This is a genomic window from Arthrobacter psychrochitiniphilus (genome assembly GCF_003185915.1).
In the GTDB taxonomy this organism is placed as follows: Bacteria; Actinomycetota; Actinomycetes; order Actinomycetales; family Micrococcaceae; genus Specibacter; species Specibacter psychrochitiniphilus.
In genome coordinates this window covers 287,735-344,637 of the sequence record NZ_QHLZ01000002.1, presented here as the reverse complement: position 1 = coordinate 344,637, position 56,903 = coordinate 287,735, and the positions used below count along the sequence as shown (strand labels likewise).

At 61.5% G+C, this 56,903-nt stretch carries 50 protein-coding genes, 1 pseudogene and 1 riboswitch (2 of these 52 running past the window's edge); of the genes and pseudogenes, 15 read left to right on the top strand and 36 right to left on the bottom strand.

Annotated elements, in window-relative coordinates; all coding sequences use genetic code 11:
• The 3 genes in view from CVS29_RS04920 to CVS29_RS04910 are tightly spaced (at most 10 nt apart) and all read right to left on the bottom strand, a layout consistent with a single transcriptional unit that may run on beyond the window.
• Window positions 1–1,063, bottom strand: partial view of an O-succinylhomoserine sulfhydrylase gene (locus CVS29_RS04920; protein ID WP_110105212.1) — the 5' portion only. Its footprint begins 149 nt before the window's first position; 1,063 of the gene's 1,212 nt are visible here — the first part of the coding sequence; the start codon lies at window positions 1,061–1,063; the stop codon falls past the left edge of the window.
• Between the two features lie 10 nt (window positions 1,064–1,073).
• Window positions 1,074–1,466: a rhodanese-like domain-containing protein gene (locus CVS29_RS04915; protein ID WP_110105211.1), complete on the bottom strand. Its 393-nt coding sequence runs from the start codon at window positions 1,464–1,466 to the stop codon at window positions 1,074–1,076.
• Window positions 1,463–1,723 carry a DUF1737 domain-containing protein gene (locus CVS29_RS04910; protein WP_110105210.1) on the bottom strand — a complete coding sequence of 87 codons (261 nt, stop codon included), beginning with the start codon at window positions 1,721–1,723 and terminating at the stop codon, window positions 1,463–1,465. Before CVS29_RS04910 ends, CVS29_RS04915 begins: the two co-directional genes overlap by 4 nt.
• Before the next feature lie 105 nt (window positions 1,724–1,828).
• Window positions 1,829–1,947, bottom strand: a riboswitch (SAM riboswitch).
• 144 nt (window positions 1,948–2,091) lie between these two features.
• Between CVS29_RS04910 and CVS29_RS04905 the strand changes: the two genes are divergently transcribed.
• Window positions 2,092–2,733, top strand: coding sequence for a Pr6Pr family membrane protein (locus tag CVS29_RS04905; RefSeq protein ID WP_110105209.1), 642 nt, complete (start codon window positions 2,092–2,094; stop codon window positions 2,731–2,733).
• Window positions 2,734–2,738: 5 nt separating this feature from the next.
• Here the strand turns inward: CVS29_RS04905 and CVS29_RS04900 are convergent, their stop codons facing one another.
• Both CVS29_RS04900 and CVS29_RS04895 read right to left on the bottom strand, forming a co-directional pair.
• A complete protein-coding gene (locus CVS29_RS04900) occupies window positions 2,739–3,668 on the bottom strand; it encodes an aminodeoxychorismate lyase (RefSeq protein WP_110105208.1) in 930 nt (309 codons plus the stop codon).
• A gap of 65 nt (window positions 3,669–3,733) precedes the next feature.
• Window positions 3,734–4,339 carry an HdeD family acid-resistance protein gene (locus CVS29_RS04895; RefSeq protein ID WP_110105207.1) on the bottom strand — a complete coding sequence of 202 codons (606 nt, stop codon included), beginning with the start codon at window positions 4,337–4,339 and terminating at the stop codon, window positions 3,734–3,736.
• Between the two features lie 186 nt (window positions 4,340–4,525).
• On the opposite strand from CVS29_RS04895, the gene cls reads away from it, so the two are divergent.
• Window positions 4,526–6,001, top strand: coding sequence for a cardiolipin synthase (gene cls / locus CVS29_RS04890; RefSeq protein WP_373366706.1), 1,476 nt, complete (start codon window positions 4,526–4,528; stop codon window positions 5,999–6,001).
• 16 nt (window positions 6,002–6,017) lie between these two features.
• Here cls and pabB read toward each other — a convergent pair whose 3' ends face one another.
• From pabB to CVS29_RS04875, 3 genes are all read right to left on the bottom strand, one after another.
• Complete coding sequence (gene pabB, locus CVS29_RS04885; RefSeq protein ID WP_110105206.1) at window positions 6,018–8,234, bottom strand: aminodeoxychorismate synthase component I; 2,217 nt, start codon at window positions 8,232–8,234, stop codon at window positions 6,018–6,020.
• Complete coding sequence (locus CVS29_RS04880; RefSeq protein WP_110105205.1) at window positions 8,227–8,718, bottom strand: low molecular weight protein-tyrosine-phosphatase; 492 nt, start codon at window positions 8,716–8,718, stop codon at window positions 8,227–8,229. The genes pabB and CVS29_RS04880 overlap by 8 nt, the downstream gene beginning before the upstream one ends.
• Window positions 8,719–8,867: 149 nt before the next feature.
• Entirely contained in the window at window positions 8,868–9,488 is a 621-nt protein-coding gene (locus tag CVS29_RS04875) for a LysE family transporter (protein WP_110105204.1), read from the bottom strand.
• A 96-nt stretch (window positions 9,489–9,584) separates the two neighbouring features.
• Here CVS29_RS04875 and CVS29_RS04870 point away from each other — a divergent pair, with 96 nt between their 5' ends.
• Window positions 9,585–11,066: a multicopper oxidase family protein gene (locus CVS29_RS04870; protein WP_110105203.1), complete on the top strand. Its 1,482-nt coding sequence runs from the start codon at window positions 9,585–9,587 to the stop codon at window positions 11,064–11,066.
• 78 nt (window positions 11,067–11,144) lie between these two features.
• Here the strand turns inward: CVS29_RS04870 and CVS29_RS04865 are convergent, their stop codons facing one another.
• The gene (locus CVS29_RS04865; RefSeq protein ID WP_110105202.1) at window positions 11,145–12,032 is read right to left on the bottom strand and encodes a methyltransferase domain-containing protein; all 888 of its coding nucleotides are present in this window, start codon (window positions 12,030–12,032) and stop codon (window positions 11,145–11,147) included.
• A gap of 380 nt (window positions 12,033–12,412) precedes the next feature.
• On the opposite strand from CVS29_RS04865, the gene dnaK reads away from it, so the two are divergent.
• The 4 genes from dnaK to CVS29_RS04845 all read left to right on the top strand — a co-directional run bounded on the left by dnaK (window position 12,413) and on the right by CVS29_RS04845 (window position 16,449).
• The gene (gene dnaK, locus CVS29_RS04860) at window positions 12,413–14,278 is read left to right on the top strand and encodes a molecular chaperone DnaK (protein ID WP_110105201.1); all 1,866 of its coding nucleotides are present in this window, start codon (window positions 12,413–12,415) and stop codon (window positions 14,276–14,278) included.
• Window positions 14,279–14,280: 2 nt separating this feature from the next.
• Complete coding sequence (locus CVS29_RS04855; RefSeq protein ID WP_110105200.1) at window positions 14,281–14,874, top strand: nucleotide exchange factor GrpE; 594 nt, start codon at window positions 14,281–14,283, stop codon at window positions 14,872–14,874.
• Between the two features lie 103 nt (window positions 14,875–14,977).
• The gene (locus tag CVS29_RS04850; protein WP_110105199.1) at window positions 14,978–15,964 is read left to right on the top strand and encodes a DnaJ C-terminal domain-containing protein; all 987 of its coding nucleotides are present in this window, start codon (window positions 14,978–14,980) and stop codon (window positions 15,962–15,964) included.
• A 44-nt stretch (window positions 15,965–16,008) separates the two neighbouring features.
• On the top strand, window positions 16,009–16,449 hold the full coding sequence (locus tag CVS29_RS04845) for a heat shock protein transcriptional repressor HspR (protein ID WP_110105198.1): 441 nt from the start codon (window positions 16,009–16,011) through the stop codon (window positions 16,447–16,449).
• Between the two features lie 188 nt (window positions 16,450–16,637).
• On the opposite strand, the gene CVS29_RS04840 is transcribed toward CVS29_RS04845, so the two are convergent.
• The 7 genes from CVS29_RS04840 to trmB form a co-directional block, all read right to left on the bottom strand.
• Complete coding sequence (locus CVS29_RS04840) at window positions 16,638–20,039, bottom strand: DEAD/DEAH box helicase (RefSeq protein WP_110105350.1); 3,402 nt, start codon at window positions 20,037–20,039, stop codon at window positions 16,638–16,640.
• Between the two features lie 276 nt (window positions 20,040–20,315).
• Window positions 20,316–21,560 carry an MFS transporter gene (locus CVS29_RS04835; protein ID WP_110105197.1) on the bottom strand — a complete coding sequence of 415 codons (1,245 nt, stop codon included), beginning with the start codon at window positions 21,558–21,560 and terminating at the stop codon, window positions 20,316–20,318.
• A 13-nt stretch (window positions 21,561–21,573) separates the two neighbouring features.
• Window positions 21,574–22,320 (bottom strand): respiratory nitrate reductase subunit gamma, encoded by a 747-nt coding sequence (narI, locus tag CVS29_RS04830; protein ID WP_110105196.1) that lies wholly within the window; start codon window positions 22,318–22,320, stop codon window positions 21,574–21,576.
• A 3-nt stretch (window positions 22,321–22,323) separates the two neighbouring features.
• On the bottom strand, window positions 22,324–22,944 hold the full coding sequence (gene narJ, locus CVS29_RS04825) for a nitrate reductase molybdenum cofactor assembly chaperone (protein ID WP_110105195.1): 621 nt from the start codon (window positions 22,942–22,944) through the stop codon (window positions 22,324–22,326).
• Window positions 22,941–24,671, bottom strand: coding sequence for a nitrate reductase subunit beta (narH, locus tag CVS29_RS04820; protein WP_110105194.1), 1,731 nt, complete (start codon window positions 24,669–24,671; stop codon window positions 22,941–22,943). Before narH ends, narJ begins: the two co-directional genes overlap by 4 nt.
• The gene (locus tag CVS29_RS04815) at window positions 24,671–28,384 is read right to left on the bottom strand and encodes a nitrate reductase subunit alpha (RefSeq protein ID WP_211315089.1); all 3,714 of its coding nucleotides are present in this window, start codon (window positions 28,382–28,384) and stop codon (window positions 24,671–24,673) included. The genes narH and CVS29_RS04815 overlap by 1 nt, the downstream gene beginning before the upstream one ends.
• A gap of 348 nt (window positions 28,385–28,732) precedes the next feature.
• Window positions 28,733–29,674 carry a tRNA (guanosine(46)-N7)-methyltransferase TrmB gene (gene trmB, locus CVS29_RS04810; RefSeq protein WP_110105349.1) on the bottom strand — a complete coding sequence of 314 codons (942 nt, stop codon included), beginning with the start codon at window positions 29,672–29,674 and terminating at the stop codon, window positions 28,733–28,735.
• A 327-nt stretch (window positions 29,675–30,001) separates the two neighbouring features.
• On the opposite strand from trmB, the gene CVS29_RS04805 reads away from it, so the two are divergent.
• Entirely contained in the window at window positions 30,002–31,768 is a 1,767-nt protein-coding gene (locus CVS29_RS04805; protein ID WP_110105192.1) for a DEAD/DEAH box helicase, read from the top strand.
• Window positions 31,769–31,886: 118 nt separating this feature from the next.
• On the opposite strand, the gene CVS29_RS04800 is transcribed toward CVS29_RS04805, so the two are convergent.
• The 4 genes from CVS29_RS04800 to CVS29_RS04785 all read right to left on the bottom strand — a co-directional run bounded on the left by CVS29_RS04800 (window position 31,887) and on the right by CVS29_RS04785 (window position 34,495).
• A complete protein-coding gene (locus tag CVS29_RS04800; RefSeq protein ID WP_110105191.1) occupies window positions 31,887–33,020 on the bottom strand; it encodes a cation:proton antiporter in 1,134 nt (377 codons plus the stop codon).
• 178 nt (window positions 33,021–33,198) lie between these two features.
• The gene (locus tag CVS29_RS04795; RefSeq protein ID WP_110105190.1) at window positions 33,199–33,804 is read right to left on the bottom strand and encodes a HutD/Ves family protein; all 606 of its coding nucleotides are present in this window, start codon (window positions 33,802–33,804) and stop codon (window positions 33,199–33,201) included.
• Window positions 33,804–34,040 carry a hypothetical protein gene (locus tag CVS29_RS04790; protein ID WP_110105189.1) on the bottom strand — a complete coding sequence of 79 codons (237 nt, stop codon included), beginning with the start codon at window positions 34,038–34,040 and terminating at the stop codon, window positions 33,804–33,806. The genes CVS29_RS04795 and CVS29_RS04790 overlap by 1 nt, the downstream gene beginning before the upstream one ends.
• Window positions 34,041–34,093: 53 nt before the next feature.
• Window positions 34,094–34,495 (bottom strand): YccF domain-containing protein, encoded by a 402-nt coding sequence (locus tag CVS29_RS04785; RefSeq protein ID WP_110105348.1) that lies wholly within the window; start codon window positions 34,493–34,495, stop codon window positions 34,094–34,096.
• Between the two features lie 248 nt (window positions 34,496–34,743).
• Here CVS29_RS04785 and CVS29_RS04780 point away from each other — a divergent pair, with 248 nt between their 5' ends.
• Both CVS29_RS04780 and CVS29_RS04775 read left to right on the top strand, forming a co-directional pair.
• The gene (locus CVS29_RS04780) at window positions 34,744–35,322 is read left to right on the top strand and encodes a hypothetical protein (RefSeq protein ID WP_110105188.1); all 579 of its coding nucleotides are present in this window, start codon (window positions 34,744–34,746) and stop codon (window positions 35,320–35,322) included.
• 6 nt (window positions 35,323–35,328) lie between these two features.
• On the top strand, window positions 35,329–35,850 hold the full coding sequence (locus CVS29_RS04775) for a PspA/IM30 family protein (RefSeq protein WP_110105187.1): 522 nt from the start codon (window positions 35,329–35,331) through the stop codon (window positions 35,848–35,850).
• Between the two features lie 107 nt (window positions 35,851–35,957).
• Here the strand turns inward: CVS29_RS04775 and CVS29_RS04770 are convergent, their stop codons facing one another.
• The 5 genes from CVS29_RS04770 to CVS29_RS04750 form a co-directional block, all read right to left on the bottom strand.
• Window positions 35,958–37,631: a sialidase family protein gene (locus CVS29_RS04770; protein WP_245932066.1), complete on the bottom strand. Its 1,674-nt coding sequence runs from the start codon at window positions 37,629–37,631 to the stop codon at window positions 35,958–35,960.
• Window positions 37,632–37,958: 327 nt separating this feature from the next.
• Window positions 37,959–38,618, bottom strand: a complete 660-nt coding sequence (locus tag CVS29_RS04765) for a pentapeptide repeat-containing protein (protein ID WP_110105186.1) — start codon at window positions 38,616–38,618, stop codon at window positions 37,959–37,961.
• A 47-nt stretch (window positions 38,619–38,665) separates the two neighbouring features.
• Complete coding sequence (locus CVS29_RS04760; protein WP_110105185.1) at window positions 38,666–38,983, bottom strand: cold-shock protein; 318 nt, start codon at window positions 38,981–38,983, stop codon at window positions 38,666–38,668.
• Between the two features lie 4 nt (window positions 38,984–38,987).
• Window positions 38,988–39,413: an ASCH domain-containing protein gene (locus CVS29_RS04755; protein WP_110105184.1), complete on the bottom strand. Its 426-nt coding sequence runs from the start codon at window positions 39,411–39,413 to the stop codon at window positions 38,988–38,990.
• Window positions 39,410–40,312 carry a DUF4031 domain-containing protein gene (locus tag CVS29_RS04750; RefSeq protein WP_110105183.1) on the bottom strand — a complete coding sequence of 301 codons (903 nt, stop codon included), beginning with the start codon at window positions 40,310–40,312 and terminating at the stop codon, window positions 39,410–39,412. The genes CVS29_RS04755 and CVS29_RS04750 overlap by 4 nt, the downstream gene beginning before the upstream one ends.
• Before the next feature lie 87 nt (window positions 40,313–40,399).
• Here CVS29_RS04750 and CVS29_RS04745 point away from each other — a divergent pair, with 87 nt between their 5' ends.
• The 3 genes from CVS29_RS04745 to CVS29_RS04735 all read left to right on the top strand — a co-directional run bounded on the left by CVS29_RS04745 (window position 40,400) and on the right by CVS29_RS04735 (window position 42,238).
• Complete coding sequence (locus CVS29_RS04745; protein WP_110105182.1) at window positions 40,400–41,089, top strand: ubiquinone/menaquinone biosynthesis methyltransferase; 690 nt, start codon at window positions 40,400–40,402, stop codon at window positions 41,087–41,089.
• 80 nt (window positions 41,090–41,169) lie between these two features.
• Window positions 41,170–41,589 (top strand): GNAT family N-acetyltransferase, encoded by a 420-nt coding sequence (locus CVS29_RS04740; RefSeq protein ID WP_110105346.1) that lies wholly within the window; start codon window positions 41,170–41,172, stop codon window positions 41,587–41,589.
• 25 nt (window positions 41,590–41,614) lie between these two features.
• On the top strand, window positions 41,615–42,238 hold the full coding sequence (locus CVS29_RS04735; RefSeq protein ID WP_110105181.1) for a maleylpyruvate isomerase family mycothiol-dependent enzyme: 624 nt from the start codon (window positions 41,615–41,617) through the stop codon (window positions 42,236–42,238).
• 83 nt (window positions 42,239–42,321) lie between these two features.
• On the opposite strand, the pseudogene CVS29_RS18800 reads toward CVS29_RS04735, so the two are convergent.
• The 3 genes and pseudogenes from CVS29_RS18800 to CVS29_RS04725 form a co-directional block, all read right to left on the bottom strand.
• Window positions 42,322–42,624, bottom strand: a pseudogene (locus tag CVS29_RS18800) (GNAT family N-acetyltransferase); the annotation flags it as partial.
• An 18-nt stretch (window positions 42,625–42,642) separates the two neighbouring features.
• Window positions 42,643–42,810 (bottom strand): hypothetical protein, encoded by a 168-nt coding sequence (locus CVS29_RS18795; protein ID WP_245932064.1) that lies wholly within the window; start codon window positions 42,808–42,810, stop codon window positions 42,643–42,645.
• A gap of 23 nt (window positions 42,811–42,833) precedes the next feature.
• Complete coding sequence (locus tag CVS29_RS04725; RefSeq protein WP_110105345.1) at window positions 42,834–43,631, bottom strand: MerR family transcriptional regulator; 798 nt, start codon at window positions 43,629–43,631, stop codon at window positions 42,834–42,836.
• A 150-nt stretch (window positions 43,632–43,781) separates the two neighbouring features.
• Here CVS29_RS04725 and clpB point away from each other — a divergent pair, with 150 nt between their 5' ends.
• Window positions 43,782–46,397, top strand: coding sequence for an ATP-dependent chaperone ClpB (clpB, locus tag CVS29_RS04720; RefSeq protein WP_110105344.1), 2,616 nt, complete (start codon window positions 43,782–43,784; stop codon window positions 46,395–46,397).
• A 92-nt stretch (window positions 46,398–46,489) separates the two neighbouring features.
• Here the strand turns inward: clpB and CVS29_RS04715 are convergent, their stop codons facing one another.
• On the bottom strand, window positions 46,490–48,334 hold the full coding sequence (locus tag CVS29_RS04715; RefSeq protein WP_110105180.1) for a hypothetical protein: 1,845 nt from the start codon (window positions 48,332–48,334) through the stop codon (window positions 46,490–46,492).
• 323 nt (window positions 48,335–48,657) lie between these two features.
• On the opposite strand from CVS29_RS04715, the gene CVS29_RS04710 reads away from it, so the two are divergent.
• Window positions 48,658–48,885 (top strand): DUF3073 domain-containing protein, encoded by a 228-nt coding sequence (locus tag CVS29_RS04710; RefSeq protein ID WP_110105179.1) that lies wholly within the window; start codon window positions 48,658–48,660, stop codon window positions 48,883–48,885.
• 177 nt (window positions 48,886–49,062) lie between these two features.
• On the opposite strand, the gene purM is transcribed toward CVS29_RS04710, so the two are convergent.
• The 7 genes from purM to CVS29_RS04675 form a co-directional block, all read right to left on the bottom strand.
• Window positions 49,063–50,211, bottom strand: a complete 1,149-nt coding sequence (gene purM / locus CVS29_RS04705; protein WP_110105178.1) for a phosphoribosylformylglycinamidine cyclo-ligase — start codon at window positions 50,209–50,211, stop codon at window positions 49,063–49,065.
• A 24-nt stretch (window positions 50,212–50,235) separates the two neighbouring features.
• Window positions 50,236–51,801, bottom strand: a complete 1,566-nt coding sequence (gene purF / locus CVS29_RS04700) for an amidophosphoribosyltransferase (protein ID WP_110105177.1) — start codon at window positions 51,799–51,801, stop codon at window positions 50,236–50,238.
• A 129-nt stretch (window positions 51,802–51,930) separates the two neighbouring features.
• Window positions 51,931–52,254, bottom strand: coding sequence for a hypothetical protein (locus CVS29_RS04695; RefSeq protein WP_110105176.1), 324 nt, complete (start codon window positions 52,252–52,254; stop codon window positions 51,931–51,933).
• A gap of 53 nt (window positions 52,255–52,307) precedes the next feature.
• A complete protein-coding gene (locus CVS29_RS04690; RefSeq protein WP_110105175.1) occupies window positions 52,308–52,661 on the bottom strand; it encodes a sterol carrier family protein in 354 nt (117 codons plus the stop codon).
• 101 nt (window positions 52,662–52,762) lie between these two features.
• Window positions 52,763–53,767: an asparaginase gene (locus tag CVS29_RS04685; protein ID WP_110105174.1), complete on the bottom strand. Its 1,005-nt coding sequence runs from the start codon at window positions 53,765–53,767 to the stop codon at window positions 52,763–52,765.
• Window positions 53,768–53,813: 46 nt separating this feature from the next.
• Entirely contained in the window at window positions 53,814–54,341 is a 528-nt protein-coding gene (locus tag CVS29_RS04680) for a hypothetical protein (protein ID WP_110105173.1), read from the bottom strand.
• A gap of 122 nt (window positions 54,342–54,463) precedes the next feature.
• Window positions 54,464–56,903, bottom strand: the 3' portion of a protein-coding gene (locus CVS29_RS04675; RefSeq protein WP_110105172.1) for a S1 family peptidase. Its footprint extends 128 nt past the window's final position; only the last 2,440 of its 2,568 coding nucleotides appear in the window; its start codon lies beyond the right edge, outside the window — the gene reads right to left on this strand; it ends in the stop codon at window positions 54,464–54,466.

Genomic DNA, 56,903 nt, shown 5'->3' with positions numbered 1-56,903 from the left:
TGATGAGCGACTTCGCATCCCCTAAGTTATTGGAGATGTCGATGATGGACAGCGCGTTCAGCAGCGCAAACGCGGCATCCTTGCGAGTGCCCGACGCTGGCTGAGCCAGCTCAAATGTCAGCACCGTGCCTCCGGCCTTCATTTGCTTTTTGGCCAGCTCATACTGCGGGTGGGACGGCAGATGCGGGTACAGCACGCGTGCCACCTGCGGTTGGGCTTCAAGGAATTCTCCGAGTGCCAGGGCATTGCTGCACGAGTGTGTAACCCGCAGATTCATGGTTTCCAGGCCCTTGGTGAGCACCCATGCGTTGAACGCGGAGAGCGCCGGGCCCGTGTGGCGCATCAGGTTCTTGACGGGCCCTTCGATGAACTCCTTGGTGCCGAGGATTGCGCCACCCAACACCCGGCCCTGGCCATCAATGTGCTTGGTGCCCGAATAGACGATGATGTCCGCGCCGAAATCGCCGCAACGCTGCAACAAGGGAGTTGCGAAGACGTTGTCGGCTACCACCTGCGCGCCAGCGGCATGAGCTAGATCGCACACAGCCGCCACGTCAATGATTTCCTGCATGGGGTTCGACGGTGACTCGAAGAACACGGCCGTGGTGGGCACCGACAAGGCCTCGCGCCACTGATCCAGGTCCGGCCCGTCAACAAATACGGTCTCCACACCCCACCGCGGCAGCAGCTCATTCAGAATCACAAAGCAGGAGCCGAACAGGGACCGTGCTGCCACCACTCGGTCCCCGGCTGCTAATAAGGCACCCAAGGCGGTGAATACGGCTGACATGCCCGACGCCGTCGCAAAGCACGCCTCTTTTCCTTCCAGCAGCCGCAGCCGTTCCTGGAAGGTTGCCACGCTCGGGTTGCCGTAGCGCGAATACACGAAGCGGTCCACCTCACCCGTGAACGCCTGCTCGGCAGCTTCCGCCGATTCGTAGACAAATCCGGAGTTCAAAAAGAGGGCTTCGGAGGTTTCTTGAAAATTGCTGCGGTCAAGCCCGCCGCGTACCGCCTGGGTGTCCTGCCCCCAAGTGGCTGCGTGCTCATTAAAGTTGCTCAATGATATTTCCTTAGCGCCAGGGGAGGTTGCGGTTCTTCCAGCCGTTGAGAATCCGATCTCCGTAGGGATCAGTTTCTCCTTCAAAGCCTTCAAGTACGTTGTAGGCGGTGTACCCGGCGGCTGTGGCTGCTTCAGCGGCGGCAATAGAGCGGGCACCGGAGCGGCACAGCACTATCAGCTGCTTTTCCGGGGGTACTGCTGCCGCCAGCTCTGCCAGAAAATCAGGGTTGCGGGCGCCCGTGGCGAGATTCCACTGGATAAAAACGGGTTCTGATTTCAGCGTTGAGGTGTCGGGGACGCCAATGTGTGCCCATTCGCCCTCTGTCCGTACATCCACGAGTGTTGCCCCCGCGGCTACAGCTTCCCAGGCTGTGCCCGGGCTCACATCTCCCGCGTAGCTCATGCGATGCCCTCGCCATCAAACTCAAGTTCGGCGTCGAGATCATCCACGGCAGTGGCGACGGCGGCATCGCTGCTGGCCACGGCCTGCGGAAGAATCACGGCCTGCGCGCAAATGACACTGGTGCCGTTGTAGGTGAGGGCGGGGCCGCCGTGCAGCACATAGCCGTCGGCAAGGGCGGTGGAAATGCGCTCGCAAAAAGAGCGGTCGTCAGGGCCGGTGATAAGCCGGTAGGCCAGGGGGGATTCGTCCGCGGTCATGGTTCTCTCCTCATTGCAAATGGCTGCGCGTTGCAAACGGGAGCTGGTGGCAGTTGACGAAGAGTTGGTTGAAAATGTCCACTCTTGAGCCCGCACCACAAGGAAAGTTCACGCTTGCAAACGCCAGCCTAGGTAGCTGGTTTGCCGAGTAGTCACCTGAGGCACCCCGCCGGAAAGAGGGTTGCCGGCCAGCAAGTCAGGGCTTAACGCTGGCACTCATTACTCACCTTGAAAGTAGCACACCACGTGCCGGGTCCGGTGAAGAACCTGCCAGTGTGCACAAACATGACGGCGACACCCAGATATCCGTTCACAGGGTGGCGGGACGGACCTGATATCTCTGCCGCGTCCATGACATGATGAAACCCATGACAACTCGGCGATTGTTGGCGGCACTACGGTTTCTCTTCGGCGCGTTCACTCTTGTGGCAGTGGGCATCCAATTTGGCGTTCACCTGAGCCACGGTTTCAACGTGTTGAACTTCTTCAGCTACTTCACGAACCTGTCCAATATTCTTGCCGCCGCCGTCCTGCTCACGGAGTCAGTACTGACCTGGCGCGGGAAGGAGCTGGGCCCGGCTTGGCAGGTTCTGCGGTGCGTATCGGTGGTGTGCATGGCCCTGGTGGGGATCGTGTTCACCGCCCTGTTGCGCGAGGTGGATCTCGGCGCGCTCCTGCCTTGGATCAATACCTGGCTGCACTACATCATGCCCATTGCGGTTGTCGCGGACTGGTTGATCCAACCGCCGCGCCGGCCCATCCCGCTGACCCGGTTGGGTGTTGCAGTGCTGTTTCCGCTGGCATATTTGGCCTATTCCCTGATTCGGGGCGCCGCCACGGACTGGTACGCCTATCCCTTCTTGAACCCCGGCAACGGGGGCTACGGCGCCGTGCTGCTCAGTTGTGTGGGGATCGCGGTAGCCTTCCTGATCGCCAGCGCGGTGCTGATTCTTCTGGGCAACAAGCTCCGCCCGCTTGTTAGGCCTGTGCCCAGCGGTCAGTCGAACTGATGTGTTTACAACGTGGTAGCCAGGAGCGCCGATAGTTCCGCCGTAAGCTCGGCTCGGATGGCGGCCGTGCCGATTTCCTTCCCGTCAATGGTGGTCACGGGCGCCAGTAGCCGCAGGCTGGAAATGAGCCACACGGCGTCGGCATCCAGCAGATCGGCAGGTGTTAGTGGACCGTAACCCAGCTCCCACCCGGCTTCCTGCGCAGCTGCGAACAGTGCGCCCTGCGTGGTGCCGGGCAGTATCCCGGTGTCCAAATGCGGGGTGATGAGCCGCTTGAGCGGTACGCCGGAATCGTCACTAACGTGTGCTAGAAGAACTGACGATGTGGGCCCTTCCAACACGAGCCCGTCACCGCTGGTGAAGATCACGTCATCCGCGCCCTGGTGGTGTGCGTGCCGAAGTGCGGCCATGTTCACGGCGTAGGAGAGTGTTTTGGCGCCCATCAAAAGCCAGGGGGCACGGGCTGCAATATCGCTGTCATAGCCACGCTCCAACAAGAGCACGGCCAAGCCCTTCTCCCGCTGGGCAGCCAACGAGGCGGACACCGGGCTGACCGTGACCCACGCTGTGGGGGAGTTGGCGCCCTCGGGGCCTCGGGTAGCGATAAGGCGAACCACGCACTGGCGAGATTCGTTGCTTGCACCGTGGTCTGCGGAATCCTCTGGTGCCCCGGCAGCATAAGCTGTGAGCGCCGTCGTAATTGCCGCCTGCCACACCCCGGCGTCAGGGATGAGTAGGTCCATGGTGCTGGCCGAGACGGCAAGGCGATCTAAATGAGCCCGGATTTTGCGTGGCTCCCCATCAATAGCGAGCATGGATTCAAAGATCCCGTCACCGCGGGTGAGCCCCTGATCCGTAACCAGAATGTTGGGAACGGTGGCGTCTGCAACGCGGCCGGCCGGGTGGGCGGGGTCCAAGAAAACCAGAGTTGTCATGACTGAGATCTTATCCCCACCCGCTCCCTGCCCTCGTGCCTCGGTCTGGGTCCCTCGCAGGCGTACTAGCGTGTGAGGGACTTGCCGAAGGTGAAGGCACGGACCAGGCCCACCACACCCAAGATGATCAGCATGATGGCTGTTATCAGCAACAGCCATTGTGCGGTCCAGACGGGAACAGCGAGCACCGTGATGCCGGCTACCACGCTGATGGCGCCGAACACGATGGCCCAGGTGCGGGTGGGGCCCTTGCCGGCTTCGGCCATGGCGATGATGCCTTCAATAATCCAGCCGATGCCGATCATGATGACGGTGAATACCAGCAGGAGCTCGCCCGTCGCGGCCGAGTTACGCAGGGCGATGATGCCGGCAACCATCACGAACAGGCCCAAGAGAACATCCAGGATCCGCATCCCGGCGGAAAGGCTGTGGCTAAAGATGCCAACAGCTACCTTGATACCACCAGTGATGAGGAAGTTGATGCCTAAGATTACGGCCACCACAGCCAGAGTCTTGGTGGGCCACAACAGCAGGATAATACCGAGAACCAAGGCCGCAACGCCGCTAATGGCAAAGGCTAGGCGCAAACCCTTTACTGCCTTCTCCGTGATTTTTTGCGGATCTAAGGCAAAAACGTCGATGCTGACGGTTGGATTGTTTGAGCTGCTCATGGCGCTACATCCTCACTTCGGGAAGTTCAAATTATGCTCAGCATAGCCGCAGCATCTCACCCGAGCACAGCAAGTCACAGCTGGCGCACGTCACACGGCCAGCGTTGCGAGTGGGCCTGTGCGAAAGAGCCGTTAGGCTATTGTCACTCTCGGCTGAAAAGCCGGTTTAGCTAGGAGGTGTGCGTGATTTGGACGGCGTTTAGCCTGCCCACAGGCAGTGTCTGGCTGTCTGCGCTGATTGTACTGGTGGATTTTGGCATCCGAGTGGTTGTTTTGGGTGTGATTCCGGGAAACCGGCGCCCCACTACTGCCATGGCGTGGCTGCTGTGCATCTTCTTCCTGCCCTATGTAGGGTTGCTCCTTTTCCTCATGTTCGGCAATTTTCGGCTTTCCCGGCGACGGCGTGAGAAGCAAGACGCCGTCAACCAGCGCATCATGGAAGGCACTAAGGACATTGCGTCTTTGGTGCCCGAATATGATGGGCCGGCCTGGGTTAAATCGGCCATTGAATTGAACCAGAATCTGGGGTTTTTCCCGGCCATTGGTGGCAATACTGTCCGTCTGATTAAGGGATACCAGGAGTCCTTGGATCTTATGGCCGATGAAATCAGCCAAGCCACCGACTACGTCAACGCCGAGTTTTACATCATGAGTTCAGATGCCAGCACGAACAGGTTGTTCCAGGAGCTGGAAGCTGCGGCTGAACGCGGAGTCCGGGTGCGGGTACTTTTTGACCACATTGGGTCACTGCGGGTACCCGGCTATCTGGGGATGATCCGCCGGCTCAAGGCGAGCAAAATCCAGTGGCGGCGCATGCTGCCACTGCTGCCTGTCAAAGGCCAATGGCGCAGGCCGGATCTGCGCAACCACCGCAAGATTCTGGTGGTGGATGGCCGGGTGGGTTTCACGGGTTCGCAAAACGTCATTGAGCCTTCCTATCGAAAAAAACGTAACGTCAAGGTTGGCCGTCAGTGGGTAGAACTCATGACACGTTTGGAAGGCCCCATTGTTGGCACCCTGAACGTCATGTTCGCCACTGATTGGTCCTCGGAAACCGAAGAAAATCTTGAATCTCAAATGGCTGCATACCATTGGGACACGTTTGAAGGTGGAGCCCTCTGCCAGGTGGTGCCCAGCGGGCCGGGATTTGTTACTGAGAACAATCTTCGCCTTTTCAACACTTTGCTGTATTCGGCAGAAAAACAGATCACCATCTCCAGCCCCTATTTTGTTCCGGATGATTCCCTTCTCTATGCCATCACCACCGCAGCGCAACGCGGTATTAAAGTGGAACTCTTCGTCTCCGAGGTGGGTGACCAGTTTCTGGTCCACCACGCTCAACGCTCCTATTACGAGGCGCTCTTGCGGGCCGGGGTGCGCATTTTTCTTTACCCCAAACCCCTGGTGCTCCATGCCAAGCACTTCACCGTGGACTACGACGTTGCCGTGATTGGCTCCTCCAACATGGACATGCGCAGCTTCTCACTGAACCTTGAAGTCACTGTCATGATGATTGACCGCGCAGTGGTTGAACAAATGCACGCTGTTGAAGATCACTACCGCTCCATGTCACGTGAGCTGCATTTGGAAGAGTGGCTCACACGCCCAATTCTGGCCCGTTATGTGGACAACGTGGCCCGCCTAACCGCTACTTTGCAGTAGGCAACGCCCCGGCTGCCTACCGCGGGAAATCGGCTCCCAGTGTGGATAAAACCCCGTGAGCCTTAGCCTGAATCTCCTGCCACTCCGCCTCGTCATCGGAGTCTGCCGTGATGGCGCCGCCGATCCCCAGCGAAAGGTGCGTGCCGCCGTCCAGGTCTTGGAGGACCAGCGTGCGGATAACCACCGATAAATCAGTGGCAGCATTGAGGGAAAAATAGCCGATAGCGCCGGAATAGACGCCGCGCGGGCCGGCTTCGAGGCGGCTTAAAATGGCCATGGTGCTGATCTTCGGCGCACCCGTCATGGACCCGGCCGGAAATGCGGCAGCCACTGCTTGGGCTCGCGAACTGCCCGGGGCCAGCCGCGCCTCGATGGTACTGACCATCTGGTGCACCGTGGCGTAACTTTCAATAGCGCACAGCCGCGGAACCCTCAGTGAAGCCGGGACAGCAAAGCGCGAAAGATCATTGCGCAGCAGGTCCACGATCATCACGTTCTCGGCCCGATCCTTGGGTGATGACGCCAAATCCTCCCTGAGCGCGGCATCCAGCGCAGGGTCCGGATCACGCCGTCGGGTGCCCTTGATAGGCTCGGCACGCATCAGCCCCGCCGCATCAATGCGCAGGAAACGTTCGGGGGAAGTGCTGGCAATGCTCAGCGGACCGAGCCGGAGGAACGCTGCGAACGGGGCCGGGCTGCGCTTGCGCAGAGCCTGGTAGGTGGCCCAGGGATCCAGCCGTTCTGGCATGTTTGCCTCCAGCGTGGTTGTCAGGCAAACCTCGTAGGAGTTGCCGTCGCGGATCTGGGCTTGTGCCGCCGCGATCTTGTTCTTATAGCTGCGTTCGCCGTCCCTGCTAGTGAATTTCGGCGCTTTCCCATGTGGTGCCTGCTGTGGTGCCTGTTGAGGTTCAGGCGTCACTTTCGAGAGGGTTTGCTCCGTTTGGGCTGCTGGGCTCTCCAGCGCTGCTGCGTGAACTGCGCGGACGGTCTCCAAGAATTCTTGCGCTTCCCGCTGTGACGAGGGCTGCTGGGCGCCTGTCAGCGTCAGGACATAGAGGCAGTTCTGCCAGTGGTCAAGAACCACGGCGCGGCCTGCGAATATCAGCGCAGCATCAGCAATGGAATCCGGCCCAGTAGACAACCCAGCATCCGGACCGGTAGGTAGCCCGTCATTTGGCCCGGCAGTTTTCGGAGGTGCAGGGGCAGCCTGGACGCCGTCCGGATCGCCGAGATCGTAGCCCAAATACCCCAGCCAACCCAAAGTGAAGTCACCCGGATAGTCAGCCGGAGCCCGCACGGCCTTGCGCCCCCACGCCGAGTCCAACCAAGGGAAAAACTGTCCACTGATATGAGCACTCACCTGACCCGCGGAAAGAGTTGTCAGCCCGCCCTGGTGGTGGGCTAGCTGGCCAAAACAACCTGAATCATCCGCCATGATGGAAAAGCGGGAACGGGCTGCTGCCGAGAACTCCCCAGGATCTCGTGCCAGCTTGATTGTCCCAGCCGGCTGCGCCGCCCCGCCTGTCTCAGCTATTGAACTGTCCAGCCAGATGGCGTGTTCTGCCGCCCCATACAGCGAATGGAACAGCTGCTGGGCAGGTGGCAGCCCTTCGATCCTGACGGCGGAGAACTCCAGGCCACGCCGGCCTGCCAGTTCCGGGGAGAGCACGTGTTCCAACTTGGGTAACTGGGTCAGCGCCATTAAGACACCCTCGAGGGCGTTGGCCACACCATTACTTCCGTCCACAATCACATCGGCCAGCTGTGGGCGGTGACTGTCATCGAGGAGGCGGTCCTCCTGCTCAGCCCAAAGATCCCAAAATGGGGCGTAGGTCTCGCCGTCGCGCTCCAGCGCACGCTTCTTCCTGGTGGGGGAGGGCGTATCCACCCAAATGACGGCGTCCAGGAAATCCCTGGCCCTGCCATGGGAAGATCCCACACCCTCTACAAGAACCACCGGGGCAAGCTCGGTGGTGCGGGAGGCGCCGTCGTGCTTGGCCTCCCAATCCCATGCCGTCCATGTAGCGGGTTTCCCGGAATGCAGGGGCTCCAGGACGGTTTCAATATAGCGTTCCACGCCGCCGGCCAGTCCGTCCCAGCCGGGGTAGATGTCCTCAAGATGAAAGAGGGAGATGCTGCGGTGGCGTCGCAACAAGGTGGCCAGTTCCACGGCAAGGGTGGTTTTGCCGGCGCCGGATCGCCCGTCCACGGCAATGATGACGGGCTTAGGCACGGGCGCGGGCCAGGGCCAGGATGCCGGGGATCGCGGCGGAGATCAGGTTCGCGCTTTCGTCAAAGTCGCGCGCGTTTCCGTACCAGGGGTCGTAAATGCCCTGCTGTTCGGTTGGCAAGTGGGCGGCTTCGGGATCGAAGGAGCGGAGCATGTGCACCTTGGCAGCGGCCGCGTCGTCGGGGGCCAGTGCCGTCAGCGCGTCGTAATGGTCCGTGTCCAGGGCAAGGATGAGGTCCCGGCTGACGAACCAGGCGGGGTTGAACGTGCGAGCGACATGCTCCGTTGCGGTGATGCCGTGCTTGGCCAGGACATTCTTGGCCCTCGGATCGATCGGGTTTCCAATTTCCCACGCACTGGTCCCTGCGGAATCTACTTCCACGTCCAGCATGGCCTCCGCTGCCGCATGCGCCAGCATGAACTCAGCCATGGGGGAGCGGCAGATATTGCCGGTGCAAACGGTAATGATCCGGTAGGGGTTGGTCATGGTGCCAGTCTATCGGCGCTACTGCGGCTACAGGTGGCCCTCTGCGCTACCGCCCCCCACTTATGCGCCCCGTCGTAAGGGCGCCGAAGTGGGGGGCGGTAGCGGAAGGGGGAGCCGGGCGCGGAAGCGGGGTGCGGGCGCGGTGGCTGCTACGCCAGCGCCAGTGCCACGCCCACGCCGATGAAGAGGATGCCGAAGATCCTGTTGAGGATGAGTTGACCGCGCTCGCTGGTGGTCAGGTGTTTGAGCTGTTTGGCGCCTGCGGCAAAGACAAACCACATCACGATGATGTCAATCACCACCACCGTGGCGGTCAGAATGACATATTGGGCCAGCAGTGGTTCGGAGGGGCGGATGAATTGTGGCATGAACGCCAAGAAGAAGACGATCGCCTTTGGGTTCAGGAGATTGACCCACAGCCCGCGGCGGAACATCGAGAACCCGTGCTCAACAGCGGCAGGTACGTCCCCGGCGTCGGCCGTCTCAGCCTTCGCCAGCAGTTTCCTGATACCCAGATAAACCAAGTAGGCCGCACCCACGTAGCGGATCAGCAAGAACAGGAACGGCGAGCTGGAGACGATGATGCCCACGCCGGCGGCAACAACTATCACATGGATAACAAGCGCCACTTGCTGGCCAAGGATGCCCCAAAAGGAGCGCCGGAACCCAGAGGTGAGAGCGTTGGACATGGTGTTGATGGCGCCTGCGCCCGGGGTCAGGCTGATCATGGCGCCGGCGCCGACAAGGGCCAGCCAGAGGGAGAATTGCACTGGGTAATCCTACAAGGGGCAATCCTGCTAGTAGCAATCCTGCTAGCAGGGACGGCCAAGATGACCCGCCGGGACCCGCCAACTAAGATGAGGAAAATGAGTGATGCACTGCAACGTCCCGGACTCAACCGCCGCCACCTGCTCCAGCTGACCACGTTGGGTCTGGGAGCCGGCGCTCTTGCGGCACTGGCAGGCTGTTCCGGCAGGACGGGCCGTGAGGTCTTAGATACCTTCGGGAAGCTCGATTTCCGTAACCCGCTGCACATCCCACCGCTGGCGGAATCTGTAGTCAAGGACGGCCAGCGCGTCTTCGATCTTGTCACCCAGGCCGGCCAGTCAGAGATTGTTCAGGGCGGAAAAGCCGATACCTGGGGCGTCAACGGCGCGTTGCTGGGCCCCACGCTCCGGGCGCGGCGCGGCGAGGACATCCGCATCAATATCAGCAACAGCCTCGAGGTGGCCACCACCTTGCATTGGCACGGCATGCGCCTACCTGCCGTGGCCGACGGCGGCCCCCACCAAATGGTTGAACCCGGCGGAACATGGTCTCCCGCGTGGGGAATTGACCAGCCCGCGGCGACCCTCTGGTACCACCCGCACCCGCACGGTGAGACGGAAAAGCACGTCTACAAGGGCCTCGGTGGCATGTTCATCATTGACGACGACGAAGAAAGCCGCCTTGCTCTGCCACGTCACTACGGTGTGGATGACATTCCGGTCATTGTTCAGGACAAGACGTTCAACGCACAGGGCCAGCTCGTTGAGAGTGGCAGGGTTGGGGTTGGGATGCTGGGCGGTACGGTGCTGGTTAACGGAACCGCGGCTGCCGTACTGGCCGTCACTGCCGAGCACACGCGCCTGCGCCTGCTGAACGCCTCAACCGCTCGCAGCTACAACTTCGGCTTCTCCGATGATCGCAGCTTCACCATGATTGGCAGCGACGGAGGCCTCCTGGCCCAGCCGGTTCCGTTAAGCCGGATTATGCTCACCCCTGGCGAACGCGCCGAGATCATTGTTGCGGCAGCCCCCGGGGAGAAATTCACTTTGCGGTCCTTCCCCCAATGCTTAGGCGTTGCTGATTCGCGTGCCGCCGAGGTTGGAGCACAGGACAAACTGGAGATCTTGGAGCTCACGGCAGCAGCCACGCTGAGCCCTTCCGCACCGATCCCCACCCAGCTCGCCACCATGGACTACCCGGATCCGGCACTGGCCGGTGACATGCGCATGTTTCAGCTGGGCGATAACTCCATCAACAGCAAATTCATGGACATGGACAGAATTGATCTGGAAGTGAAGGCCGGGGCAACAGAAGCCTGGGGTGTCATCAACGCGCACAACCAGCCCCACAACTTCCACATTCATGATGTGCAGTTTCAAATTCTCAGCATGGACAACCAGCCGCCGCCGCCCGAGCTGGCCGGCTGGAAGGACACCGTCTATGTCCCTCCGCGCATGACCATTCGGCTGTTGATGCGCTTCGGAGAGCACACAGATCCGGTAATCCCCTACATGTATCACTGCCATTTGCTATGGCATGAGGACATGGGCATGATGGGCCAGTTCCTCGTGGTGGAGTAGCTGGTACAGCTGAGTAGTAGCGGCCCCGGCCCCGTCAGGCGTGGTAAATGCCCTGCCGGGCCCGCTGGTACGCCCGGATTAGGCTCGGGCTATAACTTCCCCGTTGGGCATGGCGAACCAGCCATCAGGTGCACTACCCCAACTGCGCCAGGCAGCCGAGATATGCTGCAGGGTTGCGGTATCGGCGAGACCATAGGCAATGGCTTGTTCGGCGAATGTGGATCCTGTCACCCGATCCGCCCACACTCCAGCCAACCAGGTGCGTTCGTCGGCTGTCGCGTACAACCAAGTGGTGCTCGACGGCGTGATATCGGTGAATCCGGCAGCCTGGACCCAGTGCAGCAACCGCCGGCCAGCGTCCGGTTCAGCCTGGTTGTGCCGGGCTACCTGCTGATACAGGGACATCCACTGCTCCATTTCGGGCAGCTGGGGGTACCAGAACATACCGTGAAAATCGGCATCTCGAACGGCCACTATGCCACCCGGTTTCGCCACCCGGCGCATCTCTTTCAGTGCCGCCACAGGATCGCTCAGATGCTGCAGAACCTGGTGGGCGTGGACCACGTCGAAGCTGTCATTGGGAAAGTTCAGCTTGTAAACATCCCCCATCTCGAAGCTGAGATTGCTTAAATGCTGTTCCCGGGCCAGCGCGGTTGCAGCAGCCACAACTTCCGGTGAGCGGTCAATCCCCACCGCCTGCCCCGGCGCCACTAGCCGGGCAAAATCTGCTGTGATGGTGCCTGGGCCGGAGCCAACATCCAGCACGCTGAGCCCGTGGGTGAGGTGCGGGATCAAGTATGTTGCAGAGTTTTCGGCAGTGCGGGCCATGTGGGAGCGCAGCACGCTCGCATGATGTCCGTGTGTGTACACGTCCTGGTTCGCCGGTTCCGGCTGCTGGTCGCGTGATGGCTGAGCTCCCGGCTGTTGCGTGCCTGCGTGGCACGACGGCGTCGTGTGCTGATTCATGAAAAGGAGCGTACGCCTGCCGGGACGTAGCCGCTAGGCCCTGTCATAAGTTGGACCCGCGCACCGTTCGCAGGGTAACCATGCGCAGGATGGTTTCTACGCACGGTTGCCATACGAACTGTGCGCCGCTTCAGCCAGGCCGGCCCGCCCGTTGCTCAAGTACCCCAGAAAATAGTGGTGCAGACCACCAAAACCGACCATCCGACGCAGTACGTGTTCGCCTAAAGTGAAAGTTGAGCCAACTACACTCAACTCTATTTGACACCGGGATGAGTCTGAGTAAAGTTGAGTGCAGAACGCTCAATACCGCTGGTGAGCGAAACCGCACCCTACCGGGCAGACGGAAAAGTTTAGGCAGCGGCCCATGAAAGGAACCACTTATGTCACGTGCCGTAGGTATTGACCTCGGAACCACCAACTCGGTTGTATCGGTCCTGGAAGGTGGCGAGCCCACCGTTATTGCCAACGCTGAAGGCGGACGCACCACACCTTCCGTTGTTGCCTTCTCCAAGACCGGCGAAGTCCTGGTAGGCGAAATTGCCAAGCGCCAGGCCGTCAACAACATTGACCGCACCATCTCATCCGTCAAGCGCCACATGGGCACTGACTGGTCCATCGCGATCGATGACAAGAAGTACACGGCGCAGGAAGTCTCCGCCCGTATCCTGATGAAGCTCAAGAACGACGCCGAAGCGTACCTGGGCGAAAAGGTCACCGACGCTGTTGTTACCGTCCCGGCCTACTTCAACGACGCCGAGCGCCAGGCCACGAAGGAAGCCGGCGAAATCGCGGGCTTGAACGTGCTGCGCATTGTCAACGAGCCCACCGCTGCCGCGCTGGCTTACGGCTTGGAAAAGGGCAAGGAAGACGAGCTCATCCTGGTCTTCGACCTCGGTGGCGGAACGTTCGATGTTTCCCTGCTCGAAGTTGGCAAGGACGAAGACGATTTCTCCACCATCCAGGTGCGCGCAACCTACGGCGATAACCGCCTCGGTGGCGATGACTGGGATCAGCGGATCGTTGACTTCTTGCTGAACCAGCTCAAGGTCAAGGGCATTGACCTGTCCAAGGACAAGATCGCCCTGCAGCGTCTGAAGGAATCAGCTGAGCAGGCCAAGAAGGAACTCTCCTCGGCCTCCAGCACCAACATCTCACTGCAGTACCTCTCCGTTACCGCTGACGGACCGGTGCACTTGGATGAGCAGCTGACCCGCGCCAAGCTCCAGGACCTGACCAAGGACCTGCTCGAGCGCACCAAGAAGCCGTTCAACGACGTCATCAAGGAAGCCAACATCAAGGTTTCTGACATCGATCACATTGTGCTCGTTGGTGGCTCCACCCGCATGCCTGCCGTCGTAGAACTGGTCAAGGAACTCGCTGGGGGCAAGGAGCCCAACAAGGGTGTCAACCCGGATGAGGTTGTGGCCGTTGGTGCCGCACTGCAGGCCGGTGTGTTGAAGGGCGAGCGCAAAGACGTTCTGCTGATCGACGTCACCCCGCTGTCCTTGGGTATTGAAACCAAGGGTGGTGTCATGACTAACCTGATCGAGCGCAACACTGCTATCCCCACAAAGCGTTCCGAGACCTTCACCACCGCTGATGACAACCAGCCCTCGGTTGCCATCCAGGTCTTCCAGGGTGAGCGTCAGTTCACTCGCGACAACAAGCCGCTGGGCACGTTCGAGCTGACCGGTATTGCACCGGCTCCGCGCGGCGTCCCGCAGGTTGAGGTCACCTTCGACATTGACGCCAACGGTATTGTGCACGTTTCCGCCAAGGACAAGGGCACCGGTGTTGAGCAGTCCATGACCATCACGGGCGGCTCCTCACTGTCCAAGGATGACATTGAGCGCATGGTTCGCGAAGCTGAAGAGCACGCAGCCGAGGACAAGGTACGCCGTGAGGCAGCTGATCTGCGTAACTCCGCAGAGCAGCTGCACTACTCGGTGGACAAGGTCCTGGCCGATAACGATGACAAGCTCTCCGACGAGGTCAAGAACCCTGTCAAGGAAGATGTCACCGCTTTGAAGACCGCTCTTGCAGGCGATGACGATGCAGCCGTAAAGACCGCGTTTGAGAAGCTGCAGGCTTCACAGTCCTCGCTGGGCGAGGCCATCTACGCCGCAGCTGCCGCTGAGGGTGCAGCGGCCGACGCCGGAGAGCCTTCCGAAGGCGCTGCTGGTGCAGCGGCTGCTGACGAGGACATCGTTGACGCCGAGATCATCGACGAAGACGAAGCGAAGTAAGTATGTCTGAGTCCGTAAACCCCGAAGAGGTCCCGGAGGACGCCCCTGTTGGCGAGCCCGCCCAGACCCCTGCAGCCGAGAACTCCGCAGCCGAGGGAGATGCCCTGGCCCAGGCCGAGGAGATCCTCAACGGCGTTGAGGTTCCGGCGGAAGAATCCGTGGCTCAGGGTAGCGAAGCTGACGAGGTTATTGAGCTAAAGAATGACCTTCTTCGCTTGCAGGCCGAGTACGTCAACTACCGCAAGCGTGTTGAGCGCGACCGGGCAGTTGCCGGCCAGATGGCTGTCATTGGCGTGCTGAACTCGGTGTTGCCCGTGATGGATGACATCGACGCAGCACGCGCCCACGGCGATCTGGTGGATGGCCCGTTTGCGGCCATTGCCACGAAGCTGGAAACAGTGTTGAGTACCTATGGCTTGGAGAAGATCGCCGCCGTTGGTGTTCCGTTCGACCCCACGGTCCACGAGGCACTGATCCAGCAGCCCGGAGCTGATATTGAAGTTGACACTGTCAGCCAGGTGCTGCGCAACGGTTACAAGTCCGGCGAGCGTATCCTGCGCGCCGCACAGGTGATCGTGGCAGTTCCCGAAGCCTAATCCCCACGCCCTCCCTGGCTGAATCCGCTGGCGCGGATTCAGCCAGGGCCCTCGGGCGCGTGGGCCCAAGCATTACCCCACAAATTTTTAGGAAGGAGGCGTCTTGGCAAGTCAGGATTGGGTCGAGAAAGACTTTTATAAAATCCTTGGTGTGTCCAAAGATGCATCGGAGGCCGAGATCAAGAAGGCCTACCGAAAGTTGGCCCGCAAGTATCACCCGGATACCAACTCCGGTGATCCCCAAGCGGAAAAGACTTTCAAGGACGTCTCCGAAGCGTATTCAGTGCTTTCCAGCAAGGAAGACCGCGAGCAGTACGATGCCATCCGTGCCATGGGTGGAGGCGCCCGGTTCAGTGCCGGCGGCGCGGGCCATAGTGGCGGAGGTTTTGAAGACGTCTTTGGAGACCTCTTTGGTGGCGGACGTGGCGCACCCCGCGGCAATCCCCGGGGGAATCCGGGGTTTGGCGGCTCCGGCCTACCGCCGGAATTCGCAGACCTTTTTGGTGGCGGATTTGGCGGCGGTGGCGGTTTCCAGCCCACACCCACCAAGGGTGCAGACCGAACTGCCAGCACGTCCATCTCCTTTGGCGGCTCCATCCACGGAACCAAGATTGCCCTGCGTGAGCCCAATGGTGAGGTCATCGATGTGCGCATCCCCGCGGGCATCAAGGATGGCCAGAAGGTCCGGGTCAAAGGCAAGGGGCAACAAGGCGCTGCCGGCCCCGGCGACTTGATGGTCACAGTCAATGTCAAAGCCCATGAGTTCTTCCAGCGGGACGGGAACAATATCCGCATCCACGTCCCGGTCACCTTCCCGGAAGCCGCGCTGGGAGCCGATATCAGTGTCCCCACCCTCACCGGGGACACGGTGCGCGTCCGTGTTCCTGCCGGGACGCCGTCGGGCCGCACCTTGCGGGTCAAGGGTGCCGGCGTCAAAACTAAAAAGGGCGACGGTGATCTGCTCGTCACGATCGACGTGGCAGTTCCGCAAAAGCTCAGCAAGGAAGCCGAAGAGGCGGTGCGCGCCTTCGCCCAAGCAACAGCAGATGGCGATCCTCGCGCAGCGTTGGCGGAAAAAGCCAAACTCTAATCCCCGCCTGCCCGATTGGGCCCACCGTTGGAAAGGAAATTGCAATGATTGTTGATCAGTATGCCCCCATCTTTGTGATTTCCGTGGCGGCCGAATTGGCGGAGATGCACCCGCAGACGCTGCGCCAGTACGATCGTTTGGGCATCGTTAAGCCCAACCGTGCTCCGGGACGGGCTCGCCGGTACTCCCAGCATGACGTGGAGATGCTCCGCGAAGTGCAGAGGCTCTCTCAGGAGGGCGTGTCGCTGGAGGGAATTCGGCGCATCATGGAGTTGGAGAATCAGGTTGATGCGTTGCGGAGCAAAGTGCTGGAGCTAAGCCAACAGCTCGAAGCAGTGAGCGCCGAAATGGAATCGCGGCCGCTACGTGCCAATAGCAGGGTTTTTGCCGCAGGACTGACAGGCGGGGACATTGTGGCCCTTGCCCGCGGACAACGTCCGCGCCCTCGTAGCCAGGCCATGGTGATCTGGCGCCCGCAACGCTAGTCCCCACCCGCTCCCCGGACTCGTTCCTCGGCCGGGGACCCTCGCGGGCGTGGGCCCACCACCCGCTCCCCGGACTCGTTCCTCGGCCGGGGACCCTCGCGGGCGGGGGCCCACCACCCGCTCCCCGGACTCGTTCCTCGGCCGGGGACCCTCGCGTGCGTGGGCCCACACAGATGTTTGACGTGAGGCTAGTCGCGGAACAGGCCCGCCAGATCCGTGGCTGTCAGGGCCCCGCTGGAGAGCGAATCCCCACTCATGACATCCGAGAACAGTTGCGATTTCTTCGCCTTCAGGGCCATGACCTTTTCCTCGATGGTGTCCTTGGCAACCAGCCGGTACACCATGACGTTCTTCTTTTGCCCAATACGGTGTGTACGGTCCACGGCCTGCGCCTCAGAGGCCGGGTTCCACCAGGGATCCAGAATAAAAACGTAGTCAGCCTCGGTCAGGTTTAAGCCGAAACCACCAGCTTTGAGGCTGATCAGGAACAGCGGGGCGTCACCGTTCTTGAATTCATCCACCACGGCGGCCCTGTTCCGGGTACCACCGTCCAGATAAGTAAAGTCAATGCCCTCGGCAATGAGACGCTCCCGCACCTTCCCCAGAAAGCCAGTAAACTGGCTAAAGATCAAGGCGCGGTGGCCTTCCTTGACCACATCCTCCAACTGTTCAAAAAGTACATCCAACTTGGAGGAGCGCACACCGGCCTGGCCCTCATCTACCAAAGAGACATCCAAACTGAGCTGACGGAGCAGGGTCAGGGATTGGAAGATGGTGAAACGGTTTTTGTTCACATCCTCCAGCAAGCCCAAAATCTTGGCCCGTTCACGCTGCAAATGTGTTTGGTAGATCTTCTGGTGGCGCGGGTTTAGTTCAACTTCTAGAATCTGCTCCTGCTTGGCCGGCAGGTCATCAATGACTGCTTCCTTGGTGCGGCGCAGCATAAGCGGTTTGACCCGGGCACGCAGCTTGCCCAGCAGCTCGGAATCGGCGTTCTTCTCAATGGGACGTTGGTAGAACTCAGCAAAACGCTTGGGGCTGGGGAACAGGCCCGGGGCCACAATGGAAAGCAGCGCCCACAGTTCCATGAGGTTATTTTCCATGGGAGTACCCGTGACAGCCAGTTTGAAGGGTGCCTTCAATTTACGCACACACTGGTATGCCTTGGACTGGTGGTTCTTGACGAACTGGGCCTCATCCAGGATCAACCCGGCAAACGGCTGCATCGCGTATTCGGCAAAATCTATGCGAAACAGTGCGTAGGAGGTGATGACAATGTCCGCTCCGGCAAAGAAGTCCGCTGACACCAGCCCTGACTTGGCAAAGGTTTCTGAAACGGTGACAACCTTTAGCCCCGGCGCGAACTTCACGCTTTCACTGGCCCAGTTGCCCACCACGGAGGTGGGTGCCACTACCAGGAACGGCTCCGAATGGCCGGGGTTATCCGCCTTCACTTGGCATATCAGCGCCAGTGTCTGCACGGTTTTACCCAAGCCCATATCATCAGCCAGCACGCCGCCAAGCCCGTAACTGTACAAAAAATGCAGCCAGTTGAAACCCTCAAGCTGGTACGGGCGCAGAGTTGCATGTAAATCGACAGGAGCCGGCAGCGGCTCGGGTGGGCCGCCGTCGAGCAGCCCGGAAACGGCCGCACGCCACGCCTGCGCCTGCTCATCCACAATGCCCAGTTGGGCCAGCTCATCCCACAACCCGGCCTGGAAGCGGCTGATGCGTAGCTCGCCGTCCTTGTTGTCATTGAGGCTGCGAGCCTCATCAATCAAGGCACGCAGCTGGTGCAGTTCGGGGCGGTCCAAGGAGAAATAGGCGCCGCTGGGCAGCAACATGCGGGTATTGCCGGCGGCCAAGGCGGAGAACACGGCAGCAAAGGAGACGTACTGGCCCTCGAGCGTGATCACAATGCCCAGATCGAACCAGTCCCGCTCATCCGTGGCCTTGGTGGAAATAGTGACAATGGGAGCCTCAGTGACCTCGCGGTAGCTGGCAATATCTCCAGTTGTGCTCACCTCAACGCCGGGCAGCTCCGCCAGACGTGGCAGGACAATTTCGGTGAAGGTCAAGGTGTTCAGATCACTCAACGCCGCAGTGGCCGCCAGTGTAGGATCCCCCCACGCATGATTGGCTGCCACGCCCATGGCAGTGATGTCCTCCCACGGCGCGCCCACACTGGCCAGCAGACGGGCCTCGGCGCCAGTGTCGCGAACAGCAGTTTCCCCCAGATCGGGCCACAGCGGCAGCGACGTCACCCGGGCGCCCACAGGGTAGTGCCATTCCCAGTGCAGCCGCACGGTATGGTCACTGCCGTAGGCTGCCAGCAGGGACAACGTGGGTTCCGTGTAGGCCGGCAATTCCACGGAATTATTGGCCGAGACCACTGGGGCGGTCTGCTTCAGGGACGGGTAGAAGTGGGTTAGGAATTTCTCCCTGGCCTGCGCCGGAATGTGGATGGCTTCCTTGCGCAGCGCAAATTCGAGCAGTTGCGGGGACGTTTCCCCCGGCAGCGGAGCCAGTGTAACGCTGCCACGGACGACGGCGTTGCGGCCTTGAGTAGCGGCGGTTGCTGTTGCATTGGGGTCGGCCGGGTCGGAAAAGAACAGGCCATAGACGGGGGAGCCAATCTGGCCCACGATTTCGGCGGTGACGGGTGCGCCCTCGAGCTCTATTAGCGGGCCAACATCCAAGGCGCCAGAGTCATCCTGGGTCACGTCCAGCTGCAGCGTCACGGCTTCGCCACTGACCCGGATGGGATCGCCCGTGCCGGAATGAATGAGCGCAATCCCGCTCTTGTGGGCTGTGCCCAGAAGCTGCCACAGGTTCCGGCCGGCAAAGTCGTTCAAGGACAGCCACGCCCCGGCATTTCCGTGATTAGTTTGGCGGGGGCTATGCGAGGCCAGGAACTCGGTGAGCCACTCAAGCTGGGTGCGATCGTGGGCTCCACCGTAGGAGAGGTAGCCCAGCGTTGACCAGCTGACACCGGATTTGACCCACTTGCCGCGGGTTCCCATGACCACGGGCCGGACGTTCAGGACCGGCTGGGAGGGAACCGTACTGCCCCGGCCCCGGTAGGAAAAGCGCGGCGGGGGAACGTGAAGTTCAAACTGCAGGCCCAGAGCGGGAGTGTCCGGGCTGGGGGCGGAGGCTGCGGGGGGCAATAGCGCCGAAAGGGCGGCCTCCCAGGAGTTATCTGCAGTGATCTCCGTGCTCGGGGCAGGTGCAGACTTGCTGTCCTTGGCCTTGGCCAAGAGAGTTTCTAGGAAGGTGGGTTCCCGCGGGGATTCTTCCGGGACAAAAAAGTCAGTGAATGAGGGATCGTGTTCGGCCGCAGCAATCAGTGCCACCACGTGCTTACAGTTTTGCCGGATAGAACAGTTGCAGATACCCACCCGGCAGGCGATGACGCCGTCGTGCTCACGGACCAGTTTGGCCGTGGGCCGGTACACCTGGGTGCCTGTCACCTTGCCGGAGAGCAGGCCCGTTGCCGGTTCCAACACAATGTCGCTAACGCGGTCCTCATCGGCGTAGGCGCGGCCGGCGGCAATGGAATTCTCAGTAAACTCGGCGATCCGCGTCATCAAGGGCGAGCCAGCGGAGGAGTACGTCACGGAACTTATCCACCTGTCGGTTGGGGATGACCCTAGGCGAAGGACCACATCTATCAATCCTACGCAGTATTGGCGGCCATTTTTTACCTAGGGGCTGCTCTGCGCCAAAATGTGTAGCAAAAAGTTTCCCGCCATGTCAAAAACGGGAGCGGCGTGCCGGGCAGGTGCCCGGCATGCCGCCTGCGGGTTTGAGGAAGGGCAAGGAGGAACAGGGTAGAAGGAAAAGGGGGAAAGACAGGGGGAGGACTATGGGATGGCCGAAGTCACTGGTGATTTTGCCCGGTCTTTAACAAAGAACAGCGCGAACAACAAGGCCACCATGGCGGTGACAACCAGAAGTGAAAGACCAATGGCGTACTTGTAGCTTTCGGCGTCGGGGTTGTACGTCATGCCCATGATCAGGGGCGGGAAGTAGCCGCCGAGCCCGCCGGCGGCACTGACGATGCCGCCCACAGTTCCCATTTTTCCTTCCGGGGACAGTTTGCCCACCCAAGCAAAGACGCCGCCGGTGCCCAAGCCAAGCGCTGCAGCCAGGCCAATGAAGATGGGGCCAGCTTCAACGTCAGCCGCTGGTTCCATGGCTACCAGGAAGCCCAAAATAGCCACACCCGCCAACGAAGCAATGACAACGGGCTTGGACCCTATTTTATCTGCCAGCACACCACCAATGGGCCGGGCAAGCACGGCAGCTAGGGCAAATCCGGCAGTTCGGGCTCCGGCTGAGCTCGGGTCAAATTCGTAAACATCGCGCAGGTAGGTGGGCAGATACGTTGCGAAGGAGACAAAGCCGCCAAAGACCACCGCGTACAGGAAGCACAGTTTCCAGGTGACAGCCAGCTTAGAGGCATCCAGAAGCTTGGGCAGAACGGGTTCCTTGCTGGGTACCCAATCGGGTGCGTTCTTCATGAAGAACCAGACCAGGACCGCCATCACAGCCAGCAAAACAGCAACGAGCAAGTGAGTGGGCACGTAGCCAATGGACTTCACCAGACGCGGGTTCAAGAACGCGGCTAGGGCGGTTCCACCCATACCGGCACCAAAGACGCCCGTGGCGAAGCCGCGCCTAGCTGGTGGGTACCAGGCGCTGACAAAGGGAATGCCCACGGCAAACACAGTGCCCGCCACACCGAGTAAAAACCCGCCAATGAGGACAATCGTGAAGGAGTTCAACGACCCGCCCAAGGCGACCAGAAGAACTGTTGGAATGGTGGCAAGCAAAACGAACGTGAAAAGGGCGCGTCCACCGTGTTTGTCCGTCATGGCGCCCACCACTATGCGCCCTAGCGAGCCCACAAAGATGGGCATAGCCACCAGAACGCCCATGACCCCTGCAGAGAGCTCCATGTTGTGGGCGTAGTGCGTGCTCAGGGTGGCAATCATGTTCCAAGCCCAAAAGGCCACCACCGAAGCTGCAGTGGCCATAACTAAGTTCAGAGCTTGGCCCTTAACTGCTTGTTGGGCAGGCGCGGGTGCGGATGTTTCTCGTGCCATTCTCTCTCCTGGGCTAGCGGTGCTGGGTGTCGCGGTCGTGGGTGCCAACGTCGGACCAGCCGTGACGGTTTGCCACGCTGGCCCCCTTGTCCCGTGAGCGGTAGACGATGTAGGGCCGGAACAAGTAGTGCAGAGGGGCTGTGAAGGCGTGAACCAAACGGGTAAATGGCCACACCATGAACAACAGCATGCCTACCAAGGTATGAAGGTGGAACGCGAACGGTGCCGCAGCCATGGCGGCCACATCTGGCTGGAAGATGAACAACGAACGGAACCAGGGCGAGACGGTGTCCCTGTAGGTCAGGTCATGAGAGGGCCAGAACACGCTGGCCAATGTGGTCCACAAGCCAAAGATGATCGCAGCCACCAGCACCACGTACATCATCTTGTCGTTCTTGGTGGTGGCCATGAAAACCGGGCCGGTTTTGCGGCGGCGGATGATGAGGATGATGATGCCACCCAACGTCCCCACTCCGGCAATGGTGCCAACAAAAAGCGCGTTGAAGTGGTACAGGCTCTCCGTCATGCCAACCGCTTCGGTCCATGACTTCGGGATCACCAGACCAAAGAAGTGCCCGGCAATGACGGCCAATAATCCAAAGTGAAAGATGGGCGAGCCAATCCGCAGCAGCCTGGACTCGTACAGCTGGGAGGAGCGGGTGGTCCAGCCAAACTGATCAAACTTGTACCGCCACAGGGAGCCGCCCACCAAGATGACAACCATGACGTAGGGCAGCACGCCCCAGAGGAAAATATCCATAGCTCATGCCCCTTTCATGGGCAGCAGCCGGGGGTCGTAAGGGTCCAGACCCACGGATTCGGTGGGCGGGCCGAAGCCTGCCATCCGCATGACGGCTTGTTCATCTGCCGGGGAGGCCCCGGGCAGCGTGTTGCAAACGGCTTGCACAATCTCGGTGTGCGCCAAGTCATCACGCAGCAGCCCAAATTTGATCAGCTCAAGGCTGGGCCGGTACTGCTGCAACAATTCTTTACCTGTGGCCATGTCAACGGTTGCCGCGAATTCAAGCACCATGGGCAAAAAGTCGGGCAATTCTCCGCGCGTGTTCACCAGGGTGTCGGAACCGCGGTACACCTTCTTGAACGCCCCGAGGACCTCGCCGCGGCGGCGGGTATCGCCGTCGGTCCAGTAGGAGAGGTGCAGGGCGTGGCGCTTGCCGAGATCGAACTCTGCGACGTACTGGCTCTGCAGCGCCATCAAATCATTGTCTTGGAAGGAATCAAGCACCACGGCGAACGGGGCCAGGGCTCCGGGGAACTCGCCGAGTGCGGCCCGCATGAGCGGAACCCGTTCCAGCAACAGCTCATCCGGGTAGGACAGGCACCACGCCGCAGCCAGGAACGTCACCTGATCCTTGCGGCTCATGAACCGCCACCGCCTTCGATCGCGCTCTCGAGGTCGCCCTCACGCTCATCGCGGTCCGGCTCGGTGGGGTGATGCTGGGGGAACAGTCCGGCAGGTGCACCGTTGCCATCCCAGTTGAGCAGGTTCACACGCCCACGGAGGGTGTCTGCCCCCGCGACGGAGTCGGAGGTTTGGCGGTCTCGCAACGCATTGAACGTTTCCACGGCAACCGGGGTGGGGCGTCCGCTTGCTTCGCCGAACGGGGAGTCTCCCATGGCGCCCATGCCGGGTCCGCCGTCGAAGTCCAGGGAGCACCCCATTTCCTCCAGGTCATGTGCCTGCTCGGCGTGTGCCTTCGGGATCACATAGCGTTCCTCATACTTGGCGATCGCCATCAGCCGGTACATCTCATACATTGTTTCCCCGTCCATGCCCACCGAGGCAGGAATGGATTCATCGGGATCGTTACCCAGAGAAATACCGCGCATGTAGGCCCGCATGGCGGCCAGCTTGCGCAGCACACCCGTGACAAGCTCCGTGTCCCCGGCGGTGAACAGCTCCGCCAGGTACTCCACCGGGATACGCAAGGCGTCAATGGCGCCGAACAACACACCCGAATCCTCCGCGTCGTGGCCCTGATCGCGGAGCAGGTCAACCACGGGGGAGAGCGGCGGGATGTACCAAACCATGGGCATGGTGCGGTATTCCGGGTGCAATGGAAGAGCCAGCTTGTATACCTTGGTCAGCGCATACACGGGAGACTTCTGGGCAGCATCGATCCAGTCCTCGGCGATGCCCTGCTCCCGGGCGGCCTTGATGACGGCGGGATCGTTGGGATCCAGCAGCACATCCATCTGCGCCTGGTACAAATCCTGCGGGTCGGTGACCGAGGCAGCAGCGGTGACGGCATCGGCGTCGTACAGGAACAGTCCCAAGTACCGCAGCCGGCCAACGCAGGTTTCAGAGCAGACGGTGGGCAGGCCCACCTCGATGCGCGGGTAGCAGAACGTACACTTCTCGGCCTTGCCGGTCTTGTGGTTGAAGTAGATCTTCTTGTACGGGCAGCCTGTCATGCACTGGCGCCAGCCGCGGCACTGGTCCTGATCCACCAGAACAATGCCGTCCTCCACGCGCTTGTAAATGGCGCCGGACGGGCATGAAGCCATGCAGGAGGGGTTCAGGCAGTGCTCGCAAATGCGGGGCAGGTAGAACATGAACGTCTGCTCGAACTCGAACTTGATCTTGTCCTCGGACTCGCGGCGCACCTTCTCCACGATCGGGTCCAGGTGACCCATTTCCTCGGTGCCGCCCAGATCGTCATCCCAGTTGGCGCTCCATGTGATCTTGGTGTCCTTGCCGGTGATCAGGGACTTGGGCCGTGCCACGGGGAAGTCATCGCCCAAGGGGGCGTCAACGAGGGTTTTGTAGTCGTACGTCCAGGGCTCGTAGTAGTCCTTGAGTTCGGGCTGGATGGGGTTGGCGAATAGGCCAAACAGCTTCTTTACACGCCCACCGGCCTTGAGCTTGAGGCGGCCGCGCTTGTTCAGCTCCCAGCCGCCCTTCCACTTTTCCTGATCCTCGTAGCGGCGTGGGTAGCCTTGTCCGGGGCGGGTTTCTACGTTGTTGAACCAGACGTATTCCACCCCTGCCCGGTTGGTCCATGCCTGCTTGCACGTGACGGAGCACGTGTGGCAGCCAATGCACTTGTCCAAGTTCATGACCATGCCCATTTGAGCCATTACACGCATTAGTACTGCACCTCCTGGGAACGGCGACGAATAGTGGAAACGTTGTCTCGCTGGTTACCTGTTGGGCCAAGATAGTTGAACGCGTAGGTCTGTTGCCCGTAGGCGCCAATCAGGTGAGACGGCTTGACCAACAGCCGGGTCAGAGAGTTGTGGATGCCGCCGCGCCGGCCGGTGGCCTCGGACTTGGGCACATCGATAGTGCGTTCCTGGGCATGGTAGACGTACACCACACCCTCTGGCATGCGGTGGCTAACCACGGCGCGGGCCACGAACACACCGTTCATGTTCACCGCCTCCACCCAGTCGTTGTCCATGACCTTGATGGACTTGGCATCCTGCGGACTCATCCACACCGTGGGACCGCCACGGGAAAGCGAGAGCATGAGCAGGTTGTCCTGGTACTCGGAGTGAATGGACCACTTGGAGTGCGGGGTGAGGTAGCGCACCACCACCTCCTTCTCCCCGTTGGGGCCGAACTTCGGCTCCCCAAACAAACGCTGCATATCCAGCGGTGGGCGGTAGATCGGCAAGGCCTCGCCAATATCGATCATCCAGTCGTGATCCAGGAAGAAGTGCATGCGCCCGGTGAGCGTATGGAAGGGCTTGAGCCGTTCGATGTTTTGGGTGAACGGTGAGTAGCGCCGCCCGCCCGTCTCCGAACCCGACCATTCCGGGGACGTGATGACAGGAACCGGCCCGGCCTGGGTCATGGCGAAGGAAATGTGTTTTTCTTCGCTGCCCTCGGCCAGATCCGCCAGCTTCACACCCGTGCGCTTCTCCAACTCTTTGAAGCCCGCAACGGCGAGTTGGCCGTTGCAGGTGCCGGAGAACGTCAGGATGGCCTCAGCCATTTTCGCGTCCGTGTCAATGGCCGGGCGCCCGTGTGCGTAGCCGCCCATCATGACCCCGTTGGCTTTGGCCAGGTGATCCAGGGCTTTGTCCAGCTTGTAGTTGACGTCCTTGACCGTGAAGCCGAGCTTGTCTGCCAGGGGCCCGACGGCGGCCAGCTTGTGGGCGATGGCCGTGTAGTCGCGCTCCACAATAGTGAAGTTGGGCATGTTCGCCCCCGGTACGCCGTCAATACCGTCTTCGCGCCAGTCGCTGACCACCCCGCCTGGCTGGGCGATCTGGCCCACGGTGTCGTGGATCATGGGCACGGTCACCAGGTCCTTGCGGGTGCCCAAGTGCTTTGCCGACTGCCGGGAGAATTCCTCGGCGAGGAGGTGGAACATCTCAAAGTCGGTTTTGGTTTCCCACGGCGGATCGATGGCCGGGGTGAATGCGTGCACAAACGGGTGCATGTCAGTGGAGGAGAGATCGTGCTTCTCGTACCAGGTGGCCGCCGGGAAAACGACGTCGGAAAGCAGCGTGGTGCTTGTCATGCGGAAGTCCGCGGACATCAAGAAGTCCAGCTTTCCTTCAGGACCCTTCTCATGCCACTTGACAGTTTTTGGCTTCAGCGAGGCCTCACTGTCCTGACCCATCACGTTATTGTGCGTGCCGAGCAAATTGCGCAGGAAGTACTCGTTGCCCTTGGCGGAGGAGCCAAACAGGTTTGAGCGCCACAGGATCAGCGTGCGGGGCCAGTTTTCGGGGGCGTCGATGTCCTCGATGGCCAGATCCAGTGCCCGGCTCTTGAGCGACTGCGCCACCCACGTCTTTTCATCGGGTGCCTCACCGGCGGCGACCGCCGCGATGGCTTGATCGGCGATATCCAGCGGGTTTTTGTCAAAGAACGGGTAGAACGGCATCCAGCCAAGCCGGGCGGACTGCGCCAGGGCGTCAGCCGTGTGCATGCCGTCCAGGCTGCCCGTGGACAGGGGCGATTTCAGCGCATCGGCCGAGTACCCGTCCTGGCGCCACTGGTCGGTGTGCATGTACCAATAGCCGGTGCCGATCATTGTCCGCGGCGGGCGCGACCAGTCAAGAGCGTTGGCAAGAGACACCCACCCGGTGAGCGGACGAGTCTTTTCCTGGCCCACATAATGGGCCCAGCCGCCGCCATTGCGACCCATGCAGCCGGTCAACATGACAAGGGCCAAAATGGCACGGTACGTGGTGTCGCCGTGGAACCACTGGCAGATGCCGGCGCCCATGATGATCATGGAGCGGCCCTTGGATTGCTCGGCGTTGCGGGCAAATTCGCGGGCTATGCGGATACAGGCCTGGGCGGGGACCGAGGTGATCTCCTCCTGCCACGCCGGGGTGTAGGGGGTGGATGTGTCGTTGTAGTCCTTGGCCCAGTCGCCGGGAAGGCCTGGGCGGCCCACACCGTACTGCGCCAGCATGAGGTCATAGACGGTGGTGACAAGGTGCCCGCCCACCACAGTGGTGGGGACGCCGCGCCGCAACACGGAACCTGCCCCGCCCGGATCCTCAAAGCACGGCAGAAGGACTTCTGCGGACTCCGTGGAGACTTCCTCCAGGCTCAAGGCCGGTTCGATGCCGGTCAAGTCAAGGTTCCACTTGCCCTCACCGGTCTTGGAATAGCGGTGGCCCAGGGTTCCGTTGGGGATGATGGCCGTGCCGGAGACCTTGTCAAAGAGCATCGTCTTGAACGCGGCGTCCTCTTCGAGCTCATTGCCGGGGACGAAGGCGGCGGTGAGGAACTTCCCGGCGTTGTAAGTCCCGTCGTTGTTCTTCTCCAAGCGCACCAGGAAGGGAAGGTCGGTGAACTGGCGCACGTAGTCCTGGAAGAACGGGACCTGACGGTCCACGAAGAACTCCTTGAGCGTCACGTGGCCCATGCCCATGGCGAGGGCGGCGTCGGTGCCCGCCTGGGCCGGGAGCCATTCGTCGGCGAACTTGGTGTTGTCCGCGTAATCGGGGCTGATGGCGATGACCTTCGTGCCGCGGTAGCGGACCTCAGTCATCCAGTGCGCATCAGGGGTGCGGGTGACGGGTACGTTGGATCCCCACATCATCAAGTACGTGGCATCCCACCAGTCCCCGGACTCCGGGACGTCCGTCTGATCGCCAAAGACCTGCGGGCTGGCGACGGGAAGATCGGCATACCAGTCATAGAAGGAAGTCATGACCCCGCCCACGAGCTGGACAAAACGGGTGCCGATGGTGTGGCTGACCATGGACATGGCCGGGATTGGGGAGAAGCCGGAGCAACGGTCCGGACCGTAGTTCTTGATGGTGTTCACGTGTGCGGCGGCGGCAATTTCCAGGGCCTCAGCCCACGAGGTGCGAACCAGACCGCCCTTGCCACGGGCGTTTTGGTACTTTTTGCGTTTTTCCGGGTCCCCGGCAACCTCCGCGAAGGCCAGGACGGGGTCCTTCAAACGGGACTTGGCCTCACGGTACATATCTACCAGCACGCCGCGGGCATACGGGAAGCGGACCCGGGTGGGGGAATAGGTGTACCAGGAGAACGCTGCGCCGCGGGGGCAACCGCGGGGCTCATACTCGGGGCTGTCCGGGCCCACGCTGGGGTAATCGGTCTGCTGGGACTCCCAAGTGATGATGCCGTCCTTGACGTAAACCTTCCATGAGCAGGAGCCCGTGCAGTTCACGCCGTGCGTGGAGCGCACCACCTTGTCATGGCTCCACCGGTCCCGGTAGAAGATGTCACCGGCCCGGCCGCCCTCCCGGAACACGGCGCGGGAATCAGCGCTCTCGTCCCACTTGGTGAAAAAGCGGCCCAGTTTTAACATCGCGTCCGACGCCGGTCCATCGACCCCAGCGACAATTGGTTCAGCAGTCATGAGCTCACCATATGTGGCTTAGAAGAGGTTTTCTACAGCCCTTGGAATAGTCAACGTTAGGGTGTGCTAATTCTGATCTAATTCTTGCCTAATTCATGCGACTTTAACTTGCGGAAGAGGAATCTGGCCCCTTTGGGTCATTAAAAATGACGCCCACTTGTGTAATTATGACGCCCGTTCTGTATGTGCCCGGGTGGGGTGCTAAGGGGCGCCACTGTGCCAGCTGCGCCGTTATAGAAGCCCGGCGGGCGCATACGTTAAACAAAAAAAGCGGGGTGGTCCGCTGCATGAAGCAGTGGACCACCCCTTAGCCCGCATGGCGCAGTGGCCAGGACGGTGCCGGTGGTGTTAGTTCCGGCGGAAGGTGAGATCGAAGATGACTCGCCCAGCCTTATGCGCCTTGCTCTCAAAGCTGGTCAGGATGCGCCCGTCAAAGCGGGGGGCCCAACCGCCCACTAGGTCCAGGTCCTGGCTTTGCTCGCAATCAACTCCGCTGCGCCGCGCCTCGGTGAGGGGGCCGTGCGCACCGGTGCGCTCGCCGTCGTGCAGGTTGCTGAAGTCAGGGGAGGCAATGCCCACCTGAAGCATCTGCTCTGCATAGGCCGACCAGTCTGTGGCCAGGCGCCAGAAGCCACCTTCCGTCAGGACTCGAGCCACGAGCGGGGCGAAGGTGTCCTTGACCATGCGGCGCTTGTTGTGCTTGGTCTTGTGCCAGGGGTCTGGGAAGAACACCCATACTTCGCTGACGGAACCCGCCGGGAGCATGGAGCTGAGAACTTCCGGCGCATTCGCCTGGACCACACGGACGTTTTCCAGCCCGTTGGCAACAATCTTTTGGATGGTCTGAGCCAGCCCGGGCGTGTAGACCTCCACCGCCAAAAAATCCTTGTCAGGGTTTTCCTTGGCGGCGTGGATCACGGCATCGCCTAGGCCGGAGCCAATTTCAACAACAAGAGGGGCTATGCGGCCAAACTCCGCCTGGGCGTCAAAAACGTAATCGGGATGCACCGATGTGTCAGAGATGTGGCGGGGAACGTCCACGGCCAAGGTATCGGAGTGGTCATCCCAGGCCTGCTGGCGGCGTCCCTGCAAACGCGTACCGCGGCGCACAAAAGAGACGGGCTGGGAGCGGTAGGTGCCTTCTGCGGCTTGGCTGCCCGGGGTAATTGGCCGTGCCGAACCGTCTTCGGTACGCGGGGCCCGCTGCTGGTCACTGGCGCAGGGGCCGGTGAGAGAGGCATCGGGGGCGGATGCGGGCAGTTCGGGGCTGGAAGCTGGGATTTCACTCATCACCATTAAGGGTACCGGGATTTTTTGTGGCGACTTCGTGAAATGGGCCGTATCCAGGGGTTGACGGGGCGGTGTTCTGTGCATGGGGCAGGCTCGCCGAGGGTGAGATGCGGCACTTTGGGGGTGCCCGGCGTCGTGCCGCTGATAGTATGAAAATACTTAATGTGCTTCAAGCGCATTCTGCGTCGATGAACGCATGCATCTAGTCCCGCAATGGGGTTGCCTTGAGGCAGCCGCGGTTGACTCGCTCTGGCATTGAATCGGCGAACCCGCGGTCAAAACTGATTGTGGGACGTTGAACCGCCTTACGAAAGATTCTCTCTTTACATGACAACTTTTGCTGCCCTTGGTGCGCCCAAGGAAATCGTTGCTTCACTCGCCGCTCAGGGCATTGAAGAAGCATTCCCCATTCAGGTCAAGACTCTCCCAGATACTCTGGCAGGACGTGACGTGCTGGGCCGCGGCCGCACCGGCTCCGGCAAGACCATTGCCTTCGCTATCCCGCTCGTTGCCCGTTTGGCCGAGCGTGAAGCCCCTTACTTCCGCAAGCCGGGCCGTCCCATGGGCCTGGTTCTTGCACCGACCCGCGAGCTGGCCACCCAGCTGAACAACACCATCGAGCCCCTCGCCAAGGCCATGGGCCTGAACACCACCGTCATTTACGGCGGCGTCTCACAGGCTCGCCAGGAAAAGGCGCTGCGCGCCGGTGTTGACATTGTCATCGCCTGCCCGGGCCGCCTTGAAGACCTCATGAAGCAGCGCATCGTGTCGCTGGAAAGCGTCGAGATCACCGTCCTGGACGAGGCCGATCACATGGCTGACCTCGGCTTCTTGCCAGTTGTGAAGCGCCTGCTGGACACCACTCCCACCCAGGGCCAGCGCATGCTGTTCTCCGCCACCTTGGATAACGGCGTGGACAAGATTGTCCAGCGCTACCTCTCCAACCAGCTCACCCACTCGGTGGACGAGGCCAAGGCCGCCGTTTCCACCATGGAACACCACGTCCTGGTGGTCAACGATCAGACCGTCAAGAAGCAGGTCATTGTTGAATTGGCATCCGGCGCCGGCCGCCGTATTCTCTTCATGCGCACCAAGCACCACGCCCGCAAGCTTGCCAAGACGCTGACCGACGCCGGTATCCCCGCCGTTGACCTGCACGGAAACCTTTCGCAGAATGCTCGCGATAGGAACCTTGCCGAATTCTCCACAGGAGATGTCCGCGTCCTGGTTGCCACCGACGTTGCCGCCCGCGGCGTGCACGTTGATGACATTGAATTGGTCATCCACGTTGACCCGCCCACAGAGCACAAGGCATACCTGCACCGTTCAGGCCGTACCGCCCGTGCCGGGTCCGACGGCGTTGTGGTCACCTTGACGCTTCCCGAGCAGCAGGGCGACGTCAAGAAGCTCATGCGTGCAGCAGGCGTTGACGTGAACTTTGAGCGCGTCACCACTTCATCTCCCGTCATTGCCACTTTGGTAGGCGACGTTGCGGACAAGATCGATCCCCGCACCCGTGCGGCTCTCCTAGCCTCGAAGCAGCCTGCCCAGGGCGGCGGCACCTCAACCGGTGCAAACGCTCAGCGCAAGCGCGCCCGTACCGGAGCTGCCCCCACCGCTGGTGGACGTGGCGGCCGAGGCGGCCGTGGACGCGTTTCCGCCGACTCCAACGAGCGCGGCGCTGCTACGGGCAACCGCGGCGAACGCCGCGAAGGTGTTCAGCAGGGCGCACGCCCGGCCGGTTCAGGCCGACCGGCACGCTCCGGCGAGGGCCGACCGGCACGCTCCGGCGAGGGCCGACCGGCACGCTCCGGCGAGGGCCGCCCCGTACGTTCCGGTGAGGGCCGCCCGGCCCGCGACGGCGACGTGGCACGCGGACGCCGCGCACCTCAGGGCGGCTCACGTGAAGGCGCTGGATCACGCGAAGGCGCCGGTGCACGCAGCGGATCCAGCGTTGCCTGGTCCTCCAACACGGGTGGCACCTCCGGTGGCAGCTACAACGCCAACGGCGGCGACAAGTCCCGCCCGGCACGCTCCGCTGGCGGAGCCCGCCGCGCCTCGGCACCTGCCTCAAACCAGCGTCGCGGCCACTAGCCTTTACACGAAACCGACCCGCAGTAGTGGTCGAAGAATCCCGGAAATTCTGGGGGTTTTTCGACCACTACTGCGGGTCGGTTTTATTTAACGGCGGCGAGCTTTGGGCCGCTGGAATTCAAGCCGTCGGTTTTCGGGAAACAAAGCGGCTCCCCGCCACTGTCGCCGCGGCCATGGTGACGAGGGCGCCTAGGACAAGCGCCGCGGGTTCACCAGGGGACAACAGGTTCTGCTGGATGCCAATCGTGGCGGCCGCAACGGGCACGCCCAGCTGCGATGCCGACAAAACCGCCAGCGGCAGCGGCTGACCCAGGAGGCGGGTCAGTGAGTGGACAGCGATGGCGCCAAGCCCCAGTGCCAGCCCAAGCAGCACCATGGGCGGATGGGCGGCGAGCTCGTTGAGGTTCAACGATGCGCCCAGCCACAGGAAAAACACCGGCCCCAGGAACCCCTCGGTGAGGGCAAAAAGCTGCCGCGCCAGCCTCCGGGGCTCTCCCACCCCCGCAACGGCAAGGCCAAACGCGAACCCAGCGAGCATGATGGAGACGTGTCCCCACACTGCCAGCCCCGCCAGCGCGAACAAAATGATGAGCTGGATGCGCAGCTCCAACGCGAACTTGCGGCGCTCGGACACCTTGTGGAAGCGCAGGCGGAGACCCTTTTGGTCAGCTTGGCGGAGAATGAGAAATACGACGGCGGCACCCGCCAACACCGCCAGCGAACCGAGTGCGGCCCGCCCCGCGGTTGACGGGTTCAGTGCGAGCGGCAGGGCCACAATCGCAAGGGTGTCGGCTAAGGCCACCTGCGCCGTCATGGCCAGCACGGAGGGACCGGACAACCCCAGCGAACCGATGATTGGCAGCACCAGGGCTGCGGAGGATGAGGTCAGCAGCACAGCATAAAGCGGGGCATGGCCGTTGCCGAAGACGGCTGCAAGCCCGATGCCCACGGCGGCCGCGGCCACCGCCACCACCACGAGAGCCACGGCACCGCTGCCAAGCGCCGACCGAATTTGTTTGTCTCGGATGGGCACGTGGGAACCGGCCACAAACATGATCAACGCAAATCCTATGTCGGCAAGGAAGGTGAAGGTGGAATCGCTCGGAACCACAAGGTTCAGGCCCGTTCGGCCTATAAGAATGCCGGCAAGCAGCTCACCAATGACCACAGGGATGTGCCATTTTCGCGGCAAGGCCAACAGTGGTCCCAGCAAGGCCACCGCACAGATCATGGCCAGAAGGGGCAATGTCATGGCAGGGCCTGGCAGGTGGCGCGCAAAAATCGCGGGTTCATGTGCTTATTGTGCACGGCAGGCGGGTTTTTGCCCATGGGCCGCCCCGGCCGAGATCAGGACAAGCATTGATCATACCGAGGCCGGAGGGGTCAGGGTTGAGTGGGGCAAGGAACCCGAACAGTTTTAGCGGCTGGTGCTAGATTGCCGGGTCGATGCTCAGCACGGCCAGGAAGCCGCGGCCGGAAATCTCCGGGGCATCCTCGGAGCCAACCACGGTGTCGAACTTGCCCAGCGCCTCGGTGACGGGCGCAGGGGTGGAGGCTTCGGCGTCGTCCGAGGCAGGCTGGGAATTTGTGGAACCGGGTGAAACCGTGGCCGAGCCCTGCAACAGCACCGCAAACTGGTCTGCGAAGACGGGATGCGGGCGCTTCTTGGACAACTCGATGATGGCCGCATAGCCCTTGAACGCGCCGCGGCGGGTCATGAGGTTCAGATCCTTCAGCGCGCCCGTGGGCAGTGTGGCGGACGTGTCAGCGTCGCCGGAAAAGCGGAAGGGGCGGAATTTTTCCAGAGCCTGCTCAACGCCGTCCACGCTTAGCGCGATGAGCTCACCTTCCACAACGGTGATGATCCGGTCAATGCCGGGCAGCGGCGAAAACGGGCCAGCCTTGGATACCTCGGCCAAACTCAGGCGCCAATCCCACTCTGCGCCGGTGCCGGCGCCTGCCGCGATTTGCCGGGTGATTCCGCCGCCATTGGCCCACGGGGCAGCCTTGAGGGAGGCGTAGCGAATGATCTCCACTATTTTTCGTCCACGCTTTTCTCGCTGTACACGTGCAAGCGTTTGAGGTTTGACGGGCGGCGGCGGAGCTTGCGTTTGTAGTACGACCAGCCGCCCGTAATGGCCAAGGACACGGCGAACGCCAGCACGATCTTCAGGGGCAGCCCAAAACGGGCAAAGGTGAGGACCAGGATCATGGCCGCAAAACTGGCAAAATTGACCAGAATATCTAGCCAGTCGCTTTTCTTAGTGCTCATGGCACCAGCTTACGCGGCTGTACGTTGTCCCAGTGTGCAAGGCTCGTAACCCGCTACCGGTAGGTGCTAACAAAGGGGCGATTGGTGGGAACAATCTCCTTCCCCAACGGCATGAGGGACACCGGGATCATTTTCAGGTTCGCAATGGCCAGAGGGATGCCGATGATGGTGATGGCCATGGTGAACGCCGTGGTGACGTGGCCGATCACAATCCAGATGTCGGCAACAACAATCCAGATGACATTGCCCAGAGTGCTTGCCACGCCGGGCCCGCCTGGTTTGTCCACCACCATGCGGCCAAAGGGCCACAGTGCGTACCCGGCAATGCGGAACGAGGCAATACCCCAGGGGATGGTGATAATGAGGATGCAGCACACAATGCCTGCCAAAAAATAGCTCAGTGCTAGGAAGAAACCGCCACATACTAGCCAAATGACATTCAAGATTGTCTTCATCACACCATTGTGCACTGAGCCACTGACAAACACATCAGGGATGTCCCTGTGCTTCCACCTGAATCTGGCTGCTGGTGTCCGGGTTCGCAGCCTGGTTGTGGGGTAGTTGGGGCAAAATTTTCGCTGCTGGAGCACAGGGTTGGAAAGATGGAAAGCACCCGGATGGAAGCCGGTATAGACCCAGTGGCCGGTGCTACGCTGATTTCTAGGAGCACTCACCCTTCAAGCGTCAGGAGAACGGACAGTTCATGGACCTCGGCACAGTTTTTTTGATCCTCATGCTGGTGATCATCGCCATTGTCCTAGGTGTGGCCATCACTATAGGGGTGTTGATCTCTCGCGGCGTGGTGGGTTTGGTCAAAATTGGCAAGCCAAAATATGAGTCGGCAAAACGCGGCGCATTAAAGGCCCGGGCCGAATCCAGCACTGGACCCGTTGCAGCCATCCTGAAACAGCGGGTGGCCCTCGCTGAATCACTTGATGCCACCCAGCGTTCCCTCGCCGTGGCGCAGTCGAGCGGGCAGTACACGGGCAATCTTGAGTCCATTTTCAACACACTCCAGCAGACCGGCACCGTCATGGAACATCAGCTACTTGTAGCCCAGCGCGAGCCCGATCCCGCAGTCCAAGCGTTGTATGCGAAAACGTTGGCGGGCCAGGTTGAACAGATTACGCTGACGGCCAAGGGTGTCCGGAACGCTCTGGCCAGTGCCGCCGCCCCAGCCGGAAGCGCGGACTTGGGCGACCTCACCCGAACCCTGGAAATTGAAGCCACCATGCTGGCAAACTGGTCCAAAACGTACACCGATCTTGGCCCGGAACAGTAACAATTCATGAGTATTGTTTCCCGGATCAGGGCACTCTTTGGCCACAAGAGTTCCCCCCAGAAGCTCTGGCCCGGTGCCTCTGCCAGTGACTGCGCTCGTGACTCATCCGGTGCACAGCTCAGCGTGACGGAGGCCCAACTCAAACAGCAGGCCGCCGTGCAAAAGATGCGTCGCGGCGTCGCAGATGTTTCCGTCAGCAGACAGCGGCTGGACCTCCAGCGGGCGGATCTTCAAAAGGCTCTGGACGCACTCACCGCCCAGGCGGAGAGATCCAGGCTCGCCGGCGATGAAGGAGCGGTGCAAACCGCACTGGGCAGGCACCACATCATGGGTGAGCAGATGGCTGATCTCATCTCTCAACGGGATGCTCTCGCGGAACAAGAGACCATGCTGATAGCGGCACTCACCCAGTTGCAGGCCCGGGTTTCCGGCTTCAACGTCACGGCGGAAACACTCAAAGCAGCCCACACCTCCGCAGACGCCCACCAGTCCATCGCCAAAGCGTTGCGGGACTTTGACGAGAACTAACCTGCAACCAGACTGCATGTTGCTCATGCACACGGTTTGCTGCGAATGGCGTGCCACTTCAAGTGCTGCGCGTCATTTGGGCCCAAGCGGTGTGCAGAAGCTGCGTCTTAGTGCTCGGTGACATCTCCTGACACCATGTCAAAGGTGAAGCTGTGCAGTGCCCCGGACGTGGCCACACCCGCATCGACACCCATGCTGAACACCAGCGTCAACGAACTGGTGGCAATGTCCGCATCGCTTACCGTGTAATTACTGCTGAACCCGAGCGTGACTCCGGGTTCCAGAGGCTGCCACCCCATAATCGAGGCGTTGCCAGAAGGCCCGCCGTCAAGGAATACGGCCACTGCGGGGGCAGCCACGGTGCCCGTATTATGAATTCGGCCGGCAAAGGCCAGCACATCTCCAGCCTTGTATCCGGGCACCACTGCACCATAATTGAGGTCCTGGGATTCCCGATTGGAGAGGACCTGAGGGGCGTCCTCGGAATAACCCTGGCCCACTTCCTTCCAGGCGGCCGGATCCCAGTCCCCGTCGGTCTGGGACAGTACAAAGCTCTCACCAACACTTTCCCACCGGGCTGGGCGGGCGGGCGTGATGGAGCGCAACACCACATCAAGGGCAATGCCGCGCGATCCGGCGGTGCCAGTGGTGTGCGTCAGGGTAGCGGCGGGGGAGGCGAGCAAGTCCTGGGGATCGATGCTGGTGAACACAATTTCCTGGTAGCCCTGCCGTTCATACAGGACCCCAATCCGGCCATCGGGCAGCCGCGCAGCCGTGGAGTATTGCGAGCTTCCACCGCATAGTTCGAGAGCGAATGGCCAGCTTGCGCCGTTGTCTTGCGAAAGTTTCAGGAGGGTATTGCGGCGCAGGAGCGGGTCATGGTTGTGGGTGGCAATTAGCCAGTTACTGGTCTCAGCGCAGGCCAACTGTGAGACGTTGGGCAGGCCGTCAAAACGGGCCACGGAACCGTTGTCGCTGGGGTCAGGTAGTTCCGGGTGGGGACGTGCCGGCGTCCAGCTTTGGCCGCCATCGGAGGAGGATGCGGTGAGCCGGTGCGGGGTGGCGCGCGAATGCATCAACAAGGTGCCGTCGGCCAGGCACACGGCCTTGTTCTCATTGCCGCCAGCAATGTATTCGCCCAGCGTCCAGCTCTCGCCATGATCGTCACTGTAGGCGCTGGCGGCCTTGATGCTGCCCTCGTGTAGGAGTACGAACTGCTGAATCAGGCGGCCGGCGAAGGGGCCTGTGTGGATTTGAATCCCGGCACCTGCTGCGGCAAAGAGTCCAGTGACGCCGCTGCCCTTGAGCATGGCGGTGAGGCGGCGGTGTTGCCAGGTGGCGCCGTCGTCGTCGGAAAAACTGAGATCTGCGTGTTGAATGGCGTCCGGGTTATCCAGCCCCGGCGCGGCCTCGAAAAAGCCAGCGTGCGTGCCGGCTGCATGGAAGCAGAAAATGCGGCCGGTTTCCACGTCCACGAGCAGGCTCGGATCGCCGTAGCCATCAAGTCCGGTTCCGGTGCGAATGGTTTGCTGTGGTCCCCATGTGGCGCCGTTGTCTGTGCTGCGCCGGATCAACAGGTCTATTGGGTTGGGTAGATCATCCAGATTGGGCCGGCCGTCATAGGCGGCGAGGAGGGTGCCGCGGGGGGAGAGAGCCAGGGCCGGAATGCGGTACTGGCGGTGGCCACCAACGCCCCGGCGGGCCAAGACAACCTCGGCTGTGACGGTTTCTCGTAGGTCATGTTCCGTCAGCTCCGCTGCTGAGGTAGGACGTGGCATCATGAAGTCAGTCTAGCGTTTTCCGCCGTAAACCGGCAGTTTTGTGAGCCATCACCGGAAGTTGCGCTCAGGGGTTCAATGGCCTAGATCCAGCCCTGCTGCTATGCCTTCTCAGCGGCTTTATGGCTTCGGCATTGAGTTTGAGCATGGCTGCGGACAAGCAATTGTGGACCGTTCCCTGTGCGGGCAACGCTGTGCGCCGGCAATGAGCAGCCGGATCCGGTGGTCCCGTTGCCAGCTCGTTGTCTAGGGAAGTTTGGCGGTACTTGGTGTCGAGGAGGCGTTCGGCCAGCTCGGACTTCAGCGCAATGACCTGAAGATGATGACCACTTAGGCGAGCGTGATGCCCAGATGCGCTGCGAAGAGGGGAGCCAGCAGCCCCAGCTGGTAGTCGTCTATCACCACGCCGGCCATGGAACCAATGCCGTGGAGGGTACGGAACTCCGTGCTGCGTAGATCAAGATCCTTCAGCGTGGCCTGTTGGAGATCCAAGGTGCCGATCCGGCAGTTCTTCAGGGACATGCGGGTCACCGTGGCGCCACCTAAATCCAGTTCACCGATGATGGCATCGCTGATCTGCAGGTCAACGATCTTCGATGCGCGCAGGTTCAGGAAGTCGATCTTTCCTCCGTCGATCCGCACTGACTGCCAGCTGCTGTCATAGAGCTCGGCCGAACCCCACCGCGGCGAGGTGACATTGGTGTCCCGCCAGCTGGTGCGCGGGCCCTTCATGACCGGGGCAAAGCTGTCATTGAGTGCCGTGCCACGGAAGCGTACACCGCGCATCTCGGTGTTGTTCATGGTGGGGCGGTTGAGCTCACAGTCAATGAAATCTGTGGACGTCAGGTTTGCCTCGTCAAAGCCGGGACGGTCAAAACGTTCTCCGTCATAGCTCTCTCCAGGGCCAAAGAAGGCATCCTCATTCTCCACGAGATCGTGCAGGTCGAGGGAAGTGAGCCGGGGTGCCTGGGGTGTGTTCTTCGATGCCATGCTCTTAGGCTATCCGGCTGCGGCGGTCTTCGAATTCCGCTACTGCCTCACTCGTCGAAGCGGATGGACAGCCTGGACCGGTAGGTGCCGCCAGGGTTGTTCATGGGGTTCGCCGGTGGCGGGATCACGGCCCGAATACCGTCCCCGGCAGGGGTGGCCGCCTTTGCTCTGAAGCAGAAGCCGTCCTGGTCCGCGGCCTCCCACTCAAAGAGGACCTCCTGTCCGGGACTCAGCGAGAGAAAGCCCGGCGCCTGAAGCCTGACGTCGGCGAAGCTGACCCAGCAACCGCCGGGGGTAACGGGCGAGTCAATGACTCCCCACCCCTCCTCGTCATTCCAGCTGCGGACTGTGCCTGTGGTTACCATGGCGTCAGGGTAGCCGCGAAATGACCGTGAAGCGTTGGAGTACCAGTATGGTGTCATCATTCACCGTGAATTCCGGGTCCTGCATGGCCTGACGCATGTCCGCGGAATGCCAAAACTCCTCATGGCCGGCACGCCACTGGGCCACCGTGGTGAAACCTTCGCCCTCATCTACGGCGTGCGCCAGGTCCACTTCGGCCAGCCGGGCCTGGCGGACTTCCGTCATTTCAATGATGGCAACACCCTTCCCTGCCGAGTCAACCACCACCTCCTGCAGCCCCACGGACGGCAGTTCCTCCTGCTCAATTTCATACTCAATGAGTGTGGCCGTGGTGGATGTCTTGGATCCGTCAAGAACGGCTGCCACAAGCTGGTCCCGCAGCGGGCCCGGGAATGCGAATTCGCAGATGGGCAGGGAACTGAAATCTGTCATGGGGTACTGGATTCCTTCTTCTCGGATATTATTTGATTCAGGTGCGCTAATTCCATGGAGAGATTCCCCTGGGCCTGTTCTGCCCATAATTCCCTGCCCTTTGCCGTTCTGAACAGTGGGTCAAGGGTTAGCAGTTGGAGCACGACGGCGGCCCTCCCCTTTGTGAATTCTTCGTCCGGGACGTGGGTATAATCCCTGCGAACGCCCGCAACGTAGCGGTTGTAGTGCTCGGAGGCTGCGCCCAAAATGGACAGGTCGGCATCGCACAGGAGTGCGCCGGCGTCGTCTCCGGGTGCGGGGGAGTGCGTGGCGGTCAGTCGCACGAGTCGAGCTACCTCAGCCACGTCGGTGTCCGGCAAAACGCCTTCAAGGCACGCCTGTGCCAAAATAGCAGAGCCTTCCTCATCGGTGGCGCTGCCGTTGTAGACGGCGTCGTGGAACCAGGCCGCAAGGGCCACCGTCCGGAGGACGCGGCGTTCGGTCAGCAGCTCCAAGGCCTCCAAAACCGCCAGCAGGTGGGTGGCGGAATGGTAGCTGCGGTGGGGTTCATTCCAGCGGCCCAGCAGCTCAACACCCAAGTTCGCCTGCCCCGGCATGAGCGCCTGCCAGCGGCGTTCGAGCACAGAAGCGACGGACTTGACCCGGTATTTCGCCTTGATGCGCAGACCGGACGCGGCCAGGGTCCGTGCCAGTTCTTTTCCGGAGAGCGGTGTGGCCCCAGCCTCCACGAGAGCGTTGTAAAGCCGCTCCGGGACATCGTAATGGTCCAGGTCAAAGGCTCGCTCGCTCACGCCGTTGGCGGCGGCAAAGGTGTGGAGCTCCGCCACGGACGTGTCTGAGATCAGGTGAGAGAACACTGTTCCGTGTGCCGGCCAGTAGGGCGGATCGATGAAGATCATGGACTCAGCTTATGCCGGTGACGTGAACTGCAGCCGCCCCACATAGACTTTCCTTTAGTCCAATAATTCAAGTGAAGACCGGCGGCTATGCGAAACGAAGACTCCAGCGTCCAGGCGACATTCAATAACATCGCGCGGCGTTATGACCTCATGAACAAGCTCATGACACTGGGTTCGCACCGGCGCTGGTGCCGTGAGGTGGCCATTTACGCCACCGGCCGCGGCGGGCAAAGATTCCTGGACCTGGCCACGGGAACAGGCGTCATTGCCCGGGCCGTGCTCGCGCAGAGTCCTGATAGCACCGTTGTGGGTGCTGATTTTTCCGAATCCATGCTCAATGTTGCCCGTGCGGGGGAGGGCAATGAAGGCATCGAATGGCAGTTTGCTGACGCCCATGAGCTCCCCTTTGAGGATGCCGAGTTCGACGGCGTCACCCACGGTTACCTGCTCCGGAACGTGAGCGATCTGGACCGGGTCCTGAACGAGCAGTTCCGTGTTCTGAAGCCTGGCGGCGTTGTCGTCGCGCTGGAGTCCTCACCTCCTGCCGGCATTCTTGCCCCGTTCATTCGCACCGGCATGCGCGTTGTCATCCCCACGCTCGGCACCGTCATTGGGCGCGACCGTGAGGCCTACCAATATCTTGTTGGCTCAACCTTGGGTTTTTTGACTCCCGAGGCGCTGAAACTGCGCTTCGAGCAGGCCGGCTTCACCGATGTTGGCGTGAAACCGAAATTTATGGGCACCAACATGATTTGGACGGCACGCAAGCCCCGCTAAGAGCCGCCCGGTCCCGCCATAGCGCGTGAGTGCTTATCCCGAAAACGTCTTAGAGAATGGGAGCCAAGAACATGGACCCGATGAGCACAGTTGAATGGGTGGCAGGGCCGCCTGCCCTCGAGGATTACCTGGCCCAGCGCAAGGATGCTGGACTGTCACAGAAGACTCCGGAGCAGGGTGCCGCTGCGCTGACCGGCAGCTGGTACTTTTGCCATATTCGGGAAAGAGTCACCGGCCGGGCCGTGGCCATGGGCCGCGTCATTGGCGACGGCGGCTGGTACTTCCATATCGCTGACATGGCCACACTGCCTGAATTTCAGGGGCAGGGCTTGGGGCGCCAAGTCATCGATGCGCTGGTCGCACACATTCGTGCGCACGCTCCGGAAAATCCCTACATCACGTTGATCGCTGACCCGCCGGGCAGGCGCCTGTACGAGAAGGTAGGCTTCACCGAAATCAATCCCTCCCGCGGCATGGAACTGCCCTGGGTCCGTAAGTGAGTAGTCGAGAGAGGCTGATGCCAGCATGAATCTTGAGGAAAATCCGGAACGCGCCGCCCAGTTGTGCCGTGAGGCGCAACAGCGCCTGATGCTTCGAGTGTCAGGGCTAGGTGACGGGGACGTACGGGCCCCGAGCCAGCTACCCGGCTGGACCGTGGGCCACGTACTGACCCATCTGGCCCGCAACGCAGACGCCCACGCGCGGCGCCTGACCGGTTCACTGGCTGGACTGGACGTGCCGAAGTATGAAAACGGACCCGAGCAGCGCAGCAGCGAGATTGCAGCCGGCGCCGAGCGCCCGGCGGTGGAGATGCTTGCGGACCTCAAAACCAGCATGGCGAACTTGGAGGACGTCTTTTCCCGGTGTTCCGCTGCGGGCTGGCCCAACGGACACCTGCTGGGTGGGGGCGCCTACGGGGCCGCGGCCTGTCCCGCGCACCGTCTCCGTGAAGTGGAGGTTCACCACGTCGATCTTGGGCGGGGGTATACGCCGGCGGACTGGCCTGATGAATACGTTGACTGGGACCTGCAGGTTTTACTTGACACCGTCCCCGAACGGCTCAGCGCAGCCCGCAACCGTCGTGCATTCATGGCGTGGCTGGCCGGGCGCGGCCCTATGGATCCGCAGGCGCAGTTGGACCCCTGGTAGGGGATCCTGTTGCACGGGAGAGCAACTGGCTAAATGAGGATGTCTTCCCAATCAAACCCGGTCACGGTGCCGCTCTCCCAGTCTTATCGCAGGATGGCGTAGGCGATGGAGGCAACATGGCCGCCGCTGTTTGTAGGCCACGCCAGTCTGTAGTGCGCTTCCTTGAGGAAGTCTGCTCGGATGAAGGTTTTCCGCATTGCGATGTTGTCTTCGCGGGTTTGTCCCTCGAATCGCACTGTCTCCGGCATGGACGTGAAAACAAGTTTGCACAGTGCGCGAAGGACTGCCAGCCCAAGGCCCTTGCCTCGTTGCGATTCGTCAAGGCGGAGATCAAAGAGGGGTGCAGCTCCCTCTTTAAGATCTTCCAGTGCAACCATGCCGACTTGCTCGCCGTTATTCGTAACCTAATACCCTTGGGTGTCGGGGTTCCAAAATCGGCCCTTTTCAATGCTGGCGCGAATGGAAGCAGCTTCCGGTGTGGCTTGAACATGGAAAGGGAAGTGATTGCCCGCCAGGAAACGGACCACCTCGTCGGTGTCGGAGGGTGTCATTGCGGTGAATTCGATGGGCATGGTCCGAGCCTAGCGCCTGGCGTTCAGCCCTGAAACTCCCGCTCCACATACGCCGTCAGGGCATCCCGCACAAATGCCGCCCCTTCTGCCCCGCCGTAGTTTGCTACGAACCGTTCATCGGCAACGTACATCTCCGCCAACCCCAGCACATATCCGCGAACATCGGCAGCCGAGCCACCCGTGCCTCCCGGGCTGGCAGAGGTGGTGACCGCCGCGGGGGTGCCGGGAACTGAACTCAACCACTCAACGTGGCGCCGTGCCAGCTCCTGCGCCGCGTCAGATTCCGGCGAAACGCCGCTGGAGAAAGCAGTAATCCAGTCGTGGTTCAAAGCCGCCACCTGCTCCTTCCATCCCACCTGACCTGCGGCATACTTCGCGCGCCACCACGCGTCGGAGCTGGCGTACGCCTCCTTGCCCCAGCGCTGCTCCACCTCGTCCCTGTACTGGGTGTGGTCAAAGCCGTCAAACATGTCCTGTGCCATGATCGCCTCTCCTTGTTCCTCTGCTGTAATGGTTTTTTCGACGGAAACTATCAACCGTGCCACCCGTTTCTGCTCGGTGCGCAGCCACGCCACATGGGAGCGCAACGCTGCAGCGGGCGAGGTTTCCTGCTCGAGCACCGCGGCAATTGCCGGCAGACCCAGTCCCAGTTCGCGCAGCAGCAAGATGCGCTGGAGCCGCCCCAGGGCGCCCTGGTCGTAGTGCCGGTACCCGTTGGCAGCAATCCGGCTCGGCGGCAGCAGTCCAATGGCATCGTAGTGGCGCAGCGTGCGGCTCGTGACACCTGTTAGGACGGCCAGTTCCTGAATTGAAAGTTCCATAAAATCCACCGTAGAGGTTGACGCAGCGTCAATGTCAAGAGCAATTTCGCTCACGGAAAAATCATTGGAACAACTTCCGCAAGAACCAAGTTGAGCGTAGTAGACTCAACTTTACGAGCAGTGAGTTACCAACCGATGAAAGGACCCCTCTTGGACGCCAAATTCACCACAAAGAGCCAGGAGGCTCTTTCCTCCGCCGCCATGAACGCCTCTACTGCCGGGAACCCGGCGGTAGAGCCCGCTCACCTACTGAAGGCCCTCATGGACCAGCGCCAAGGCGTTGCCGTTGCGCTCCTGAAAGCCGCCGGGGTAGACCCGGATGAGGTCAGTGTCGGTGCCAGCGCCGCCATTCGCACCCTCCCGTCGTCGTCCGGGACTTCCGTGGCGCAGGCTCAGCTCAGCCGCAACACCTTGATCGCAGTCCAGGGCGCACAGCAGGCCGCCGAACGCATGGGGGACAGCTACGTCTCCACCGAGCACCTGCTGTTGGGTTTGGCGGACGACGCCGGAGCGACGGGAAGTGCCCTGCGCCAAGCCGGTGCCACCCGGGCCGCGCTCGACGCCGCGCTGCCTTCCGTGCGCGGCGACGGTAAGGTCACCACCCCGGATCCGGAGAACACCTTCGAGGCGCTGGCGAAGTTCGGCGTTGACATGACAGCCATTGCCCGGACCGGCAAGCTTGACCCGGTGATTGGCCGTGATGCTGAGATCCGCCGAGTCATTCAGGTGCTGAGCCGGCGCACCAAAAACAACCCCGTGCTCATTGGCGAGCCCGGCGTGGGCAAGACCGCGGTAGTGGAGGGCCTGGCCCAGCGCATGGTGGCAGGAGATGTGCCGGAATCGCTGCGCGGGAAGACACTGATTAGCCTTGATTTGTCCGCCATGGTGGCCGGAGCCAAATATCGCGGCGAGTTCGAGGAGCGTCTGAAAGCAGTTCTGGAGGAAATTAAGGCCTCCGACGGTCAGATTGTGACGTTCATCGATGAGATTCATACCGTGGTCGGTGCAGGTGCCTCTGAAGGCGCCATGGATGCTGGCAATATGCTCAAGCCCATGCTGGCCCGCGGGGAATTGCGTCTGATCGGCGCCACCACACTGGATGAATACCGCCAAAACATTGAGAAGGATCCGGCTCTGGAACGCCGCTTTGCACAGGTGTACGTTGGCGAGCCCAGCGTTGAGGACACCATCGGCATCCTGCGCGGACTCAAGGAACGCTATGAGGCACACCATAAGGTGGCCATCGCCGACTCCGCCCTCGTGGCAGCGGCAAACCTTTCCAACCGCTACATCAGTGGCCGCCAACTGCCTGATAAAGCCATTGATCTCATGGATGAGGCTGCGTCCCGGCTGCGCATGGAGATTGATTCGGCGCCGGAAGAGATTGACCAGCTGCGCCGCGCCGTGGACCGGCTGACCATGGAAGAGCTCGCGTTGTCCGGGGAGACGGACCCGGCTTCCATTGAGCGCCTGGAAGCCCTGCGGGCTGACATGGCGGACAAGAAGGAGGAGCTCAGCGGTTTGAACGCGAGGTGGGAGGCTGAAAAAGCTGGTCTGAACCGCGTGGGTGATTTGAAGGCGAAGCTTGATGAGCTGCGTTCCGTGGCGGACAAGGCCCAGCGCGATGGCGACCTCGAGCAGGCATCACGCATTCTGTACGGTGAAATACCGGCGCTGCAGCGTGAGTTGGAGGCGGCCGCTGCCGAAGAGGAGTCCGCTGACAAGGCAGAGTTGATGGTGGCCGAGGAGGTGACGGCAGATGACATTGCCGAGGTCATTTCCGCCTGGACAGGTATCCCTGCCGGGCGCATGTTGCAGGGCGAAAGCCAGAAGCTGCTGCAGATGGAACAGGTCCTGGGCTCACGCCTGATCGGCCAGAGCGCTGCCGTGACCGCCGTGTCCGACGCCGTCCGCCGCGCCCGTGCCGGCATCAACGACCCCGACCGGCCCACTGGTTCCTTCTTGTTCCTGGGCCCCACGGGCGTGGGTAAGACGGAGCTGGCGAAGTCGCTGGCCGACTTCCTCTTTGACGACGAGCGCGCCATGATCCGCATCGACATGTCTGAGTACTCGGAGAAGCACTCCGTCTCACGTCTGGTGGGTGCCCCTCCCGGATACGTGGGATACGACGAGGGCGGGCAGCTGACGGAGGCCGTGCGCCGTCGCCCGTACTCAGTGGTGCTGTTGGATGAGGTGGAGAAGGCTCACCCGGAAGTCTTTGACATCCTGCTACAGGTGTTCGACGACGGCCGGCTCACCGATGGTCAGGGCCGCACGGTGGACTTCCGCAATGTCATCATTGTGCTGACGTCCAACCTTGGCTCGCAGTTCCTGGTGGATCAGACTCTGAGCGATGACGAGAAGCACAGGGCGGTGATGAGCATTGTGGAGGCCTCATTCAAGCCCGAGTTCCTAAATCGCCTCGATGAGATTGTGATGTTTGATGCGCTCACTGTGGAGGAGCTCTCGCGAATTGTTGAGTTGCAGGTGCAGGCGTTGTCCGCTCGCCTGTCCGAACGGCGTCTGAGCCTGGAGGTTACGGATGCCGCGAAGGCATGGCTGGCGCTGACAGGCTACGACCCCGCCTATGGTGCCAGGCCGCTGCGCCGTCTTGTGCAGCGCCAGATCGGGGACCGGTTGGCGAAGGAGATCCTGGCTGGCTCCATCGTCGACGGCGACACCGTCCTGGTGGATACTGCTGCTGACTTCGACGAACTGGACATGGGCTCGTCTGCGGGAGCTGGCCTGACGCTGCGCCGGAAATAGCCAGAGCCGTCCCGCTGGTTGAGTCTGTGACCCGCTGGTTGAGATTGACGAAACCAGGTTTCGTCAATCTCAACCAGCGGGGTTTCGCTGCTCTACTCGGTGAGTGAGATTTTCAGTGGGTTGCCGCCACGTGTGTCGAGAACCAGGCAGTCCACTCGGCGATCGCCCGAGTCTTTCCAGGTGGTTTCCGTTGGGTAGGCCGACATCTGCTTGAGCGTCTTGATGGTGGCTGCCTCCGTGGTCAGCTGGACGTCGGAGCAGACTTCCCCAGCCTTGGCTTTGAGCGCATCTACACCAGGGAACTCGTCACTGTCGCCGTAGTAGTAGGCCCCTACCAGCTGGGCGCCGTGAGGGGTGTCGCAGTAAACCACATCAGCGGGAGAGGAAGCATTCGTGAAGCCACGGAGGCAGTCGCCTTCAAGCCACTTCAGCGGTGAAACCTGAGACAAGATCACGTCCGCATCCGTGCCGGGGTCAGCTCCGGGTGCGGGGTCACCAGAAGCCCCGGGATTAACTTTTTGTTCCTGCGACTGGGCTGTGGTTGGAGCGCTGCCGGGGTCCGATTTGGAGATAGTGCCCAGAAAACTAACTAGCAGCCAACCCAGCAAGCCCAGTAAGGCTAGGCCAAGCAGGACAATACCCAAAATGATGAAGAGCTTCTTGTTGCCTCCGTCACCGGGTCCGTTAGGGCCGCCGAACTGGCCGGGTCCCTGGAGGCCCTGGGGACCGCCAAACTGACCTGGTGCCTGGGGACCGCCAAACTGACCTGGTGCGGGTGGTATGCCTGGCCCAGCTTGCTGTCCCGTCTGCGGGGCGCCACCGAAAGCGGGTGCGCCGTGCTGGGATGGTGCCCCATAAGGCTGCTGCCCCGGAGTGCCAGCTTGGCCGTAGGGGTTGGCCGCAGCGCCGTTTGGCTGATCCTGCGCCGGAGCGCCGGGCTGCCCGTACGGGTTTTGCTGGCCAAAGGCCGGGGGAGCGGCTAAGGGTACATCGGGGATGGACGGGACTGAAGTCGCAGCCGCACCAGCAGCTGCCGCTGCTGCATCGGCTTCGCCGCGCGCCATCTGGGCAGGAGACTGCCAGGCGCCAGCCTTGGGCTGCCATGGCGTCGCCGACTGCTGCCACGGGGTTTCAGGGCGGCGCCAGCCGTGGCCATCGGCAATGCCTGGACCAACGTGTGGTGGGGTTGGCGGGGCCGCAACTGTTGCGGACTCGGCAGCCGGCTGGGCGTCGCCCTGCACATGTTCCGGCGTGGCTGGTAGCTGTTCGCCGAGCGGTTCGCCCGGGGATGCAGGGGCATGACCCTGCTCCGCTGAAGCCGGAGGCTGGGTTGGAGCAGGTGGCTCGAAGCTGGCGGGTACGTCCGGCTTATCCAGGGAAAGCAGAGGCTCGTTCTTGGATTCTGCTGCTTGCGACCAAGGATTGTTCGAGACCGGAGGTTGGCTGAAGTCTGTGCGCAGCACAGTGGTGGCGCTGTCCCAGTCAATCGGCTCGGCCACCTCAGTCGGCTCGGTTCCTTTACTCGGCACAGCCTCCTCGTTGCTCCCAGAGGTAGCGGCCACCTCTGGGCTCAGGGTGGAAGCGGGTGACTCGGCCATCTCAGGCCTATGAGCGGCAGTGGGCTCAGTGAAGGGGTTGTGGGTGGGTGCGTTACGGAAGTCCGGGATGGGCGGGGCGTTCTCCCCGAGACCGGTAGCAACACCTTGGGCTGCCAGCTGGGCCTCATGCTCAACGCGGGCGGCTTCTTTTTCCGCAGCTTCGAGATCCGCGCTCTCAACAACGTCTTCGCTGATGATGGCGGCATCTAGCTGCGGTTCCGCGAACTCGTAGTCGGAACCGGAGACTTCTTCAGAAGCGGACGCGGCGGATGGCTGACCATGCTCAGGGGGAGGGCCTTGTGGAGCGCCTTCTTCGTTGGCGTTACTGCTCTCGTTCATGGGGCTAACCTTCCGTGCTGCGTCCAAAAGTGGCACAAAAACTATGGATTGAAGTGGGAGTGTGCCACGTAGAGCAATCGCTTTCGCGAGCATTCAGGCACCCTGACCTGGCAAAAAGTACGGTCTATACGTGACTCTACCGAATAATGACTGCGCTTTAAGGCTAATGCACTGTTTGGCTATGGGCAGAACAGCCCATAGGCGGACACGGAGGGCGCAGAACTAATGTAATCTAGAAGTACGACAAATTGACCGAATATTCCGGAGCCTCGCTCTTAGCCCGAGCGACTACCTCCGGTCCAAGTGTAAAAGGGGGTCACGCCATGGGGCGCGGCCGTCAAAAGGCGAAGGCAACCAAGCAGGCTCGGGACATTAAGTATTACTCCCCGAACACTGATTATTCTGCTCTGCAAAAAGAGCTTGGTGCGACTACTCGGCGAGCCCCGAGCCATCACACTGAGATTCCTGCAGAGCCGGACTATTCGGCATATGAAGACAAGTATGCGGATCCGTTTGATGACGATGAGGTAGACACCCGCCGCATTGGCTAGGACCGTCTAAAGTACCATCCGCAACAAGCCCTGCATGACACACCGCAAATTTGCTGGTGTGACGTGCGGGGATTTTGTTGTTCCCAATCGCTCCCGTAAAAAAATGATCCCGATCCCGCTTTCTGGCACCGGAATTCCGGTGTCAGAAAGCGGGATCGGGATCATTTCCCGAAAAACTTACAGGGCGTAGTTGCCAACCAGGCGAACGGCGCCGCCATCAACACCCTTGGCGCCCTGCGTGTAATCCGGACCTGACTTATCCGAGTCGGAGGACTCAGCCGTCACGGTGCCCATAACCCACGCGGGCAGGCCACGTGAGTTCAGGCGCTCCACAGCGGCGTCCGCTGCATCGGCGGAAACAACAGCAACCATGCCCACACCCAGGTTCAACGTGCGCTCAAGATCGGCCAACGGCACGTTGCCCAGCTGCGAAACCAGGTTGAAGATGGCAGGAAGGCTCCAGGTGGAGCGGTCAACCGTGCCGATGAGGCCCTGCGGCAGCACGCGCGCCAGGTTGGCAGCTAGGCCGCCACCGGTAATGTGGCTGAAACCGTGAACAGCCTTTTCCTGCGTGACCGGCAGGTAGCGGGTCAGATCCAGGCAGTCGGCTGCGTAGACGCGGGTGGGCTCCAGTAGTTCCTCACCCAGGGTGCGGCCAAGCTCCGAAACTTGACGTTCCAGGGCCCAGCCTGCGTGGTTGATGACGCGGCGAACCAGTGAGTAACCGTTGGAGTGCAAACCTGAGGACGCCATGCCGATGATGACATCGCCGGCACGCACCCGTTCCGGACCAAGCAGCAAATCAGCCTCGACGACACCCGTGCAAGCACCTGCGACGTCGTACTCATCCGGGGCCAGCAGGCCGGGATGCTCGGCAGTCTCGCCACCAACCAACGCAGTTCCGGCAACCTTGCAGGCCCCGGCAATGCCGCGCACAATGTCAGCCACGCGCTGCGGAACAACCTTGCCGGTGGCAATGTAGTCGGTCATGAACAGTGGTTCGGCACCAACCACCACAATGTCATCGACAACCATGCCCACAAGGTCGTAACCGATGGTGTCGTGGATGTCCATGGCTTGCGCAATGGCAACCTTCGTCCCCACACCATCGGTGGAGGTGGCCAACAGTGGCCTCTTGTACGTCAGTAGCTTGGAGACGTCGTAGAGGCCGGCGAACCCGCCGAAACCACCTACAACGGATGGACCGTGGGTGGCCTTGACGGCTTCTTTCATTAGTTCTACGGCGAGGTCGCCTGCTTCGGTATCAACACCGGCGCTGGCATAGGTGATTGCCGGGGCAGCCGAATCATGGGAGGCGTTGTTCATGGCGTCTCTTTTCTAGGGAATGCTCTAAGAACCGTTGGATGCGGTGCGGTCTTGCTCGGTGAGGATGTTTTCCAGCTCCGAGTCAGGGCCCGGATCGCAACCGGTGGAGGGTGTGGCGTTGCCAGCCTTGGTGCGCTCGAGCAAGTTCTTGCCCAAACGGTCGCTGGAGGGAAGTTCAATGGGGTACGTGCCCGTGAAGCAGGCCGTGCACAGGCGTTCGCGTGGCTGATTGGTTGCATTGATCATGCCGTCTTCGGAGATGTACTCCAAGGAATCGGCGCCAATGGACTTGGCAATCTCATCCACGGCTGCACCGTTGGCAATCAGCTCCGCACGGGAGGCGAAGTCGATGCCGTAGAAGCATGGCCAGCGTACGGGCGGTGAAGAGATCTTCACGTGGACCTCGGCGGCGCCGGCTTCCTTGAGCATGCGCACCACGGCGCGCTGAGTGTTGCCGCGGACGATTGAATCATCCACAACCACAATGCGTTTGCCGCGAATGACGGATTCAAGGGCGCTGAGCTTGAGCTTGATGCCGAGCTTGCGCAAGGTATCGCTGGGCTGGATGAAGGTACGGCCAACGTAGGCGTTCTTCACGAAGCCGTGGGCGAAGGGGATGCCTGATTGTTCGGCATAGCCGATGGCCGCCGGTGTCCCGGATTCCGGGACGGGAATGACCAGATCGGCGTTGTAGTGGCTTTCGCGGGCCAGCTGGCGGCCCATTTCCACACGAGACTCGTAAACGGAGCGGCCGGCAATGGTGGCATCCGGGCGGGCCAGGTATACGTACTCGAAAACGCAGCCGGCAGGAGTTGCCGGGGCGAAGCGCTGGGTGCGGACGCCGTCTTCATCGATCGCGATGAATTCACCGGGTTCGATTTCACGGATCAGCGAGGCACCAATGGTGTTCAGGGCGGCGTCCTCGGAGGCCACTACCCAACCACTTTCCAAGCGTCCCAGAACCAGCGGGCGAACGCCGTGCGGGTCACGTGCGGCGTACAGGGTGTGCTCGTCCATGAAGACAAAGCTAAACGCGCCGTGGATCTTGGGCAGCAATTCCATGGCAGTCTCTTCAAGAGAGGAGCCCTCTTTGCCACGCAGCAAGGTGGTGACCAGCGCAGTATCGGTGGTGTTTCCCTGAGCCATTTCACCCGCAGTGGGAACACCGTACTGGGCAATGACCATCTCATGCAGTTCAGCAGAGTTGGTCAGGTTGCCGTTGTGCGCCAGTGCTACGGTGCCGCTACCGGTTGCCCCCAAGGTGGGCTGAGCGTTGGCCCAATTGGCCGCACCCGTAGTGGAGTATCGACAATGGCCCACAGCCATGTGTCCGGTCAGGGTGTTCAGTGTGGGTTCGTCAAAGACCTGGGATACGAGCCCCATGTCCTTGTACACACTGATCCGCTTGCCGTCGCTCGTTGCGATGCCAGCCGATTCCTGCCCACGGTGCTGTAATGAATACAGCCCGTAATAGGTTAGTTTTGCAACCTCTTCACCGGGTGCCCAGATGCCCAGAACGCCACAAGCGTCCTGAGGTCCCTTTTCGCCGGGTAAAAGATCATGGGATAGTTTTCCGTCTCCGCGTGCCACGAGAAAATTATCTCATGTAAATTCGGCTCGCTCTAACCGGGTCTCAAGTGCGCGCAATGCGTGCTAGGTCCCGGCGCTTACGGGCACGCGGGGCGTACGCGCGCACGGGCATGCGGGCGCCAAACGGGCCTAGGCGGTCTCGGCCTCCGCGTTGCTGTGGTCATCGGGTAGCGGAGCTGCTAGGAGAGTTTTGCTGCGGCGCCGGCCCTGACGGTCCAAGATCAGGGCCATGACGGCGCCAAGGGTGGCGCCGGGGATCAGCAGCAGGACGGTGAAGAAGCCGAAGATGCTGGAGGTTTCAAATTCTTCACTGGGCGGTGCCATGAAGGTAAAAATGGCCGCTGTAACAACGCCTGTCAAGGCGCCGGCAATCATGAACGGGACATACTTCGGGGCGCGGCGCACTGTCAGTTTGCGGGGCTCTCCGGAGGTGGTTTCAGGCTGGGAAGTCATGCCTTAAGGGTACCCGGCGCAGCTTGGAATGCCCTGCGAGGGCGGAAAGTTCGCTACAGGGGCAGTTCGCCGGAGAGATCGGCCCGCAATCCGGAGGCCGCCACCTGGCCTCGTTCCACGGCATCCGCCCAGCTGAGGGTGCCGCTCACCAGCCCGAGCCAGGTTGCGGCGTCGCACTCCACCACGTTGGGCGGGGTGCCTCGGGTGTGGCGCGGTCCGGCGATGCACTGGGTCACCCCGAAGGGCGGCACGCGCACCTCCACGGAGTTCCCTGGGGCGCGCGCGGCCAATTCTTCCAAGGCGTACCGCACGGCCATGGCTGTGACGGGGCGGCTGTGCTCGCCGCCGCGCCACGCGCTCAGGGCGGCGCTTCCCTCGGCAATATCGATGCGGCGCCGGGCTGCCATGGTCTCTCCTACGGTTTTTGATGGTGGTGTTCGACGCCGGGTGGGCTGGGTTGGGCGGGCCATATTGGGTGGCTGGGTTGTGCCCGAGCGGGCCCGGGGCGTTAGTCCAGGAGGGCGCTGACGGCCTGGCCCAAGCGGAGGCTGCCGGCGTGGTGGCTTCCACCCAAAACCGGAGGAACCACTTTGCCGAGCACCTGCGCTACTGCGGGAATGTCCAGGGCGCCGCTTGCCGCCAATAGTGTCAGGCCCACAAGAGTTGCAGCCCTGCCGTTGCCGTCGAGCATCTTCACGGCAACACTGGCCCCGTTGGGGGCAGCTAAAGCCAAAACTCCTTCGGCACCCAGCTTGGCAAGGACACCGAGTTCCTCCATGACCACGGTGTTGGGCCGGCCATGGCCTTGAACAGCCCACGGATAATCCAGCATGGAAGTTGCAATGGTGGCGGCCCGGGCGTTCGCGTTTTTATCTGAGGGAGCCTTGGCCAAGGTGGTGAAGGCCCGGGCGAGACCTGTCAGGGAGACTGCCATGACGGGAGCGCCACAGCCGTCGGTTCCTGTGTGGCGGACCGTTTCGCCGGTGTACTCTTCCATCACGGTGCGCACGCCCCGCTGCATGGGGTGGTTAGGCTCCAGATAACCGTCCAGGTCCCAGCCGTTTTCCACACACGCCCAGAGAAACGCCGCATGTTTCCCTGAGCAGTTCATGGCAAGCTTTGATTTGCCCCGTTCGGTGCGGACAAGCCAAGCGCGGGCATCCGGATCGCCGGGCCAATCAGCGGGGCAGCCAAGATGAGCTTCTGTCAGTCCAGCCGTCTTGAGCATTCCTTCGACAAGGTCCATGTGCTGGAGGGAACCGCTGTGGCTGCCGGCAGCCACAGCCACTTGTGCCCCGCGTAGCGGAACCCCGGCCTGCATGGCGGCGAGGGCTTGGAGTGGTTTCGCGGCCGAACGCGGGTAGATGGGGGCGCTGACGTCTCCCAAAGAGGTCACTATTGATCCGTCACCGGCCAACACCACGGCCGAGCCGATGTGCCGGGATTCTACAAAGCCGCTGCGTTCAAGAACGGCAAGTTCAACGGCGTCATCCGCCCGGAATGTATGGATCATGGTGTCATCTTAGCGAGCGAATCCGTGACGGCTCCCATTGCCCGGCCTAAAGCGGTGACGCCAGTCCGGCGGATTCTTTAAAGACCAGTGGTACATCCCCGGCAGGTTTCGCGGCGGCGGCAGCAGCCTCGACGGAGCTGAGCTGGTCGGGGGCAACAAAGACGGTGACGGTTCCCGTGCGTCCGTCGGGGATGACCTTGTGGATGGCGGCGCCTTGTTCCGTGGGCAGCGTGTTTCGCCAGGCCAGGACCGCTTGCAGTGCCGTTTCAAGTTGTGCCGCATCAATGGTGACGAGTTTGGGGATGGCGCCAGCGGCCTTCACGATCGCTGCGGCGGCTTCCGTGGTCACGGCAACATGGAGTTGGTTCCCTTCAATCCAGGAATCCGAGTAGGCGTCGCCGAGTTCGCTGCGCAGTGATTCATTGAGCGCCAATAAAGTGCTGCTTTCTTCGGGGCTGGCCTGCTGGCTTGCCGCGGGGGATTCTTGTCCTTGGGTGGGTTTGCATGCACTCATGCCGAGGGCTCCTGCCATGGTGGCTGCGAGGACTATTGAGGAGATCTTCTTGGTGTTCATTGTTCCTCCGGTTAACGGCTGTGGGTCCCGTCCACAGTGAACGGGACCCACAGCCTACATTCGTACCCGTGTGGGTCCGGCAGTATTTGTAGTGCATGGACAGCCTATTGCCTAGGTGGTTATTAGCCTGCGTTGTTGCGGCGGCGAATCAGCAGGAATGCTGAACCTGCCAGCAGCAGCAATCCGCCGGCTCCACCCAGTACCAGCAGGGAGCTGGATGCGCCCGTGTTGGCCAGGTCGTTATTGTTCGGCGCGGTGGTCGGTGCTGCTGTCGGAGCTGTGGTGGGCGCCGTGGGCGCCTGTGTTGCCGGGGGAGTGGTCGGTTCCGGCTTCGGCTCAGCGAGCACCGTAAAGGTGGAGGTGGCCGTCAGGGAATCGAGGTCATCCACGCGCTGTACCACTGTGACGGTGTACGTGCCGCTGGCCAGCTGGGACCCCAAGTCAACGCTCCATGTGCCGCCAACTTCCTGTGCTGCTGTGACCGCGTACGTGCCCATGGCCAGTCTGGCGCCTAAGGCAACGCTCCCTGCGCCGTTGACAACGGTGGCGTCGTAGGTCTTGCCGTTTACGGTGACCTTGACGGTGGCACCTTCAATGTTGGTGCCCGTGATTTCGTTGGGACCCTCGTTGAAGGCGAACTGCTGGCCATTGCTCGGGGAGGTGATGGCCGGGGCGGCTAGTACAACGGAGAAGCTGCTGCTGGTAGATGTGGAGTCATTCCAATCCTCTAGCGTCTGTTTGGCGGTAACAGTGTAGTTGCCGACGTCCAAGCCGGGGGTGAGGGTGAAGGACCACTTGCCATCAGCGCCAACCACTGCGGTACCTTTAGCATCGCCGCTCAGTTCAACCGTGGCACCAGCCTTGCCGGTGCCGGCAAGGGTGGTGGCTGGGGTGAGAACCTTGCTGTCAGCGGCGGGGGAGGTGATGGCCGGTGCGGCCAGTGTCTCCTTGATGACCTCAATGGAAGCCTCGGTAGTTTCCGAGGTGCTGTAGCCGTTCGTGGTCTGCGCGGTGACGGAGAAGGTGCCGAACTTGTTCGGGGCCTTGACACTCCATTTGCCTTCGGTGCCGACTGTTGCTTTGGTCTCGACGCCGTCAATGGTGACGGTGACCTTGGTGCCTGCGGGGGCGCCAGTTACGGTGCCGGTGACGGCGCCTTCGCGGTATACCGGAGCGGTGGTGGTGACCTTGGGGGTCTCCAGGAAGATCTTCACGGTGTAACCGTCAGTGTGCTTCAAGGCGTCCGTCAGGCTGACGCCGTAAGTAATGACCTCGGGGGTTCCAGCGCTGATCATGCCCACGGCGGTATTGCCGGAAATAATGGCGCCACCAGAGTCGCCGCGGTCGGCTTTCAGGTTCGTGGAACCGAAGCCGCGGACGGCTCGGATGTCATCGCATTCGGCGACGGTGGGTACGGGGTCGCACTTGGCCGGGTCGGCTGGGTACGTGGTACCACCAACCGCGAATACGCCGACTTCGGTCACGGTGCCGCAGCTCCAGCCCGTAGTGCGGCCGGACTTGCAGATATCGGTGCCCACGATGGCATCGGAAACCCCTGTGACCTTGGGGCCCGAAGCCTTCGGGTCTGCCGGGGTCTTCCAGTCGGTGACCTTGGCCAACTGGTTAAGGTTCTCATCGATCTTGTTCATCACGGCCACATCGGTGCCGATGTTGTTGAGTTTGTTTTTGTCACCATTCCAGTCGGTAGGAATTGTCAGGGGGGAGTTACCCGGGCCGCCGAACTGCGAGGTGCCGAACAGGCCCAGCGGACCCAGGATGTCGCCGGAATCCTTGTCTTTGGTGATAGTCGGTTCCTGCTCGGGATCGGTAAGCAGGGTGTTCGTCAACGCACCGTCACCGGTGCAGTGGCCGGCGGTGACGATGGCTGGATCGCCTGCGGCGTTGAAGCCGTTCCAGCCGATGCTGCAGGTCCCACCCTTGTTGATGGGCTCGTCTACGGCGAGGTAGCCCTGGCCGTTTGTGACGTCGGTGGCCAAGGGGGTAGCGGGGCCGCTGGCAGCTTCAATTTTGACGTTGCCGTACTTGGCTGCAAAGTCTTCGGCCGAAGGCTTTGCCGCAGCGGTAAATGAGCGTGCTGTGGCGGTTACTTTGGAGCCGATCGGGTCACCGGTGCGAATGACAAATTCACCATTGCCGTTGACCATGACGGACTGCAGCCGACCTGCACCAAACTCGCCTATGTAGGCGGCCATGAGAGCGTCCACGCTGGCAGCGTCGACCTTGGCGGACAGCGGAGTTGCCTGAACTGTTGAGATGGAAACCTTGGCAGTGCCTGCTGCCGTCTTGGCGGCTACGGCTGCTGCCGGTGCTGCCTGGACGTTGATGGTGCCGCTCTTGACGGAAACCAGTGCGTTAGGGTCAGCCTTGACGGCTGCGGCCTGCACGTCGGCGGCCGTGGCGGCCAGTGCCCCCTGTGCGTTGAATTCCTCAACACTCATGCTCAAGTCGCGGTCGATTGCTTCGGCCAGGCCGCTGGGCAGGGCCGCTGTGTCAGAGCCTGTTGCTGAAGGCGTAGCAGTGTAGCTGGCCTCGGCAGTGTTG

Bases quoted from the DNA above. Each gene is read 5' to 3' on its own strand.
- CVS29_RS04915 (WP_110105211.1), bottom strand. From the start codon at position 1,466: ATGAGCTACGCGGGAGATGTGAGCCCGGGCACAGCCTGGGAAGCTGTA.
- CVS29_RS04910 (WP_110105210.1), bottom strand. From the start codon at position 1,723: ATGACCGCGGACGAATCCCCCCTGGCCTACCGGCTTATCACCGGCCCT.
- CVS29_RS04905 (WP_110105209.1), top strand. From the start codon at position 2,092: ATGACAACTCGGCGATTGTTGGCGGCACTACGGTTTCTCTTCGGCGCG.
- CVS29_RS04900 (WP_110105208.1), bottom strand. From the start codon at position 3,668: ATGACAACTCTGGTTTTCTTGGACCCCGCCCACCCGGCCGGCCGCGTT.
- CVS29_RS04895 (WP_110105207.1), bottom strand. From the start codon at position 4,339: ATGAGCAGCTCAAACAATCCAACCGTCAGCATCGACGTTTTTGCCTTA.
- CVS29_RS04880 (WP_110105205.1), bottom strand. From the start codon at position 8,718: ATGACCAACCCCTACCGGATCATTACCGTTTGCACCGGCAATATCTGC.
- CVS29_RS04870 (WP_110105203.1), top strand. From the start codon at position 9,585: ATGAGTGATGCACTGCAACGTCCCGGACTCAACCGCCGCCACCTGCTC.
- CVS29_RS04865 (WP_110105202.1), bottom strand. From the start codon at position 12,032: ATGAATCAGCACACGACGCCGTCGTGCCACGCAGGCACGCAACAGCCG.
- dnaK (WP_110105201.1), top strand. From the start codon at position 12,413: ATGTCACGTGCCGTAGGTATTGACCTCGGAACCACCAACTCGGTTGTA.
- CVS29_RS04855 (WP_110105200.1), top strand. From the start codon at position 14,281: ATGTCTGAGTCCGTAAACCCCGAAGAGGTCCCGGAGGACGCCCCTGTT.
- CVS29_RS04845 (WP_110105198.1), top strand. From the start codon at position 16,009: ATGATTGTTGATCAGTATGCCCCCATCTTTGTGATTTCCGTGGCGGCC.
- CVS29_RS04840 (WP_110105350.1), bottom strand. From the start codon at position 20,039: ATGACGCGGATCGCCGAGTTTACTGAGAATTCCATTGCCGCCGGCCGC.
- CVS29_RS04835 (WP_110105197.1), bottom strand. From the start codon at position 21,560: ATGGCACGAGAAACATCCGCACCCGCGCCTGCCCAACAAGCAGTTAAG.
- narI (WP_110105196.1), bottom strand. From the start codon at position 22,320: ATGGATATTTTCCTCTGGGGCGTGCTGCCCTACGTCATGGTTGTCATC.
- narJ (WP_110105195.1), bottom strand. From the start codon at position 22,944: ATGAGCCGCAAGGATCAGGTGACGTTCCTGGCTGCGGCGTGGTGCCTG.
- narH (WP_110105194.1), bottom strand. From the start codon at position 24,671: ATGCGTGTAATGGCTCAAATGGGCATGGTCATGAACTTGGACAAGTGC.
- CVS29_RS04815 (WP_211315089.1), bottom strand. From the start codon at position 28,384: ATGACTGCTGAACCAATTGTCGCTGGGGTCGATGGACCGGCGTCGGAC.
- trmB (WP_110105349.1), bottom strand. From the start codon at position 29,674: ATGAGTGAAATCCCAGCTTCCAGCCCCGAACTGCCCGCATCCGCCCCC.
- CVS29_RS04805 (WP_110105192.1), top strand. From the start codon at position 30,002: ATGACAACTTTTGCTGCCCTTGGTGCGCCCAAGGAAATCGTTGCTTCA.
- CVS29_RS04800 (WP_110105191.1), bottom strand. From the start codon at position 33,020: ATGACATTGCCCCTTCTGGCCATGATCTGTGCGGTGGCCTTGCTGGGA.
- CVS29_RS04790 (WP_110105189.1), bottom strand. From the start codon at position 34,040: ATGAGCACTAAGAAAAGCGACTGGCTAGATATTCTGGTCAATTTTGCC.
- CVS29_RS04785 (WP_110105348.1), bottom strand. From the start codon at position 34,495: ATGAAGACAATCTTGAATGTCATTTGGCTAGTATGTGGCGGTTTCTTC.
- CVS29_RS04780 (WP_110105188.1), top strand. From the start codon at position 34,744: ATGGACCTCGGCACAGTTTTTTTGATCCTCATGCTGGTGATCATCGCC.
- CVS29_RS04775 (WP_110105187.1), top strand. From the start codon at position 35,329: ATGAGTATTGTTTCCCGGATCAGGGCACTCTTTGGCCACAAGAGTTCC.
- CVS29_RS04770 (WP_245932066.1), bottom strand. From the start codon at position 37,631: ATGATGCCACGTCCTACCTCAGCAGCGGAGCTGACGGAACATGACCTA.
- CVS29_RS04765 (WP_110105186.1), bottom strand. From the start codon at position 38,618: ATGGCATCGAAGAACACACCCCAGGCACCCCGGCTCACTTCCCTCGAC.
- CVS29_RS04760 (WP_110105185.1), bottom strand. From the start codon at position 38,983: ATGGTAACCACAGGCACAGTCCGCAGCTGGAATGACGAGGAGGGGTGG.
- CVS29_RS04755 (WP_110105184.1), bottom strand. From the start codon at position 39,413: ATGACAGATTTCAGTTCCCTGCCCATCTGCGAATTCGCATTCCCGGGC.
- CVS29_RS04750 (WP_110105183.1), bottom strand. From the start codon at position 40,312: ATGATCTTCATCGATCCGCCCTACTGGCCGGCACACGGAACAGTGTTC.
- CVS29_RS04745 (WP_110105182.1), top strand. From the start codon at position 40,400: ATGCGAAACGAAGACTCCAGCGTCCAGGCGACATTCAATAACATCGCG.
- CVS29_RS04740 (WP_110105346.1), top strand. From the start codon at position 41,170: ATGAGCACAGTTGAATGGGTGGCAGGGCCGCCTGCCCTCGAGGATTAC.
- CVS29_RS04735 (WP_110105181.1), top strand. From the start codon at position 41,615: ATGAATCTTGAGGAAAATCCGGAACGCGCCGCCCAGTTGTGCCGTGAG.
- CVS29_RS18795 (WP_245932064.1), bottom strand. From the start codon at position 42,810: ATGCCCATCGAATTCACCGCAATGACACCCTCCGACACCGACGAGGTG.
- CVS29_RS04725 (WP_110105345.1), bottom strand. From the start codon at position 43,631: ATGGAACTTTCAATTCAGGAACTGGCCGTCCTAACAGGTGTCACGAGC.
- CVS29_RS04715 (WP_110105180.1), bottom strand. From the start codon at position 48,334: ATGAACGAGAGCAGTAACGCCAACGAAGAAGGCGCTCCACAAGGCCCT.
- CVS29_RS04710 (WP_110105179.1), top strand. From the start codon at position 48,658: ATGGGGCGCGGCCGTCAAAAGGCGAAGGCAACCAAGCAGGCTCGGGAC.
- purM (WP_110105178.1), bottom strand. From the start codon at position 50,211: ATGAACAACGCCTCCCATGATTCGGCTGCCCCGGCAATCACCTATGCC.
- CVS29_RS04695 (WP_110105176.1), bottom strand. From the start codon at position 52,254: ATGACTTCCCAGCCTGAAACCACCTCCGGAGAGCCCCGCAAACTGACA.
- CVS29_RS04690 (WP_110105175.1), bottom strand. From the start codon at position 52,661: ATGGCAGCCCGGCGCCGCATCGATATTGCCGAGGGAAGCGCCGCCCTG.
- CVS29_RS04685 (WP_110105174.1), bottom strand. From the start codon at position 53,767: ATGATCCATACATTCCGGGCGGATGACGCCGTTGAACTTGCCGTTCTT.
- CVS29_RS04680 (WP_110105173.1), bottom strand. From the start codon at position 54,341: ATGAACACCAAGAAGATCTCCTCAATAGTCCTCGCAGCCACCATGGCA.